This window comes from Kutzneria kofuensis (assembly GCF_014203355.1).
In the GTDB taxonomy this organism is placed as follows: Bacteria; Actinomycetota; Actinomycetes; order Mycobacteriales; family Pseudonocardiaceae; genus Kutzneria; species Kutzneria kofuensis.
Window position 1 is genome coordinate 114,103 of record NZ_JACHIR010000001.1, and the last position, 56,758, is coordinate 170,860.

55 protein-coding genes and 1 riboswitch (1 of these 56 cut by a window edge) are annotated in these 56,758 nt (G+C 70.9%); of the genes, 27 read left to right on the forward strand and 28 right to left on the reverse strand.

Annotated features, from left to right (window positions below; all coding sequences use genetic code 11):
- A protein-coding gene (locus BJ998_RS00545) for a DUF7878 domain-containing protein (RefSeq protein WP_486336084.1) crosses the window boundary here: on the reverse strand, window positions 1-205 show its 5' portion. 29 nt of this gene lie to the left of the window's left edge; 205 of the gene's 234 nt are visible here — the first part of the coding sequence; the start codon lies at window positions 203-205; its stop codon lies beyond the left edge, outside the window.
- 66 nt (window positions 206-271) lie between these two features.
- Between BJ998_RS00545 and BJ998_RS00550 the strand changes: the two genes are divergently transcribed.
- Both BJ998_RS00550 and BJ998_RS00555 read left to right on the forward strand, forming a co-directional pair.
- Complete coding sequence (locus BJ998_RS00550) at window positions 272-1,528, forward strand: IS701 family transposase (protein WP_184857452.1); 1,257 nt, start codon at window positions 272-274, stop codon at window positions 1,526-1,528.
- A gap of 177 nt (window positions 1,529-1,705) precedes the next feature.
- Window positions 1,706-2,035, forward strand: coding sequence for a YnfA family protein (locus tag BJ998_RS00555; RefSeq protein ID WP_184857454.1), 330 nt, complete (start codon window positions 1,706-1,708; stop codon window positions 2,033-2,035).
- Between the two features lie 164 nt (window positions 2,036-2,199).
- On the opposite strand, the gene BJ998_RS00560 is transcribed toward BJ998_RS00555, so the two are convergent.
- Together BJ998_RS00560 and BJ998_RS00565 are read right to left on the reverse strand one after the other, a co-directional pair.
- Window positions 2,200-4,971, reverse strand: coding sequence for a S8 family serine peptidase (locus BJ998_RS00560; RefSeq protein ID WP_184868326.1), 2,772 nt, complete (start codon window positions 4,969-4,971; stop codon window positions 2,200-2,202).
- Window positions 4,972-5,141: 170 nt separating this feature from the next.
- Entirely contained in the window at window positions 5,142-6,689 is a 1,548-nt protein-coding gene (locus BJ998_RS00565; RefSeq protein ID WP_184857455.1) for a deoxyguanosinetriphosphate triphosphohydrolase family protein, read from the reverse strand.
- 23 nt (window positions 6,690-6,712) lie between these two features.
- On the opposite strand from BJ998_RS00565, the gene BJ998_RS00570 reads away from it, so the two are divergent.
- The 3 genes from BJ998_RS00570 to BJ998_RS00580 all read left to right on the forward strand — a co-directional run bounded on the left by BJ998_RS00570 (window position 6,713) and on the right by BJ998_RS00580 (window position 10,918).
- Complete coding sequence (locus BJ998_RS00570) at window positions 6,713-7,786, forward strand: lycopene cyclase family protein (protein WP_184857457.1); 1,074 nt, start codon at window positions 6,713-6,715, stop codon at window positions 7,784-7,786.
- A gap of 53 nt (window positions 7,787-7,839) precedes the next feature.
- A complete protein-coding gene (locus tag BJ998_RS00575) occupies window positions 7,840-9,561 on the forward strand; it encodes a GGDEF domain-containing protein (RefSeq protein ID WP_184857459.1) in 1,722 nt (573 codons plus the stop codon).
- A gap of 133 nt (window positions 9,562-9,694) precedes the next feature.
- Complete coding sequence (locus BJ998_RS00580) at window positions 9,695-10,918, forward strand: carboxylate-amine ligase (RefSeq protein ID WP_312889855.1); 1,224 nt, start codon at window positions 9,695-9,697, stop codon at window positions 10,916-10,918.
- Between the two features lie 3 nt (window positions 10,919-10,921).
- On the opposite strand, the gene BJ998_RS00585 is transcribed toward BJ998_RS00580, so the two are convergent.
- The gene (locus BJ998_RS00585) at window positions 10,922-11,431 is read right to left on the reverse strand and encodes a DinB family protein (protein ID WP_184857461.1); all 510 of its coding nucleotides are present in this window, start codon (window positions 11,429-11,431) and stop codon (window positions 10,922-10,924) included.
- 18 nt (window positions 11,432-11,449) lie between these two features.
- A riboswitch (ZMP/ZTP riboswitch) is annotated at window positions 11,450-11,534 on the forward strand.
- A 26-nt stretch (window positions 11,535-11,560) separates the two neighbouring features.
- Between BJ998_RS00585 and BJ998_RS00590 the strand changes: the two genes are divergently transcribed.
- Window positions 11,561-12,628: a 5-aminoimidazole-4-carboxamide ribonucleotide transformylase gene (locus BJ998_RS00590; RefSeq protein WP_184857463.1), complete on the forward strand. Its 1,068-nt coding sequence runs from the start codon at window positions 11,561-11,563 to the stop codon at window positions 12,626-12,628.
- Window positions 12,629-12,658: 30 nt separating this feature from the next.
- On the forward strand, window positions 12,659-13,396 hold the full coding sequence (locus tag BJ998_RS00595; protein ID WP_184857465.1) for a class I SAM-dependent methyltransferase: 738 nt from the start codon (window positions 12,659-12,661) through the stop codon (window positions 13,394-13,396).
- On the opposite strand, the gene BJ998_RS00600 is transcribed toward BJ998_RS00595, so the two are convergent.
- From BJ998_RS00600 to BJ998_RS00645, 10 genes are read right to left on the reverse strand one after another with little or no spacing between them, the layout of a single operon-like run.
- Window positions 13,374-13,802 (reverse strand): SRPBCC family protein, encoded by a 429-nt coding sequence (locus BJ998_RS00600; protein WP_184857467.1) that lies wholly within the window; start codon window positions 13,800-13,802, stop codon window positions 13,374-13,376. The genes BJ998_RS00595 and BJ998_RS00600 overlap by 23 nt on opposite strands.
- Before the next feature lie 52 nt (window positions 13,803-13,854).
- The gene (locus BJ998_RS00605; RefSeq protein WP_184857469.1) at window positions 13,855-14,241 is read right to left on the reverse strand and encodes a metal-sulfur cluster assembly factor; all 387 of its coding nucleotides are present in this window, start codon (window positions 14,239-14,241) and stop codon (window positions 13,855-13,857) included.
- On the reverse strand, window positions 14,238-14,834 hold the full coding sequence (locus BJ998_RS00610) for a Uma2 family endonuclease (RefSeq protein WP_184857471.1): 597 nt from the start codon (window positions 14,832-14,834) through the stop codon (window positions 14,238-14,240). Before BJ998_RS00610 ends, BJ998_RS00605 begins: the two co-directional genes overlap by 4 nt.
- Entirely contained in the window at window positions 14,831-15,289 is a 459-nt protein-coding gene (gene sufU, locus BJ998_RS00615; protein WP_184857473.1) for a Fe-S cluster assembly sulfur transfer protein SufU, read from the reverse strand. The genes BJ998_RS00610 and sufU overlap by 4 nt, the downstream gene beginning before the upstream one ends.
- Window positions 15,289-16,572, reverse strand: a complete 1,284-nt coding sequence (locus BJ998_RS00620; protein ID WP_184857475.1) for a cysteine desulfurase — start codon at window positions 16,570-16,572, stop codon at window positions 15,289-15,291. Before BJ998_RS00620 ends, sufU begins: the two co-directional genes overlap by 1 nt.
- A 48-nt stretch (window positions 16,573-16,620) precedes the next feature.
- A complete protein-coding gene (sufC, locus tag BJ998_RS00625; protein WP_184857477.1) occupies window positions 16,621-17,394 on the reverse strand; it encodes a Fe-S cluster assembly ATPase SufC in 774 nt (257 codons plus the stop codon).
- Between the two features lie 36 nt (window positions 17,395-17,430).
- Window positions 17,431-17,745, reverse strand: a complete 315-nt coding sequence (locus BJ998_RS00630) for a non-heme iron oxygenase ferredoxin subunit (protein WP_184868328.1) — start codon at window positions 17,743-17,745, stop codon at window positions 17,431-17,433.
- A 2-nt stretch (window positions 17,746-17,747) separates the two neighbouring features.
- The gene (gene sufD / locus BJ998_RS00635) at window positions 17,748-18,926 is read right to left on the reverse strand and encodes a Fe-S cluster assembly protein SufD (RefSeq protein WP_184857479.1); all 1,179 of its coding nucleotides are present in this window, start codon (window positions 18,924-18,926) and stop codon (window positions 17,748-17,750) included.
- A gap of 1 nt (window position 18,927) precedes the next feature.
- Complete coding sequence (sufB, locus tag BJ998_RS00640) at window positions 18,928-20,385, reverse strand: Fe-S cluster assembly protein SufB (RefSeq protein WP_184857481.1); 1,458 nt, start codon at window positions 20,383-20,385, stop codon at window positions 18,928-18,930.
- The gene (locus tag BJ998_RS00645; protein WP_376775828.1) at window positions 20,382-21,125 is read right to left on the reverse strand and encodes a helix-turn-helix transcriptional regulator; all 744 of its coding nucleotides are present in this window, start codon (window positions 21,123-21,125) and stop codon (window positions 20,382-20,384) included. The genes sufB and BJ998_RS00645 overlap by 4 nt, the downstream gene beginning before the upstream one ends.
- Before the next feature lie 262 nt (window positions 21,126-21,387).
- Here BJ998_RS00645 and mptB point away from each other — a divergent pair, with 262 nt between their 5' ends.
- The 4 genes from mptB (at window position 21,388) to murJ (ending at window position 26,489) form a co-directional block, all read left to right on the forward strand.
- On the forward strand, window positions 21,388-23,055 hold the full coding sequence (mptB, locus tag BJ998_RS00650) for a polyprenol phosphomannose-dependent alpha 1,6 mannosyltransferase MptB (protein ID WP_184857485.1): 1,668 nt from the start codon (window positions 21,388-21,390) through the stop codon (window positions 23,053-23,055).
- A gap of 44 nt (window positions 23,056-23,099) precedes the next feature.
- Window positions 23,100-24,038 (forward strand): ABC transporter ATP-binding protein, encoded by a 939-nt coding sequence (locus tag BJ998_RS00655; RefSeq protein WP_312889856.1) that lies wholly within the window; start codon window positions 23,100-23,102, stop codon window positions 24,036-24,038.
- Between the two features lie 71 nt (window positions 24,039-24,109).
- Entirely contained in the window at window positions 24,110-24,826 is a 717-nt protein-coding gene (locus tag BJ998_RS00660; protein ID WP_184857489.1) for an ABC transporter permease, read from the forward strand.
- Between the two features lie 37 nt (window positions 24,827-24,863).
- Window positions 24,864-26,489: a murein biosynthesis integral membrane protein MurJ gene (murJ, locus tag BJ998_RS00665; RefSeq protein ID WP_312889857.1), complete on the forward strand. Its 1,626-nt coding sequence runs from the start codon at window positions 24,864-24,866 to the stop codon at window positions 26,487-26,489.
- Between the two features lie 40 nt (window positions 26,490-26,529).
- Here murJ and BJ998_RS00670 read toward each other — a convergent pair whose 3' ends face one another.
- Window positions 26,530-27,699 (reverse strand): S53 family peptidase, encoded by a 1,170-nt coding sequence (locus BJ998_RS00670; RefSeq protein ID WP_312889858.1) that lies wholly within the window; start codon window positions 27,697-27,699, stop codon window positions 26,530-26,532.
- A 137-nt stretch (window positions 27,700-27,836) separates the two neighbouring features.
- A complete protein-coding gene (locus tag BJ998_RS00675; protein ID WP_221337825.1) occupies window positions 27,837-28,994 on the reverse strand; it encodes a S53 family peptidase in 1,158 nt (385 codons plus the stop codon).
- Window positions 28,995-29,170: 176 nt separating this feature from the next.
- Between BJ998_RS00675 and BJ998_RS00680 the strand changes: the two genes are divergently transcribed.
- A complete protein-coding gene (locus BJ998_RS00680) occupies window positions 29,171-30,142 on the forward strand; it encodes a COX15/CtaA family protein (RefSeq protein ID WP_184857495.1) in 972 nt (323 codons plus the stop codon).
- 67 nt (window positions 30,143-30,209) lie between these two features.
- On the opposite strand, the gene BJ998_RS00685 is transcribed toward BJ998_RS00680, so the two are convergent.
- Entirely contained in the window at window positions 30,210-30,671 is a 462-nt protein-coding gene (locus tag BJ998_RS00685; protein ID WP_312889859.1) for a GbsR/MarR family transcriptional regulator, read from the reverse strand.
- Between the two features lie 60 nt (window positions 30,672-30,731).
- Entirely contained in the window at window positions 30,732-32,138 is a 1,407-nt protein-coding gene (locus BJ998_RS00690; RefSeq protein ID WP_221337827.1) for a DHA2 family efflux MFS transporter permease subunit, read from the reverse strand.
- Window positions 32,139-32,218: 80 nt separating this feature from the next.
- Between BJ998_RS00690 and BJ998_RS00695 the strand changes: the two genes are divergently transcribed.
- From BJ998_RS00695 to BJ998_RS00705, 3 genes are all read left to right on the forward strand, one after another.
- Complete coding sequence (locus tag BJ998_RS00695; RefSeq protein WP_221337828.1) at window positions 32,219-32,644, forward strand: PaaI family thioesterase; 426 nt, start codon at window positions 32,219-32,221, stop codon at window positions 32,642-32,644.
- Between the two features lie 86 nt (window positions 32,645-32,730).
- Window positions 32,731-33,225, forward strand: coding sequence for a hypothetical protein (locus BJ998_RS00700; protein ID WP_184857500.1), 495 nt, complete (start codon window positions 32,731-32,733; stop codon window positions 33,223-33,225).
- Between the two features lie 55 nt (window positions 33,226-33,280).
- The gene (locus tag BJ998_RS00705; protein WP_184857501.1) at window positions 33,281-33,796 is read left to right on the forward strand and encodes a pyridoxamine 5'-phosphate oxidase family protein; all 516 of its coding nucleotides are present in this window, start codon (window positions 33,281-33,283) and stop codon (window positions 33,794-33,796) included.
- Here the strand turns inward: BJ998_RS00705 and BJ998_RS00710 are convergent.
- The gene (locus tag BJ998_RS00710) at window positions 33,780-35,273 is read right to left on the reverse strand and encodes an FAD-dependent monooxygenase (RefSeq protein WP_312889860.1); all 1,494 of its coding nucleotides are present in this window, start codon (window positions 35,271-35,273) and stop codon (window positions 33,780-33,782) included. The two genes, BJ998_RS00705 and BJ998_RS00710, sit on opposite strands and share 17 nt — an antisense overlap.
- Window positions 35,274-35,341: 68 nt before the next feature.
- Here BJ998_RS00710 and BJ998_RS00715 point away from each other — a divergent pair, with 68 nt between their 5' ends.
- Window positions 35,342-36,061 (forward strand): TetR/AcrR family transcriptional regulator, encoded by a 720-nt coding sequence (locus BJ998_RS00715; protein ID WP_184857503.1) that lies wholly within the window; start codon window positions 35,342-35,344, stop codon window positions 36,059-36,061.
- Window positions 36,062-36,075: 14 nt separating this feature from the next.
- On the forward strand, window positions 36,076-36,519 hold the full coding sequence (locus BJ998_RS00720) for a GNAT family N-acetyltransferase (RefSeq protein WP_184857505.1): 444 nt from the start codon (window positions 36,076-36,078) through the stop codon (window positions 36,517-36,519).
- On the opposite strand, the gene BJ998_RS00725 is transcribed toward BJ998_RS00720, so the two are convergent.
- Both BJ998_RS00725 and BJ998_RS00730 read right to left on the reverse strand, forming a co-directional pair.
- A complete protein-coding gene (locus BJ998_RS00725; protein WP_184857507.1) occupies window positions 36,512-37,441 on the reverse strand; it encodes a hypothetical protein in 930 nt (309 codons plus the stop codon). The two genes, BJ998_RS00720 and BJ998_RS00725, sit on opposite strands and share 8 nt — an antisense overlap.
- 86 nt (window positions 37,442-37,527) lie before the next feature.
- A complete protein-coding gene (locus BJ998_RS00730; protein WP_184857509.1) occupies window positions 37,528-37,857 on the reverse strand; it encodes a hypothetical protein in 330 nt (109 codons plus the stop codon).
- A gap of 352 nt (window positions 37,858-38,209) precedes the next feature.
- On the opposite strand from BJ998_RS00730, the gene BJ998_RS00735 reads away from it, so the two are divergent.
- From BJ998_RS00735 to BJ998_RS00745, 3 genes are read left to right on the forward strand one after another with little or no spacing between them, the layout of a single operon-like run.
- Window positions 38,210-38,602, forward strand: a complete 393-nt coding sequence (locus BJ998_RS00735) for a GntR family transcriptional regulator (RefSeq protein WP_184857511.1) — start codon at window positions 38,210-38,212, stop codon at window positions 38,600-38,602.
- A complete protein-coding gene (locus tag BJ998_RS00740) occupies window positions 38,599-39,687 on the forward strand; it encodes a DUF1648 domain-containing protein (protein WP_184857513.1) in 1,089 nt (362 codons plus the stop codon). The genes BJ998_RS00735 and BJ998_RS00740 overlap by 4 nt, the downstream gene beginning before the upstream one ends.
- Before the next feature lie 12 nt (window positions 39,688-39,699).
- A complete protein-coding gene (locus BJ998_RS00745) occupies window positions 39,700-40,680 on the forward strand; it encodes an alpha/beta hydrolase (protein WP_184857514.1) in 981 nt (326 codons plus the stop codon).
- A 61-nt stretch (window positions 40,681-40,741) separates the two neighbouring features.
- Here BJ998_RS00745 and BJ998_RS00750 read toward each other — a convergent pair whose 3' ends face one another.
- Complete coding sequence (locus BJ998_RS00750; RefSeq protein WP_184857516.1) at window positions 40,742-41,035, reverse strand: hypothetical protein; 294 nt, start codon at window positions 41,033-41,035, stop codon at window positions 40,742-40,744.
- A 42-nt stretch (window positions 41,036-41,077) separates the two neighbouring features.
- On the opposite strand from BJ998_RS00750, the gene BJ998_RS00755 reads away from it, so the two are divergent.
- The gene (locus BJ998_RS00755) at window positions 41,078-42,688 is read left to right on the forward strand and encodes a DUF885 domain-containing protein (RefSeq protein WP_312889861.1); all 1,611 of its coding nucleotides are present in this window, start codon (window positions 41,078-41,080) and stop codon (window positions 42,686-42,688) included.
- A 34-nt stretch (window positions 42,689-42,722) separates the two neighbouring features.
- The gene (locus BJ998_RS00760) at window positions 42,723-43,691 is read left to right on the forward strand and encodes a quinone oxidoreductase family protein (RefSeq protein WP_184857518.1); all 969 of its coding nucleotides are present in this window, start codon (window positions 42,723-42,725) and stop codon (window positions 43,689-43,691) included.
- 59 nt (window positions 43,692-43,750) lie between these two features.
- Here BJ998_RS00760 and BJ998_RS00765 read toward each other — a convergent pair whose 3' ends face one another.
- Window positions 43,751-44,248 carry a hypothetical protein gene (locus BJ998_RS00765; RefSeq protein ID WP_184857520.1) on the reverse strand — a complete coding sequence of 166 codons (498 nt, stop codon included), beginning with the start codon at window positions 44,246-44,248 and terminating at the stop codon, window positions 43,751-43,753.
- Window positions 44,249-44,522: 274 nt separating this feature from the next.
- Here BJ998_RS00765 and BJ998_RS00770 point away from each other — a divergent pair, with 274 nt between their 5' ends.
- A complete protein-coding gene (locus tag BJ998_RS00770; RefSeq protein ID WP_184857522.1) occupies window positions 44,523-44,765 on the forward strand; it encodes a DUF397 domain-containing protein in 243 nt (80 codons plus the stop codon).
- An 89-nt stretch (window positions 44,766-44,854) separates the two neighbouring features.
- Here BJ998_RS00770 and BJ998_RS00775 read toward each other — a convergent pair whose 3' ends face one another.
- Window positions 44,855-48,142, reverse strand: coding sequence for a glycoside hydrolase family 92 protein (locus BJ998_RS00775; protein ID WP_184857524.1), 3,288 nt, complete (start codon window positions 48,140-48,142; stop codon window positions 44,855-44,857).
- A gap of 168 nt (window positions 48,143-48,310) precedes the next feature.
- Here BJ998_RS00775 and BJ998_RS00780 point away from each other — a divergent pair, with 168 nt between their 5' ends.
- Window positions 48,311-48,736 (forward strand): hypothetical protein, encoded by a 426-nt coding sequence (locus BJ998_RS00780; RefSeq protein WP_184857526.1) that lies wholly within the window; start codon window positions 48,311-48,313, stop codon window positions 48,734-48,736.
- A gap of 97 nt (window positions 48,737-48,833) precedes the next feature.
- On the opposite strand, the gene BJ998_RS00785 is transcribed toward BJ998_RS00780, so the two are convergent.
- Together BJ998_RS00785 and BJ998_RS00790 are read right to left on the reverse strand one after the other, a co-directional pair.
- Complete coding sequence (locus BJ998_RS00785) at window positions 48,834-49,355, reverse strand: PadR family transcriptional regulator (protein WP_184857528.1); 522 nt, start codon at window positions 49,353-49,355, stop codon at window positions 48,834-48,836.
- A complete protein-coding gene (locus BJ998_RS00790) occupies window positions 49,355-51,352 on the reverse strand; it encodes an ABC transporter ATP-binding protein (RefSeq protein ID WP_184857530.1) in 1,998 nt (665 codons plus the stop codon). The genes BJ998_RS00785 and BJ998_RS00790 overlap by 1 nt, the downstream gene beginning before the upstream one ends.
- A 115-nt stretch (window positions 51,353-51,467) precedes the next feature.
- On the opposite strand from BJ998_RS00790, the gene BJ998_RS00795 reads away from it, so the two are divergent.
- The 3 genes from BJ998_RS00795 (at window position 51,468) to BJ998_RS00805 (ending at window position 53,294) form a co-directional block, all read left to right on the forward strand.
- The gene (locus tag BJ998_RS00795; protein WP_184857532.1) at window positions 51,468-52,187 is read left to right on the forward strand and encodes a 4'-phosphopantetheinyl transferase family protein; all 720 of its coding nucleotides are present in this window, start codon (window positions 51,468-51,470) and stop codon (window positions 52,185-52,187) included.
- A gap of 69 nt (window positions 52,188-52,256) precedes the next feature.
- A complete protein-coding gene (locus tag BJ998_RS00800) occupies window positions 52,257-53,006 on the forward strand; it encodes a dienelactone hydrolase family protein (RefSeq protein ID WP_184857534.1) in 750 nt (249 codons plus the stop codon).
- Between the two features lie 12 nt (window positions 53,007-53,018).
- Window positions 53,019-53,294 (forward strand): DUF6295 family protein, encoded by a 276-nt coding sequence (locus tag BJ998_RS00805; protein WP_184857536.1) that lies wholly within the window; start codon window positions 53,019-53,021, stop codon window positions 53,292-53,294.
- A gap of 58 nt (window positions 53,295-53,352) precedes the next feature.
- Here BJ998_RS00805 and BJ998_RS00810 read toward each other — a convergent pair whose 3' ends face one another.
- Both BJ998_RS00810 and gcvP read right to left on the reverse strand, forming a co-directional pair.
- Window positions 53,353-53,832: a cupin domain-containing protein gene (locus tag BJ998_RS00810; protein ID WP_184857538.1), complete on the reverse strand. Its 480-nt coding sequence runs from the start codon at window positions 53,830-53,832 to the stop codon at window positions 53,353-53,355.
- A 14-nt stretch (window positions 53,833-53,846) separates the two neighbouring features.
- Complete coding sequence (gene gcvP / locus BJ998_RS00815) at window positions 53,847-56,738, reverse strand: aminomethyl-transferring glycine dehydrogenase (protein WP_184857540.1); 2,892 nt, start codon at window positions 56,736-56,738, stop codon at window positions 53,847-53,849.
- Between the last annotated feature and the right edge of the window lie 20 nt (window positions 56,739-56,758).

Below are 56,758 nucleotides of genomic sequence, written 5' to 3' on the forward strand. Positions count from 1 at the left end.
GCACGGCCCACCGGTCGGCCAGCGACATCGACTCGAACTCGAAAACTCCTCGCTTCCGTTGCCACTCCCGCAACGCCGCCACCAGCTCCACCACCGGGGACAGCACCTCCGCGTACAGCTGCCGCCCGTACTCGACGACCGCCAGGTCCGCCTCGACGTGGACGAGCACCTCGGCCTTGTCGCGGGACCGTGTCCCCCAGTTGATTCGATCCGCCCCGAACCTAGTAGGACTTTGTTACTTCGGGATGGAGTGTGAGATGATCTTGGAGTGATGCCCGCCGAGTTGGACGCTGTGCGTGACCGCCTGGAGGAGTTCGCCGGTGAGGTGTTCGCGCCGTTCTCGCGGCGGGAGCAGCGACTCAACGGCGGGCTGTACCTGCGAGGGCTGATGCTGGACGGGCGACGCAAGTCCATGCAGCCCATGGCCGAACGCCTCGGCGTGGACCATCAACGGCTGCAGCAGTTCATCACCTCCTCCACCTGGGACCACATCGCCGTGCGCCGTCGCCTGGCCGACCGGGCCATCACCACGGTGGCCCCGGACGCCTGGGTGCTGGATGACACCGGCCACGTCAAGGACGGCGACGCCTCACCGTGCGTGTCCCGCCAATACACCGGCACCGCCGGCAAGATCACCAACTGCCAGATCGCGGTCAGCGTGCACGCCGTCACCGACACCTGCTCGGCCCCGCTGGACTGGCGCCTGTTCCTGCCCGAGAGCTGGGACGACCAGAAGACCGACGATCCGGGCCAGGCCGCCCAGATCGCCGCCCGCCGCCGTCGGTGCGGCATCGGCGAGGACCAGCGGCACATCCCGAAGTGGCAACAGGCCTTGGAGATGCTCGACGAACTCGCCGAGTGGGGCCACACCCCGCCACTGCTGTGCGCTGACGCCGGCTACGGCGACAACACCACCTTCCGACTCGAACTGGACTACCGGGGCATCGGCTACGTGGTGGCGGTCAAGGGCAGCACCTCGGCCTACCCCGGCGACGCGATGCCGGTCACCGCGCCCTACTCCGGACGGGGACGCCCACCGCGGCCCGGTTACCCCGACCAGGCCAGCACCGTGGCGGAGCTGGTCCAGGCGGCCGGGCGCGGCCGGCTGCGCCAGGTCACCTGGCGCCACGGCAGCAAGAAGACGCCGGGCAACCCGACCGCGCGTATGCGGTCGAGGTTTATCGCGCTGCGGGTCCGGCCGGCCAACCGGGACATCCCTCGGGCCGAGGATGGCAGCCTGCCGCAGTGTTGGTTGCTGGCCGAATGGCCGGTCGGCGAGTCCGAGCCGACCGACTATTGGCTGTCCACCCTGCCCGAGCGCACGCCGGTCAAGACCTTGGCGCGGTTGGCCAAGATCCGGTGGCGCATCGAGCATGACTACCGCGAACTCAAAACCGGGCTCGGCCTGACCCACTTCGAGGGCCGGTCCTGGATCGGGTGGCACCGTCACGTCACCCTGGTCTCGACCGCACACCTGTTCCTGACCGAGTTGCGTCTGAGCGACCCAAAAGCTGTTGGGGCGGCTTGACTTTCTACAAGATCCTGCACGTCCTCCAGGTGTTGCTCGCGACCTGGACAGGTCGATGCCCCACATGTCATCAGCGGCCACCATGACGACCTAACAAAGTCCTACTAGGTGGCTGCTTCGCGCTGCCCGCCTGCGCGGGCTTGCTTTCGGGCGCCGAGGTGATGCGAGGATGACCGCATGGTGCTCCGGTCGATCGTGTTGTTCGTGCTGGCCGCGCTCGCCGAGATCGGCGGCTGCTGGCTGGTGTGGCAGGGCATCCGCGAGCACCGCGGCTGGCTGTTCATCGGCGCCGGCGTGATCGCCCTCGGCCTCTACGGCTTCGTCGCCACCCTCCAGCCCGACGCCCACTTCGGCCGCATCCTCGCCGCCTACGGCGGCGTGTTCGTCGCCGGCTCCCTCGCCTGGGCCATGGTCGCCGACGGCTACCGCCCCGACCGCTTCGACGTCATCGGGGCCCTGATCTGCCTGGCCGGCGTAGCCGTCATCATGTACGCCCCGCGCGGCTGAGAGAAGAAACAGAGCAGACAAGCAAGCCGCTACCTCCCCCGACCCCAGGGGATCGGAGCCCGACAAGGGCGATGGCGAGGCGCGGTGATGAAACCGTTTCACGCATTCGGTGTGACACTGAGCGGGACTCGCGGGGGTCCGAAGGCCCCCGCGAGTCGACTACGTCAGGATACGAAACCGTTGATGTGCAAGGACACCGCGCGGATGTTGCCGGTGTCGACGGGGCCGCCGTCGACGACCTTGAACGTCCAGGTGCCGTCGACCGGGTCGGCCAGCAGGGAACCGAGGGCGGTCTGGGGCTTCCAGGTGCCGGTGAAGGGAGCGTTGGCGGAGCTGACGGTGGAGAAGGCGGTCGCCGCCGAGTCGTCGAACACGACCTGGCAGAGGTTGTGCCCGGCGCCGCCGCGGCGCTGGAACAGGACGGCGGTGGCGCCGGACGGGGAGGTGAGCGTCCCGGTCAGGTCACCGGCGTAGGTGTGGTCCAGGCCGACAGTGGTGGAACCGGCGGTGGTGCTGCAAGCGGTGCCGTCGATGGAGAAGGTCAGCTTGGAAGCCCGACCGACACCGCTGACGGGGATGGAGACGCTGGCGCCGACGGTGCTGTTGTCGGGGATGGCGACGGCGTCACCGGCGAAGGCGAAGGTCTGCGCCACCGGAGAAGGCTGCCCGACGGGGATCTGGAAGGTCTGGGTGGTCGGCGAGTGGGCGCCGGCGAAGGTGACCTTGGCATTCAGAACCACGGGCACGCCGAGCTGCTGCGTGGCGGGCACGGTCAGGGTGAACGAGTTGATCACGGTCTGGCCGGCCTCGATGGTGCCGTACCGCTTGGACCGAGGCGCGATGGTGACGCCAGGGGTGGGCGAGTCGACGACCACGCTGGTGGACGCCGCGGTGCCGTCGCCGCCGTTGTAGACGGGCAGCGTGACGGTGGCGGTGTCACCGGGCTTCACGTAAGGGGAACCGTTGGGGCCCTTGACGGTGGGCGCCTGCGCGGCGGCGAGCGGCTGCGGGCTGGCGCCGGTGTAGGCGAGCACCTTGTCGGCCAGGATCACGCCGGCACCGGTGCGGTTGTCGACGCCGGGTGCGGCGATGTCGACGGCGGTGGCGGTCAGGGCCTGCCGAACGTCGGCGGGCGACATGCCGGGGTTGCCGGACAGGACGAGACCGGCGATGGCGGCGGCGTGCGGCGCCGCGGCGGAGGTGCCGAAGAACGGCGAGAAGCCGGCGACCGAAGTGGCGACGCCGTCGGCGGCGGTGATGTCGGGCTTCTGCCGGACCTCGGCGCCGGGGGTGCCGTCGGCCTTGAAGAAGATCTTGCGCGGACCGTCGGAGCTGAACCGCTCGATCTTCGAGGTGGGGCCGAACGTGCCGGGGAACGGACCGGCCGGGTTGGCCGGGTCGTTGGGCTCCAGGGGCCGGCCGAACGCGGCGGCGGCCGGCGCGGCGGCGACGCTGTAGGCGTCCTTGGCCGCGGAGTGGCCGCTGGTCTGGCCCGGCGTCACGTACGCCTTGAGGGAGCCGGAGTCGACGAACCGGCCACGCAGGGCGGACAGCGACAGGTACTTGTTGTCCCCCTTGAACTTCACGATCGCGAGGCGCTGGCCGCCGGCGGTGGTGTTCACCCGCTCGTACGGGTCCTGGGTGCCGGTCTGCAGGTTCTGGCTGAACGACACGACGTTGCCGGCCGAGTCGATCAGGTACAGGTCGTAGTCGTCGGTGGCCGCCTGCAGCGGGTCGTTCCACCACAGCGTGATGGGCACGCCGCTGGACGCGGCCGACAGCGGCTCGAGGATCTGGGTGCCGCCGGTCGAACCGGCGAAGTTGTGGGCGCCGCCGGCGAACTTGCCGATCACCTGGCCGGAGTCGACGTAGTCGCCCTCCCAGTGGCCCGAGGTGCCGTCGACGACGTTGCCCTCGTTGCCGGCGGAGGAGAAGTACAGCGCGCCGTCCGCGGTGACGGCGTTGACGGCCTGGGCGATCGGGCCGTCCTGGAAGGCGGCCTCGTTGAAGTAGAAGACGTCGTCGACGATGACGTCGCAGTGCGCCTGGCTGCGCAGCGCGCGGATGTTGTCCGCGAAGCTGGCGTCGCCGTTGAACGCGGTGGCGAAGCCCAGCGCCGCGCCGGGCGCGACGTCGTGCATGATCTCCAGCATCGCGGTGCCCTCGTCACCGCTGCCTTCCTGGCCGGGCAGCACGTCGACCGGCGGTAGCTCGCCGGAGGCCACCGAGGCCGCCAGCGACGACACGCCGTCCGACAGCGCACACAGCTTGGTGCCGACGCCGGAGATCCCGTTCTGCTGCCGGGCGGTGTCCGCGGCGTGCGCCCGGTCGCCCTGGCTGGTCACGGCGGCGGCCACGGTGGCCCGCATCGTCGCGGCCTTGGTGGCCTGCTCGACCCGCGCGTCCCGGGTCTGCTTCGAGACGGGGTCGGGCTGGCTGGAGATGCGCCCGGGCGCCCCGGATCCGAACGACTCGGCGGACGTCATCGCGTCGCTGCCGGGCTCGATCTGCTTGATGTCGTCGCGGGTGGCCAGCGTCGACAGCGCGGACAGCGGCACGTCGGCACGGACGGTGGCCTCGCGCTGCGAGACGTCGCGGACCTGGCCGCCGGCCTTGCGCACGGCGTCGACCAGGGCGTCGGTGGTCTTGGTGGCGCGGATGTCGACGAGGACGGTGTTGCCGTTGACCTTCACGCCGGACTGCGCCTGCGGCAGCACGGCGCGCGCGGAGCGGTCGGTGCGCAGCTTGTTCTCGACGAGCAGACGGCTGTCGACCTTGCGGTCGGACGTCGACTCGGACTGCTTGAGCTGTTGGAGTGCGGCGATCTGCGCCGCGGTGTTGGCGGCCATGAGGCCGGGATTGGGGTGCGGGGCGGCGGTCGCCGGCGAGGCGAGGCCGAGCACCGCGGTGAGGCACGCGGCCCCGGCGGCTAACAATGTTGTCCGGGGTCGAACGGATCTGCGCAACTGGCCCTCCCAGGGGTGCGGCGCGGGCGTCACGGCCGGTGATCACCAGCCGTGAGCCAAACGTAAAGTTTCCGCACGATCACCCACAGCAGCCTTGCGGGTGTCGCCCAAGTGGGCCAATCGTCACGTTTTGTCGATAATTACAAAACAAAGGCATCTGTCCACAGCTGTCCGGTTCGCCCGGACAGCGCATCCAGCATCGAGGCGGCCTGACCGTCCGTCAGCGACGCCACGAAGTCCACCACCGCCCGTCCCCGCGCCAGCGCACGCACGGCGTCCGGACCAGTACGAACGTCGCCGGCCGGCCCGGCCAGCAGCTCGGGGGCCGTCCGGGCGAGTGACCGGTACTCCGTGTCGGCCAGCTCGACGAGATCGTGCAGCCGCCGCGGCAACCGGTCCGCCTCGTGCCGATCGGACAGCCATTGGTCGAGCGCCTCCACGAGGTTCGTCAGCAGCCGGGCCTGGCCGCGCTGATGCAGCGCCAGGTCCGGGCGCAGCAACACGAACCGCCGGTGCACGAACTTCAGCACGGCCACCTCGTGCCACTGCGCGGGCGCCAACAGAACGTGACCGGACCTCGGCGTCGGGTCCAGCAGCACGTCGACGCCGTCCACCAGCCGGGTCGTCCACCGCCCGGAGAAGCCGGCGACCCGCTGCTCCGCCTCGGCGGAGCCGTCAAACGGCACCGCGAGCAGGCCGTCCACCAGCTCCGTCCGCACGCGACGGACCGCCGCCGCGAACGCGTCGTCGTCGACGGCCCAGGAGTCCTTCTCGTGCAGCCGCCGCCGCATCGCCTCCAGCGACCGGCCCGGCAGCCGTGACTGCCCGGCAAGCTCCGCTTTGGACAGTGCCGCCAGGTCCAGCGCGTCGGTGAGCCATGTCGTCAGTTCCGCCGCGACGGTCGCGTGCTGCAACACCCCGACCCGGTGGAAGTCCTCGACGTCGTGGATGGCGTACGCGATGTCGTCGGCAGTGTCCATGACGGACGCTTCCACCGTCTGCTGCCAGTCCTCGATACGCCCGTGGAACGGCGCCCGCGACTGCTCGAAGTCGTCGAGTTCCGTGACGTACGCGGAGAACTTCGCCGAACCGCTGCCGGCGGCCTCCGGTGGTTCGGACGCACCGCGCGGCGGGATCCGGAGCGTGCGGGGATGCGGGCTGGGGTGGGAAAGCCGGGTCCACGGGTACTTCAGCAGCGCGGCGCGCACCGCGACCGTCAGATCGAGGCCGACCGCCGCCGGCCCGCGCACGTCGGTCGTGGTCACGATGCGGAACGACTGCGCGTTGCCCTCGAAGCCGTCGGCCAGCCCGAACCGGTTGCGCGCGATGCGGTCCAGCACCTCCTCGCCGAGGTGCCCGAACGGCGGGTGGCCGAGGTCGTGCGCGAGGCTGGCCGCCTCCACCACGTCCGGGTCGCAGCCGCCGAGCTTGTCCAGCACACCCGCGGTGTCGCTGCTGGCGGTCAGCCGCTCCGCGATCGCCCGCGCCACCTGCGCCACCTTCAGGCTGTGCGTGAGCCGGTTGTGCAGCAGCAGGCCGGAGCCGGTCGGGCTGACCACCTGGGTCACGCCGCCCAGCCGGGCGAAGAACGGCGAGCTGGCCACCCGGTCCCGGTCGGCCCGGAACGGGCTGGCGGCGAGATCGGCGGTGTGGTCGGTGGATCGGCGATGCGCCCGCAGGTCGTGCATGCCGGTGACGTTAGCCTGGTCGCGTGGTCGACGTCCTGGTGGTCGGGGCCGGCCCGGCCGGGTCCGCCCTCGCGGCCGCCTGCACGGACCTCGGCCTGCGCACGATGCTCGTGGATCGGGCGCCGCACCGGCCTTGGCGCGCCACCTACGGTTCCTGGGCGCACGAACTGCCGCCGTTGCCCGCCGACGCGATCGCCGCCCGCGCGCCGACCGTCCGTGCCCACGCGCTCACCGAGCACCAGCTCGACGGCGAATACGTGGTGCTGCACAACGAGAATCTCCGCCGGCATCTGTCCCGTCCGGACATCGAGACGGTCACCGGCCGGGCCGAGTCGATCATGCCGACCGAGGTGCGGCTGGCCGACGGCCGCACGCTGCGCGCCGGGCTCGTGGTGGACGCCTCCGGCTCGCCGCGCGGACGGTACGCCGAGCAGACCGCCGTCGGCGTCGCACTGCCGGCGGACGTGCTCCCGCCCGGCGAGGCGATCTTCATGGACTGGCGGCTGGCCGGCGACCCGCCCACCTTCTGTTACGCGCTGCCGCTGGACGGCGAGCGGGTGCTGGTCGAGGAGACGTCGCTCGCGCATCTGCCCGGGCTTCCGTTCGCGCTGCTGCGCGAGCGACTGCACCAGCGGCTGGCCGTGCACGGTTGGCCCTTGGACCACCCGGAGCACGAGCTGGTGCGCTTCCCGTTGAACCCGCCGCTGCCGCGCGGACCGCTCGTGACGTTCGGGGCGCGGGGCGGCCTGGTGCACCCGGCTTCGGGCTACAGCGTGGCCACCGCGCTGACTCTCGCGCCGATCGTCGCTCGGGCCATCGCCGAGACACCGACCAGGACCCGTGGGACGATCTGGTCGTTGGAGGCCAGAATGACGCACGCATTGCGGCGGCGGGGCCTGGCCGCATTGCTCCGTATGCCGCCGGCACGCGTTCCCGAGTTTTTCGAGCATTTCTTCCGGTTGACCGCCGAAAATCAACGTGTCTACCTCACGGAACGTGAGAACTTCACCGGTACGGCGGCTGCGATGATGGCGTTGTTCCGGTCAGCGCCACCCCGGTTACGCAGCGCAATTGCATTTGCCGCAACGTCTCGATGAACACACAGTGAAGTCACTCGGCAATTTCACACCGGGCACGCCAGTATCGGACCGTGACCGGGTTGCTGGAGGATGTGCGCTTCGCGTTCCAGCCGTTGTTCAACCTGCACACCGGCGGTGTCGTCGCGATCGAAGCGCTAGCGAGGCCCGCCTCTAGGTCCGTCTACGAGCTGCTCCGCGACGCCGCGCGCGCCGGTGAGCTGCTCGAGACCGACGTGGCGCTGGCCGCGGCCGCCGTGCGGGCCGCAGCCGAGCACAACAACGTGGTGCCGCTGCACGTCAACGTGCTGGCCGCGACCGTGTCCAAGGCCGCCGAGTCGATCGGGCCGCTGCTGGACGCGATGCGCGACACCGGGCGGGCGCCGGACACGCTGTGGCTTGAGGTCGGCACGCCGTACTCGCGGCTGCGCCGGGAGAACCTGCGCAACGGCCTCGACCTGCTCCGCAGCAGCGGCTTCCACATCGCGCTGGACGGCATCGGCGACGGCGACGTGCCGCTGTCGCTGTACACCGAGCTCGCCCCTGAGATGATCAAGCTGGACCGGCGGATCGTCGCCGGCCTGCCCACCGACGCCGGCAAGGCGGCCCTGGTGCACGCGCTGACCGTGCTGGCCGAGCACAACGGGGCGCAGCTGGTCGCCGAGGGCGTGGAGAACGAGGAGCAGCTGGCCGCGGTGCGGCGGCTCGGCTTCGGCCTGGCCCAGGGCAACCTGCTGGCCATGGCCGGCCGCCGGCCCAACGTGGAGATCACCATCGCGGCGGCCCTGACCAAGCTGCCCGAGGGCGAGCTCACCGGCCCGGTGCGCCGGCGTGCGAGCGGTCCTCGGGTGACGGACTTCCTGCACCCCGCGACCATGCTGCCGGTGTCGGCGACCGCCGAGGAGGTGCGGTCCATCCTGGCCAACCAGGGCGCGGTCGGCGGCATCGTGCTCGTCGACGAGAACAACCGGCCGCGCTTCACCGTGGACCGCAACCGATTCCTGCTGGCCGTCACCGGTCCGTACGGGCACGCGCTGCACGCCCGGCGGGAGGCCGCCCGGCTGGCCGACCGGCCGTACGTGCTGCCCAGCGACGCCACCGCGCTCGACCTGCTGGACCTGCTCGCCCAGGCCGAGCGGCAGCGGATGAACGACGAGGTGGTCATCGTGGACTCGCACGACCGCTGCCTCGGCGTCGTGCACAGCGCGGACGTGGTGCGGGGCATCGCCGAGCTGAAGGTGGAGCAGGCCGCCTCGCTCAACCCGCTGACCCGGCTGCCCGGCAGCGACGCGCTGGCCCGCGAGGTGGACCGACGCATCGCCGCCCGGGAGATCTTCGCCGTCGGCTGGCTGGACGTGGACGGCTTCAAGCAGGTCAACGACTCCGCCGGGTTCGCGGCCGGCGACGACCTGATCCGCGAGATCGGCCGCGCCCTGGCCGACGCCGCCGCCGTGCTGCCTACCGTGCAGGTCGGGCACGTCGGCGGCGACGACTTCGTGTTCGTCTCCGGCCTGGACGACCTGGTGCCGCTGTCGTCCGGACAGCTCGACACCCAGCACACCGCCGGTGGGCTGGCGGTGTCGATGTCGCTGGCCACGCTGGTGTGCGCGGCCGGCAGCGTCACCGACTACCGCGAGGTGTCGCGGCTGCTCGCGCCGTTGAAGAAGCACGCCAAGGCGTTGCGCGGCGACAGCTGGGTGCTCGGCCGCCCCGGCTCGGACCGCATGGACGTGCTGCGTGGCGGCAACGCGGCGCCCCGGGTGCCGCCGGCACGCCGGGGCACGGTCAGCGCCTGACACCAGTGCGCGGTGCCACCGCCAGTCGAGTTAGTACTCCCCACAGCCCGTCGAAGTGCTGCCACCATCGTGAAGCTCGGACCACACCAACGCCGGACGCGCGTCGGGGTTGGTCACTCATAGCATTGCCTCGGTGACGGAACGCGACTTTGCCCAGTCGGCGGCGGGAGTTTCGGTGCACACCATTGACGGAATCGAGCGGCACCACCATGGGAAAACGGGCCGGCTGGCCGTGCCCGCCCCCAGATCGGGAGGTGGCCGGACGCCGCTGACGGTCGGCGTCGAGGAGGAGTTCCTGCTGGTCGACTACCGCACCCGGCGGGTGTCGCCGCGAGCACCACTCGTGCTGGCCGCCGCGGCCGGCGACCTGCCGGGACTGCAACCGGAGATCACTCAGTTTCAGGTCGAGACGGCCACGCCCATCTGCCACACGATGGCCGAGGTTCGCGAGAATCTTGTTGACAGCAGGGAGAAACTGGCCGTCGCCGCCCGCCGGCACGGGCTGCGGCTGGCCGCCACCGGCACTCCGGTGCTGGGCCGGGCCGCGCCGCCGCCGCTCACCGACAGCGCCCGCTACCACCAGATGGCCGCCGAGTTCGGCGCCGTCACCGACGGGCTGTCCATCTGCGGATGTCACGTGCACGTCGGCATTCCCGGGCCGGAGGAAGGCATCCGGGCCAGCAACTACCTGCGGCCGTGGCTGCCGGTTCTGCTCGCGCTGAGCGCCAATTCCCCGTTCTGGGAGGGACGCGACACCGGCTACGCCAGCTGGCGCTACCTGGTGTGGGCGCGCTGGCCCACCTCCGGGCCGCCGCCGGTGTTCGAGTCGCCCGAGCAGTACGAGCACGCCGTGCGATCGCTGATGCAGGTCGGAGCGGCCATGGACCGGGCCATGGCGTACTGGGACATCCGCTTGTCGCAACAACATCCGACCATCGAGATGCGGGTGTGCGACGTCGCCGCGACCGCCGACGAAGCCGTGCTGATCGCCGCGCTGACCCGCGCGATGGTCGCCACGGCGCTGGAGGACACCCGGCCGCCGTTGACCATGCCGCAGCACCTGCTGCGGGCGGCCGGGTGGCGCGCCGCCCGTGACGGGCTCGGCGGCAGCTGCGTCAATCCCGTCACCGGGCACACACTGCCCACTCCCGTGCTGGCGCGGCAGCTCATCGGCCGGATACGGCCGGCGCTGGAGGACTTCGGCGACCTCGACCTCGTGCTCGACCTGCTGGAGTCGTTGGTGGCCAAGGGATGCGGGTCGACCCGCCAGCGCCGGGCGTTCGCACGCAACGGCAAGCTCACCGACGTGGTGGACCTGCTGACCGCGCAGACCGCCGGGGCCGACGAGCTGGTGTGAGCCTTACTCGCCGGTCGTCCCGTCGGCGAACTCCCTGAGCACGTCGAGGTGCCCGACGTGGCGCGCGGTCTCCTGCACCACGTGCGTCAGCAGCCAGCGAACCGTCTTGTCGGCGTCCCCGGCCGACGGGTCGCCGGCGTTCCTGCCCTGCAGCGCCCGTCGGGAGAGTTCCCACTGCTCCTGGTACGCCGCGACAACGGAGTCCGGCGTGTCCTGTTCGGACAGTCGGAAGTCGATGTCCGGGTCGGGGCTGTCCCAGCGGTTCGGCACGTCCTGGCCGCCGCCGACGATGGACAGCCAGTAGCGCTCGACCGAGGTGAGGTGGCGGATCACGCCCAAAGCGCTGAACAGCGGCGACGCCGGGAACGGCGTCGCCGCCGCGGCCGCGCGGTCCAGGCCGGCCAGCTTGTTCACGGCCGTGATCCGCAGGAAGGTCAGGAACTCGGTGAGCAGCCTCAGCTCGTCGGTGGCGTTCGTCTCCGGCCACCGACGCGACAGTTCTCTCGAACTCATGTTCGATAAGGTATCATTGCGGGAGGTCGTGACTGGCGAGGGTGGGCTACCACCGGGGAGCGGCCGGCACGTGATGCGAGCGTCGACCGCCTGGGCGTCTCCGTCAGCAGAGAAGCTGAGGAGGCAGCGATGGAGTTCCGCTACGGCATCAACCCCCAGCAGGCCGCCGAGTTCGACGGGTCATCGGTCCGCGTCCTGAACGGGCAGCCCTCGTACATCAACATGCTGGACGCTCTCAACGCGTGGCAGCTGGTGCGGGAGGCGTCCCGGGCGCTCGGGCGGACCGTCGCCGCCTCGTTCAAGCACGTCTCCCCCGCCGGCGCCGCGCTGTCCGGGCCGATCGACCAGGTCACCGCCGACCTGTACGGGATGGACGACGTCGGCCCCGTCGCGAGCGCCTACCTGCGGGCCCGCGACGCCGACCCCAAGTCCTCGTACGGCGACTTCGCCGCCGTGTCCGCGCCCGTCGACGCCGAACTGGCCGAGCTGCTCAGCGCCGTCGTGTGCGACGGCATCGTCGCCCCCGGCTTCGAGCCCGGCACCGTCGGCACGCTCGGCGGCAAGAAGGGCGGCCGCTTCCTCGTCATCGAGGCCGACCCCGATTTCGTTCCCCCGCAACGGGAAACCCGCGAGGTCTTCGGCATGCGCCTGGTGCAGGACCGCGATCCCGTGCCGCTGACCCGCTCCCTGCTCGGCGACGACCTGCCGTCGTCGGCCGTCGACGACCTGCTGCTGGGCATGGCCGTGCTGCGCTACACCCAGTCCAACTCCGTCTGCTACGTCAGGGACGGCGCCACGCTGGGCATCGGCGCCGGGCAGCAGTCCCGTGTGGACTGCACCCGGCTGGCCGGCAGCAAGGTCGACATCTGGTGGCTGCGCCGGCATCCCGCCGTGCGGGTGCTGCTCGACGTCGCCCCCGGCACGCGGCGGCAGGACCTGATCAACGAGCAGATCCGGTACATCGAGGAGGACCTCACCGCCATCGAGCGCGCCGAGTGGATGGAACGCCTGTCCGGCGTCTCCTTCGCCTCCGACGGCTACCTCCCGTTCCGCGACAACGTCGACCACGCCGCGCGGCACGGCGTCCGGTACATCGCGGAGCCCGGCGGCTCGATTCGTTCCGACGACGTCGCCGAGGCCTGCCGCAAGCACGGCATCACCCTCGTGCGGACGGGGCTGCGGCTGTTCCACCACTGACTCCGTCGATTCCCCCGCTACGGTGTAGCCATGGGGGACTACGACTCACTTGTGGCCGCCGCCGAGGCGGTTCCGCTGCACGGCTGGGATTTCGGCTGGCTGGACGGGCGTGCCGTCACCGCGGAGCCGTCGTGGCGCTACCCGGACCTCGCCCGGGAACTGCTCCGCGACGCCGGTGCGGTGCTGGACATCGACACCGGCGGCGGCGAGCTCCTGGCCACGCTCGGCCCGCCGGCCGGCCAGACGTGGGCGGCCGAGGGCTGGCCGCCGAACGTGTCCGTCGCCTCGGAGCGGTTGGCGTCGCTCGGCGTGACGGTGGTCGCGACCGAGGGACTTCCCTTTGCCGACGGGGAGTTCTCGCTCGTGCTCAACCGGCACGGCCGCTTCGACGCCGCCGGCACCGCCCGGGTGTTGGCGCCCGGCGGCGTTCTGCTCACGCAGCAGGTCGGCGGCGACGACTGCGCCGACCTGAACCGGGCCCTCGGTGCGCCGGTCGCCGACCGTCGCTGGAACCTCGACATGGCAACCGAAGCGCTGACCTCCGTCGGGTTGGACATCGTCGACGCCGCCGAGGAGTGGCCGCTGCTGACGTTCCACGACGTCGGCGCGGTCGTGTACCAGCTGCGCATGGTTCCGTGGCAGGTGCCGGACTTCACCGTCGCCCGCTACGACGACGCCCTGCGCCGGCTGCACGCCCGCATCGAGTCCGAGGGGTCCTTCGCGGTCCGCACGCACCGGTTCCTGGTCAGGGCCGCGAAGCGCGTTTGATCGATGCCAGGAGGCGGCGGACCACAACCCGGTGGCCGCCGCTGCCGATCACCAGGCTGCGGTAGACAAACCCGTGTAGTCCGGGGAATTCGGCGTTGCTGCGGGCCGCGAGCACCGTCCCGCCGGGCTGCGCGGCGAGGGTGAAGGTCAGCTCGTAGCGGGAGAAGCGGTGGCGGCCGGTGAGGCGGAGCAGCCGCCCCGGCTCGGCCTCGGCCACGGCGAAGCCGGCGACCGTGCTGCCGGGTTCGAACGGCGTGCCGGAGGCGCGTCGCGGCTCCGTGCCGAGCACCAGGGCCAGCGGTTGCGGCGAGTCGAGGCTGCCGGCGTGGTCGACCAGCGCCCGCCAGACCTGTGCCGGCGGCGCCGCAACCAGCACCTCGTGCTCGTCGATGAACGGCAGATCCATGGTTCCCCCGAAACGGCGGAAGGCCCCTCGCGTGAGGGGCCTTCCTGGTGCGTCAGACCGTGAAGCCGAGGGCTCGCAGCTGGTCCCGGCCGTCGTCGGTGATCTTCTCCGGGCCCCACGGCGGCATCCACACCCAGTTGATGCGGAAGTCGCTCACCACGCCGCCGCCGGGACCACCGGTCAGCGCCGCGCGGGTCTGGTCCTCGATCACGTCGGTCAGCGGGCACGCCGCCGAGGTCAGCGTCATGTCCAGGGTGGCGACGTTGTCGTCGTCCAGGTGGATGTCGTAGACCAGGCCGAGGTCCACCACGTTGATGCCGAGCTCGGGGTCGACCACGTCGCGCATGGCCTCCTCGATGTCCTCCAGCGACGGCACATCGGCCTTGGCCGGCGCCTCGGGCAGGGCCTCGGCGGTCCGGGTCACGTCTTCCGCGCTCACTGTTCCACTGTCCTCTCAGTGCGACCGCGCCGGGTGAGCAACGCGGGTAGGTCGATCGTCAGCGGGAACGGCTCCGATGTGGTGAAAGTGCCGGTCACCGCAGGCGCCTCCTGATAGCCGAACTCGCCGGCGAGGTGGTATGCGGTCAGTGAGATCGGCGACTCCAGGTCGATCACCCAGTAGTGCTGGATGCCGACGGTCGCGTACTCCGCGGGCTTGGTCACGGTGTCGGTGAGGTGCGATCCAGGCGAGACGATTTCTACCGCGAGCAACACGTCGGCGCCCTCGACCCGGGCCAGATTGTCGTCGACCGCCTCGGTCGGCACGACCACGATGTCCGGCACGCGGACACTGCTGGGCGAACGGTGCCGAGTGATCACCTCGAACTCGCCCACCGGTTCCCAATCAACCGGCAGCTGCGCGTCGAGCTGGGTGAGCAACTGGAACAGGACCCGCTGGTGCAGCGCGACGGGGCGGGGGGTCACGATGAGAATGCCCTCTTGAAGCTCGTAACGACGGGTGTTGTCCTCCGGCAGAGCGGCGAACTCGTCCAGAGTCAACAGGTGATCAGGCCAGGAGGGCAGCGCGGTCATGCTCCGTCTCCGTCCACGACGCGGGCGACCGCGTCCTTGAAAGCCATCCACCCGAGCAAAGCACACTTCACCCGCGCCGGGTACTTCGCCACTCCGGCGAAGGCGACGGCGTCCTCCAGCACGTCCTCGTCGGGCTCGATCTTGCCGCGGCCCTGCATGAGCTCCACGAACACGTCGAGGGTGCCGAAGGCGTCGCCGACGGTGCGGCCGATCACCAGGTCGGTCAGGACCGACGTGGAGGCCTGGCTGATGGAGCAGCCCTGCCCGTCGTAGGACACGTCGACGACCTTGGCGTCGGCGCCCTCGCCCTCCAGGTGCACCCGCACGGTCACCTCGTCACCGCAGGTCGGGTTGACGTGGTGCACCTCGGCCTCGAAGGGATCGCGCAGGCCGCGGTGGTGCGGGTTCTTGTAGTGATCCAGGATGATCTCCTGGTACATCTGCTGCAGCTGCATCAGGCTCCCACCCCGAAGAACTTCTGCGTCTCGCGCACGCCGTCGACGAGGGCCCGCACGTCGGCGAGGTCGTTGTAGACGTAGAAGGTGGCGCGCACGGTGGCGGCGGCGTCGAGCTTGCGGTGCAGCGGCCACGCGCAGTGGTGCCCGACCCGCACCTCGATGCCGAGGCTGTCGAGGACCTGCCCGGCGTCGTGGGCGTGCACGCCGTCGACGACGAACGACACGGCGCTGCCGCGGTCCACGTTCTCGGTGGGACCGACGATGCGCACGCCGGGGATCTCCTGCAGGCCGGCCAGGGCGGCGCCGGTGAGCTCGTGCTCGTGGGCGGCGACCCGGTCCATGCCCAGCGCGGACAGGTAGTCCACGGCCGCGCCGAGGCCGATGGCCTGCGACGTGTTGGGCACGCCGGCCTCGAACCGCTGCGGCGGCGGCGCGAAGGTCGAGCGCTCCATGAACACCTGCTCGATCATCGAGCCGCCGGTGATGAACGGCGGCATCGCGTTGAGCAGCTCGAACCGCCCGTACAGCACGCCGATGCCCGACGGCCCGAGCATCTTGTGCCCGGAGAAGGCGGCGAAGTCCACGCCCAGCGCCCGGAAGTCCACCGGCCCGTGCGGCACCGACTGGCAGGCGTCCAGCACGGTCAGCGCGCCGACCGACTGGGCCTTGGCCACCAGCACCGACACCGGGTTGACGGTGCCGAGCACGTTGGACTGGTGGGTGAAGGCGACGACCTTGGTCCGCGGCGTGATCAGTTCGTCCATGTCGGACAGATCAAGCCGGCCTTCCTCGGTGACGGAGAACCACTTCAAGGTGGCCCCGGTGCGCAGCGCCAGCTGCTGCCACGGCAGCAGGTTGGCGTGGTGCTCCATCTCCGTCACGACGATCTCGTCGCCCGGGCCGAGCACGAAGCGCTTGGCCGCCGGGTCGTCGGAGAACGACGCGTTGCCGAAGGCGTAGGCGACCAGGTTGATGGACTCGGTGGCGTTCTTGGTGAACACCACCTCGTCCACGCCGACGCCGACGAAGTTCGCGATCTTCTCGCGGGCGTCCTCGTAGAGGTCGGTGGCCTCCTCGGCCAGTTGGTGCGCGCCGCGGTGCACGGCCGCATTGGCCGTCTCGACGTACTGGCGCTCGAAGTCGAGCACCTGCCGGGGACGTTGCGACGTGGCGCCGGAGTCCAGGTAGACCAGCCGTTTGCCCTCACGCACCGTGCGAGCCAGGATCGGGAAGTCGGCTCGCAGTGCGGCGACATCCAGCGGAGCAGCGGTGGTGGTCACTGCCGGCGCCTCCTCGCGTTCAACTGATACGGATCAACTAGTGCAACGTCAGCCGACCTGCGCAGCTTCCTGCTTGCCGGTGTACTTCACGTAACCCTCGTCCTCCAGGCGCGCGGCCAGCTCGGCGCCGCCCGACTCGACGATGCGGCCACCGGCGAAGACGTGCACGAAGTCGGGGGTGATGTGCTTGAGGATCCGGGTGTAGTGCGTGATCAGCATGACGCCGGACTCGCCGTTGGCGCGGAACCGGTTCACGCCCTCGGACACCACGCGCAGCGCGTCCACGTCCAGGCCGGAGTCGGTCTCGTCCAGGATGGCGATCTTCGGGTTGAGCAGGGCCAGCTGCAGGATCTCGTGCCGCTTCTTCTCACCGCCGGAGAAGCCCTCGTTCACGCTGCGCTCGGCGAACGACGGGTCGATCTCCAGCTCGGACATGGCGGTCTTGACTTCCTTGACCCAGTGCCGGACCTGCGGCGCCTCGCCGCGGACCGCGGTCGCGGCGGTGCGCAGGAAGTTCGACATGGACACGCCGGGAACCTCGACCGGGTACTGCATGGCCAGGAAGATGCCGGCGCGGGCGCGCTCGTCGACGGCCATGCCCAGGACGTCCTCACCGTCGAGCAACACCGAGCCCGAGGTGACCTCGTACTTGGGGTGGCCGGCGATCGCGTAGGACAGCGTGGACTTGCCGGAGCCGTTGGGGCCCATGATGGCGTGCGTCTCGCCGGCCTTGATCGTCAGGTCCACGCCCTTGAGGATCTCCTTGGGGGCGTCGTCGGTGACGACCGAGACGTGCAGGTCCTTGATCTCCAGGGTGGCCATCGGTTCTTCGTTCTCCTGTGTGGCGGTTAGTTCAAGTCAGTTTGTTCGGTTGTCCGGGTCGACGAGCACGTCGTCGCCGGCCACGGTCACCGCGTACACGGCCACCGGCTCGGTGGCGGGCGGCGAGGACGGGGCGCCGGTGCGCAGGTCGAAGCACGACCCGTGCAGCCAGCACTCCAGTCCCTTGCGGGTCAGCTCGCCCTCGGCCAGGGCGATCTCGGCGTGCGTGCACTCGTCGCGCAGCGCGTGCACCTCGTCGCCCTTGCGCACGAGCACGATCGGCGTGTCCGCGAGCTCGACCGGGAACGGCTTGCCGTCCTCCAGGTCGGCCAGCGAACACGCCCGCAGCATCGTCACGCCCCCACGGCCTGGAGCTCGGCCTCGATGGCGGCCTCCAGCCGGTCCCGCACCTCGGGCACGCCGATCTTCTGCAGCACCTCGTGGAAGAAGCCGCGCACGACCAGCCGCCGCGCCTGCTCCACCGGGATGCCCCGGGCCTGCAGGTAGAACAGCTGCTCGTCGTCGAACCGGCCGGTGGCGCTGGCGTGGCCGGCGCCCTCGATCTCGCCGGTCTCGATCTCCAGGTTGGGCACGGAGTCAGCCCGGGCGCCGTCGGTGAGCACCAGGTTCCGGTTCAGCTCGTAGGTGTTCGTGCCCTCGGCCGCGGCGCGGATCAGCACGTCGCCGATCCACACCGTGTGCGCGCCATCGCCCTGCAGCGCGCCCTTGTAGACGACGTTGCTACGGCAGTTGGGCACCGCGTGGTCGACGAAGGTGCGGTGCTCCAGGTGCTGGTCGGCGTCGGCGAAGTACAGGCCGGCCAGGTCGGCGTCGCCGCCCTTGTCGCCGTAGGTGACGGTCGGGCTGACCCGGACCAGGCTGCCGCCGATGGTGACCACGGTGTGCTTGAGCACCGCGTCCCGGCCCAGCTTGGCCAGGTGCGCGCCGACGTGCACGGCGTCGTCGCTCCAGTCGTGCACGACGACGACGGTGAGCCGGGAGCCGTCGAGGGCGACGATCTCCAGGTTGTCCGCGTACGTGCCGGAGCCGCGGTAGTCGACGACCACCACGGCCTCGGCGAACGCCTCGGCCCGCAGCTGCACGTGCCCGAAGGCCACACCGCCCTCGCCGGGGCCGGTCACCGTGACGATGGTCGGCCGGGCGGTCTTCGTCTCCTTGGGGAAGGTGACGACCGTGGCCTGGGTGAAGGACGACCACGCCTGGGCGGACACGCGGTCCGCCGGCACGCCGCCCGCACCGATGCGCTCGTCGTCACGGGCGACGCGCTCGACCCGCACCTCCGGCGACTCGCTCACGTCCACAGTGGCCGAACCGCTGGCCACCGCCGTGCCGTTGTGCAGGCCGTTCAGCCGCTTGAGCGGGGTGAACCGCCAGTCCTCCTCGCGCCCGCCCGGAACCTCGAAGGCGTCCACGTCGTAGGAGGTGAACCGGTCGCCGCGCGAGCTCTGCGGAACAACCGCTCCGCCGTGCGAGTGCTCGGTCAACCCGTGCTGCGTCGTTGGGGTGGCCATGTCAGCCGACGGCCCCTTCCATCTGGAGTTCGATCAGGCGGTTCAGTTCGAGCGCGTACTCCATGGGCAGCTCGCGGGCGATCGGCTCGACGAAGCCGCGCACCACCATGGCCATCGCCTCGTCCTCGGTCAGGCCCCGGGACATCAGGTAGAACAGCTGGTCCGCGCTCACCTTGGAGACGGTCGCCTCGTGGCCCATGGACACGTCGTCCTCGCGGACGTCCACGTACGGGTAGGTGTCCGACCGGCTGATCTGGTCCACCAGCAGCGCGTCGCACTTCACCGTGGAGGCGGAGTGGTGCGCGCCCTTGTTCACCCGGACCAGGCCGCGGTAGGAGGTGCGGCCGCCGCCGCGGGCCACCGACTTCGACACGATGGTCGAGGAGGTGTGCGGCGCCAGGTGCACCATCTTCGCGCCGGCGTCCTGGTGCTGGCCCTCGCCGGCGAACGCGATGGACAGCACCTCGCCCTTGGCGTGCTCGCCCATCAGGAACACCGAGGGGTACTTCATGGTGACCTTGGAGCCGATGTTGCCGTCGATCCACTCCATGGTCGCGCCCTCTTCGGCCTTGGCGCGCTTGGTGACCAGGTTGTAGACGTTGTTCGACCAGTTCTGGATGGTCGTGTAGCGGCAGCGGCCGCCCTTCTTGACGATGATCTCCACGACCGCCGAGTGCAGCGAGTCTGAGGAGTAGATCGGCGCGGTGCAGCCCTCGACGTAGTGCACGTACGCGCCCTCGTCGACGATGATCAGCGTCCGCTCGAACTGGCCCATGTTCTCGGTGTTGATCCGGAAGTAGGCCTGCAGCGGGATCTCGACGTGCACGCCCTTGGGGACGTAGATGAACGAGCCGCCGGACCACACCGCGGAGTTCAGCGCGGAGAACTTGTTGTCGCCGGACGGGATCACCGAGCCGAAGTACTCCTGGAACAGCTCCGGGTGCTCCTTGAGGCCGGTGTCGGTGTCCAGGAAGATGACGCCCTGGCGCTCCAGCTCCTCGTTGATCTTGTGATAGACCACCTCGGACTCGTACTGGGCGGCCACACCGGCGACCAGGCGCTGCTTCTCCGCCTCCGGGATGCCCAGCTTGTCGTAGGTGTTCTTGATGTCCTCGGGCAGGTCGTCCCAGGTGGCGGCCTGCTTCTCGGTCGAGCGCACGAAGTACTTGATCGAGTCGAAGTCGATGCCGGACAGGTCGGAACCCCAGTTCGGCATGGGCTTGCGCTCGAAGAGCTTGAGGCCCTTCAGGCGGTGCTCGAGCATCCACTCGGGCTCGCCCTTCTTGGCCGAGATGTCCCGGACGACATCCTCGTTCAGGCCTCGGCGAGCGCTCGCGCCCGCAGCGTCGGGGTCGGCCCAGCCGTACTCGTAGTTCCCGAGCGTCGCCAGGGTCTGTTCCTGGGTCAACGGCTCGGCCTGCGGCGTGGTGGGCGTGCGCTGCTCGGCAGCGGCAGTCATGCGAGCTCCCCTCCGTCCGGGGTGGGTGGTGTCGTGTTCGGGGTCTTCTTGCCTTGGCTCGGGAGCACCGGCACGTGGGTCGTGCACGCCGCGTCACCGCGGGCGATCGTCGCCAGCCGCTGCACGTGGACGCCGAGCATGTCGGCGAACGCCGCCGTCTCGGCCTCGCACAGCTGCGGGAACTCGGCCGCGACGTGTGCCACCGGGCAGTGGTGCTGACACAGCTGCTCCCCGGCGCCGACGTGCCGTGACGACGAAGCGTAACCCTCGCGGGTCAGCGCGGCGGCGAGGGCCTTGGCCCGCTCCGCCGGCTGCGCCGGCTCCGTCACGGCGTCCCGGTGCCGTTCGATCATGGCTTCGACCCTGCGCTCGGCGAACGCCCGGACCGCCTGCTCCCCGCCGCTCTCGGCCAGGAAGCGCAGCGCCGCGACCGCCAGGTCGTCGTAGGCGTGGCCGAAACGGGACCGGCCCGTCTCGGTGAGCAGGAAGAGCTTGGCCGGGCGGCCGCGCCCCCTGCGCCCACGCGTCGGAGCGTCCCTGGTGGTTGCCTCGCCGTCGGCGAGCAGGGCGTCCAGGTGCCTGCGCACGGCTACGTGGCTCAGCCCCAGCTCGTCGGCGACGTCGGCCGCGGTGACCGGTCCCCGTTCGAGCAGCAGCCTCGCCACCGCCTGCCGGGTGCGGCCGTCAGCCGGCTGCGGCGGCGCCGCACCCAGCTGCTGATCGCTCCCGACGTTTTTCACAACACAAGTGTTGCCTATTTCCATCGGTACAGCAAAGCCAGGGGCCACGTCCCGGCACTCTTAGTGACTCGCTTCACACCCATCCGAGTGTCCGTTGGCCACGTGAGTGGCTCATTTGCCCCCGACAGCCACCTGAGCCACTCACGTGCATCCGAGGAGCGGAGGAGCGGCACGTGAGTGGCTTAGGTGGGGTTGGAAGGCACATGAGCCACTCACGTGGCCGGAGACCGGGAGCTCACCCGGGCCTCGCTACTCTGCTCGGGTGTTGGCCGCCAAACTGCGAGAGCTGGTGACCGGAACGGTCGGTGAGACCGCGCCGCCGGGGCTGGTTCCGGTCGAGGACGCGCCGCTGCGGCTGGACCGGACCGAGCGCCGCCAGCTGCAGGTGATCCGGCGGTTCGGCACGATCGGCTCGCTGCTGCTGGCCTGCGGCGGCCTGGGCGCGGGGGCGTCGCCGACGATCAACCCGCTGCTCGACACGCCCATCCTCGGGGTGTTCGCCCGGATCCCGACGGTGGCGATGGCCAGCGCGTTCTCCGGGATGCTGATGATGGTGCTGGCCTGGCTGTGGCTGGGCCGGCTGGTGTGGCCGGGCCGCCCGCGCATGCTGTCCCGCGCGCAGATGGACCGCACGCTGGTGATGTGGACGATCCCGCTGATCCTGGTGCCGCCCATGTTCAGCCAGGACGTCTACAGCTACCTGGCGCAGAGCGCGGTCGTGCAGCGCGGCATGGACCCGTACACGATCGGCGCGGCGCAGGCGCTGGGCCCCGACAACATCCTGGCCCGCAGCGTGCCGACGCTGTGGCGGGAGACGCCCTCCCCGTACGGACCGCTGTTCCTCACGGTCGGCCGCGCGATCACCGGCATCGCCGGCGACAACGTGGTGGTCGGCATCCTGCTCGAGCGGGTGCTGGCGCTGATCGGGCTGGGCCTGATCGTGTGGGCGCTGCCCCGCCTGGCCCGCCGCTTCCACGTCCCGCCGGTGGCGGCGATCTGGATCGGCGCCGCCAACCCGCTGGTGATCTTCCACCTGGTCGTCGGCGTGCACAACGAGGCCCTGGCCATCGGCCTGATGCTGGCCGGCTTCCAGGTCGCCATCAGCCGCCTGCCCAGGATCGGCCCCGGCGACCCGATACCGCCCTGGTCGCGCGAGGAGTTCTGGCGCATCCTCGCCGGCGCGACCCTGATCACGATGGGCGGCGGCGTCAAGGTGCTGGCCCTGGTGGCGCTGGGCTTCGTCGGCGTGATGATCGCCCGGCGCTGGGGCGGCGGCCTGCCCCAGCTGCTCAAGGCGGCCGGCGCGATGCTGGTGGTCGGCGTCGTCGTGATGACGTTGATCACGGTCGCGAGCGGGCTGGGCTGGGGCTGGCTCAAGACGCTCAACGGCGGCACGATCATCTACACCTGGCTGTCCCCGGTCACGTTGGTCGCGCTCGGCGGCGTCGGCCTGGGCATCCTGTTCCAGCTGGGCAACCACATCGACGCCACGGTCGGCACCGCCCGCGCGATCGGCTGGATCGGCTTCGCCTGCTCCGGCGTGATCCTGCTGTGGCGGTCCTACCGCGGCCACTTCTCGGCCATGGCCGGGCTGGGCCTGTTCCTGGTCTGGTTCGTCGTGCTCGGCCCCGTTGTGCAGCCCTGGTACCCGCTGTGGGCGATCATTCCGCTGGCCACGGCCAAGGCCAGCAAGCGGTTCCGGACCTGGGTCACGGTGTTCAGCGCGCTGATCGCGCTGGTCACCCCGCCGACCGGGTCCACGTTCGACGGCCGGGCGTTCCTCATCCCGACCGCCGCGGTCGCCGCGCTCATCCTGGTCGGCCTGCTGCTGTTGGTCGTCCGGGGCAAACTCCCCGAACGCGAACCCCGAGGTGAACTGACCGTGACCCCCGCCACGTCCGAACCGCTCAGTTCGGGGCCGCTCGGATGAGCCCCACGAGCCTGCGTTCCGGCCACCCCCTAGGCTCGGCGGACGTGACCGCACACCCGACCACCCCGGCTGTCGAGGTGTCGGGCCTGGTGAAGCGCTACGGGTCCACCGTCGCGGTGAACGGCCTGGACCTGCGGATGGACCGCGGCACCGTGCTCGCCCTGCTCGGCCCGAACGGCGCCGGCAAGACCACCACCGTCGAGCTCTGCGAGGGCTTCCTGCGCGCCGACGACGGCACGGTCCGGGTGCTCGGCCTCGACCCCGCCCGCGACGGCGCCGCGCTACGGGCCCGGATCGGCGTGATGCCGCAGGGCGGCGGCGCCTACCCGGGCGTGCGCACCGAGGAGATGCTGCGGCTGGTGGCGGCGTGCGCGGCGAATCCGTTGGATCCCGAGTGGCTGCTGGATGTGCTGGGCCTGGCGACCGCGCGCCGCACGCCGTACAAGCGGCTGTCCGGCGGGCAGCAGCAGCGGCTGTCGCTGGCGTGCGCGCTGGTGGGCCGGCCGGAGCTGGTGTTCCTGGACGAGCCGACGGCCGGGCTGGACCCGCAGGCCCGTCGCCTGGTCTGGGACCTGGTGCAGGCCCTGCGTTCCGACGGCGTCGGCGTGCTGCTGACCACGCACCTGATGGACGAGGCGGAGACGCTGGCCGACCAGGTCGTGATCGTCGACCACGGGCGGGTGGTCGCCAGCGGCACCCCGCACGAGCTGACCAGCAGCGGCTCCGCCGAGCAGCAGCTGCGCTTCCGCGCCCGGCCCGGCCTGGACACGAAGCTGCTGGTGGACGCGCTGCCGGAGAACCTCAAGGTGGACGAGGTCGGTCCCGGCTCGTACCTGGTGGCCGGCTGCATCGACCCGCAGGTCGTCTCCACGGTCACGGCCTGGTGCGCGCAGCAGGGCGTGCTGGCCGAGGAGCTCCGCGTCGCCCGGCGCAGCCTGGAGGACGTCTTCCTGGAACTGACCGGACGGGAGCTCCGCTCGTGACAGCGTCGATTCCCCGGACTTTCCCACCCGGCACGTTCACCCCGGCCCCGGGCCGAGGCCGCCTCGGCCGCATGCTGCTGGCGCAGGCCCGTACCGAGACGGCGCTGGCGCTGCGCCACGGCGAGCAGGTGCTGCTGACCCTGCTGATCCCGCTGGCGCTGCTGATCGGCCTGACGCTGCTGAAGATCGTGCCGCTGCCGGAGCCGCGGGTGAACGAGGTGACGCCGCGCATCCTCGCGCTGGCGGTGATGTCCTCGGCGTTCACCGGGCAGGCCATCGCGCTCGGCTTCGACCGCCGCTACGGCGTGCTCAAACGCCTTGCGGCGACGGCGATCCCGCGCTGGGTGCTCGGCGCCGGCCGGGTGCTGGCGGCGTTGACGGTCGTCGCGATCCAGGTGGTGATCCTGGGCGTCGTCGCCGCGCTGCTGGGCTGGCAGCCCGACGCCGGCGGCATCGCGTGGGCGATCGTGCTGGTGCTGCTGGGCACGACTTCCTTCGGCGCGCTGGGTGTGCTGCTGGGCGGCGCGCTGCGGGCGGAGATCGTGTTGGCGGTGGCCAACATCGTGTGGTTCGTGCTCCTGCTGGCCGGCGGCATCGCGCTGCCGCCGGGCTCGCTGCCGGGCGGGCTGGGCGCGATCGTGGAACTGCTGCCGTCCGGCGCGCTCGCGGAAGCGCTGCACACCGTGCTCACCCAGGGTGGCGCGCCGGGCTGGCAGCCGGTGCTGGTATTGATCATCTGGGCTGCCGCCGCCGGCGGCGTCGCCACCAGGACCACCCGGCTGACCTGACCCCGAGAGGGCCCTCCCCGACTTGAGCACGACTACTGTGGACCAACAACAAGACGAAGAACCGTCACTGGCCCGAGCCAGCGGCTCGATGGCCGTGGCCACCCTGGTCAGCCGCATCACCGGCTTCGTGTCGAAGCTGCTGCTCGCCGCCGTCATCGGCTTCAGCGCCAAGGCGATCAACGATTCGTACACGGTGGCCAACACCGTGCCGAACATCATCTACGAGCTGCTGCTCGGCGGCGTGCTCACCAGCGTGGTGGTGCCGCTGCTGGTGCGGGCACGGCACGAGGACGCCGACGGCGGCGAGGAGTACACGCACCGGCTGCTCACCGTCAGCCTCACCATGCTGCTCGGCATGACCGCGCTCGCGGTCGCCGCCGCGCCGCTGCTGACCAAGCTGTTCGTGGACAGCAGCAGCGGCAACGCCAATCCGGCGCTGGTGACCGCGTTCGCGTACCTGCTGCTGCCGGAGATCCTGTTCTACGGCATGTTCGCGATGCTGGGCGCGATCCTCAACACCCGCAACGTGTTCGCGGCGCCGGCGTGGGCGCCGGTGCTGAACAACGTGGTGCTGCTGGCCACCATCGCGGCGTACTTCGTGCTGCCGGGCGACATCTCCACCGACCCGGTCCGCATCACCGACTTCAAGCTGCTGCTGCTCGGCCTCGGCACCACGCTCGGCATCGTGATCCAGGCGCTGGTGCTCATCCCGCCGCTGCTGCGCAGCGGCTACCGGCCGCGCTGGCACTGGGGCTGGGACCGGCGGCTGGGCGAGTTCGGCGGGCTGGCGCTGTGGGTCGTCGGCTACGTGGTGGTCAGCCAGATCGGCTACATCACGATCACCCGGGTCGCCACCAACGGCGCCGCCGGCGGCATCTCCATCTACACGTACTCGTGGCTGCTGGTGCAGATGCCGTACGGGGTGCTGGGCGTGTCGCTGCTGACGGCGATCATGCCGAGGATGAGCAAGGCCGCCGCCACCAAGAACATCCCGGCACTGCTGGACGACCTGTCGCTGGGCAGCCGGATGTCGGCGGTGATGCTGGCCCCGATCAGCGCCCTCATGACCGTGCTGGGGCCGGCCCTCGCGGTGGCCATCACCGTGTTCGGCAAGGGCGGCGCGGACGCCCCCCGGCTCGGGCTGGCGATCACCGCCTCGTCGTTCGGGCTGCTGCCGTACGCGCTGACCATGCTGCAGATGCGCGTGTTCTACGCGATGAAGGACGCCCGCACGCCGACCCTGATCAACGCGGTGATGATCGCGTTGAAGGTGCCGGTGTGCCTGCTGGCGGCGGCGGTGCTGCCGGCCAACCAGGTCGTGTTCGGCCTCACCTTCTCCGACGCGATCAGCTTCACGCTCGGCACGATCGTCGGGGAACTGTTGCTGCGCAAGCGGTTCGGGCGGCTGGGTAGCAGGCGCGTGGTCCGCACGTACGTGAAGGTCGCGGTTGCCGCCGTGTGGGGCGCGGCGGTGGCGCTGGTGGTCGAGCTCGGCGTCCGCTCGTACGTGCCGGGCGGCGTGCACGGGGCCCTCGGCGCGTGGCTTTCCCTTGTGGTGGGCGGGATCCTGGGCCTGCTGGCGGCGTTCGGCATGATGGCGCTGCTGCGGGTGCACGAGCTGCGGCCGGCCCTGGACAAGATCGGTTCCTTCGTCCGGCGCTGAGAACACGTGCGCTCCCCGACCGGGGAGCGCACGCGTCGGGTCAGAACGCGCCGAGGCCGTTCGGCGTGCCCAGGCCGGTCGGGCCGTCGTAGCTGGCCTTCGCGGTGCACAGGTAGCTGCCGCTGCAGCTGCCGTTGGAGCCGCTGGTCACGTCGAACAGCGATCCGGTGTGCGAGTACGCCAGCGACGCCGGGACGCTGCCCGCCGCCGGGCGGCCGGCGAGCGCGTACACGCCGGCGACGATCGGCGACGAGACGCTGGTGCCGCCGAACACCAGCCAGCCGCCGACGCCGTAGGTGTCGTAGACGGCGACGCCGGTCGCCGGGTCGGCCACCGCGGAGACGTCGGCGACTGTGCGCCGGGTGCAGCCGGTGTCGTGCTGCCAGCTCGGCTTGGTCTCGTACCGCGAACAGCCGGAACCCGCGCCGCTCCACACGGTTTCGCTCCAACCACGCGCCGTGGACGCGGTGCGCAGGCTGGTGCCGCCGACGGCCGTGACGTAGCGGGACGCGGCCGGATACTCCACGCCGTAACCGGAGTCACCGGAGCTCACGGTGATCGCCACGCCTGGGTGGTTGTAGTACGTGTCGGCCGACGCCTCGGTGGAGAACTCCGCGCCGCCGTAGCTGTTCGAGACGGCGACCGCGCCGAGCCGCACGGCCGTGTTCACCGCGGTCCCGAGGTTGGCGATGGACGCGGAAGTGGCCTCCACCAACAGGATGTGGCAGCTGGGGCAGACCGCCGACACCATGTCGATGTCCAGCGAGATCTCCTCCGCCCAGCCGGTGTTGCCCGCCGGCAGCGGGCTCGCGGCGCCGCTCTGGTTCACCTTCTTGAAGCAGCCGTTGGCCGTGGTGCAGGCCGGCAGGCCGAAGGTGGACCGGTAGGTCGCCAGGTCCTTCTCGGCGTTCGGATCGTCATAGGCGTCGACGATCGCCACCGTCAGGCCGGCGCCGCCGGTCGTGGGCAGCTTGTAGGCGGCGCGCAGGTTCGCCGGGCTCAGGCCGGACGGAGCCGCCGGGGAGAACGTGCGGGCGCCGGAATCGGTGCGTACCAAGGCTTTGCACGCCGCGAAGCCGGGTGCGGGCTGCTCGGCGCAGGACCGAGCGGTGGTGATGGTCTGGGCCTGTGCCGTTGTCGTGCCGCCGAGCGCCGTCACGCCGGCCCACAGCGCGACGACGGCAAGGATTCTCAGGGGGATCTTGGTCACCGATACCTCCACAGGGAGCGGGACGAAGCTCCCCGACGGTAGGCAACCGGTCACTGTGCGCCAATAGGCAGAATGCGGGACCCTACCCTTGGAACGGACAAAACGCCGGGCGGGATGACCCCGCCCGGCGTCGTCCGTCAGAAGGCCCCTGTTCCGTTCGGGCTACCGAGACCCGTGGGCCCGTCGTAGCCCGTCTTCGCGGTGCACAGGTAGGTGCCGCCGCAGCTACCGTTGGAGCCGCTCGTCACGTCGAACAGCGACGAGGTGTGCGAGTACGCCAGCGACGCCGGCACGCTCGTGCCGCTGAAGTTGCCGGCCAGGGCGTACACCGCGGCGACGATCGGCGACGCGACGCTGGTGCCGCCGAAGACCAGCCAGCCCGACTCGCCGTAGGTGTCGTAGACGGCGACACCCGTGGCCGGGTCGGCGACCGCGGACACGTCCGCGACCGTGCGGCGGGTGCAGCTGGTGTCGTGCTGCCAGCTGGGCTTCGCCTCGTACGCCGAGCAGCCGGAACCCGCGCCGTTCCAAGCGGTTTCCGTCCAGCCCCGGGTGGTGGAGCTGGTCCTCAGGCTGGTGCCGCCGACCGCCGTGACGTAGCGGGAGGCCGCCGGGTACTCCACGCCGTAACCGGAGTCACCGGAGCTGACCGTGATCGCCACGCCGGGGTGGTTGTAGTAGCTGTCGTAGCTGGTCTCGGCGGAGGACTCGCCGCCGCCGTAGCTGTTGGAGACCGCGGTCGCGCCGAGGCGGACCGCCGTGTTCACCGCCGTGCCGAGGTTGGCGTACGACGGGGAAGTGGCCTCCACCAACAGGATGTGGCAGCTGGGGCAGACCGCCGACACCATGTCGATGTCCAGCGAGATCTCCTCGCTCCAGCCGGTGTCGCCGGTCGGGTAACTGGTGCCGCCGGTCTGGTTCACCTTCTTGAAGCAGCCGTTGGCCGTGGTGCAGGCCGGCAGGCCGTAGGTGGACCGGTAGGTCGCCAGGTCCTTCTCGGCGTTCGGGTCGTCATAGGCGTCGACGATCGCGACCGTCTGGCCGGAACCGCCCGCGGTCGGCAGCTTGTACGCCGACTGCAGGTTGGCCGGGGACAGGCCGGACGGGGCCGCCGGCGAGAACGACCTCGCCGCCGAGTCGGTGCGGCGCAGCGCCGTACAGGCCGCGTAGCCGGGCGCCGGTTTCGTCGCACAGGAGTGGACCGTCGTGACGCCGGTCTGCGCCATCGCCGTGCCGGACATCGCCAAGGCCGTCGCCGCCATCGCGGCGGCAGCGAGCAGGGACGTGATTTTCACAGGGACCTCCACGCAGGGAGTGGGGGTGTCAGCGCCCCTTCGGGGCGCCTCCCGAACGTAACCACGCGATTCCGGACAGCCAACGCGGGAAAACCCTCGGTCCGATGACCCGACCCCTGCATCCGGACAAACGGGCCGGTGCCGGGCAGCCCGGCCGCCGGTCCTACCATCGAGTCGTGTCAACCCCCTCGCTGCTGTCCCGCGTCCCGTCCCCCAGCCGCGCCGTGCAGCGCCTCATCGCCGGGGCCGCGGTCGTCGGACAGGCCGGCATCGCCGTCACCGGGGCGGTCGTGCGGGTCACCGAGTCCGGGCTGGGCTGCACCACGTGGCCGCAGTGCCAGCCGGGCAGTCTCGTGCCCGTGGCCGACCCCGTCGGCGGGCAGGTGCACCAGTGGATCGAGTTCGGCAACCGCCTGCTCGGCGGCGGCCTCGGCGTGGTGTCCGCGCTGTGCGTGCTGATGGCGCTGTTCGCCCGGCCCCGTCGCCGCCGGGTCATCGTGCTCGCACTCATGATGCCGCTGGGTGTCGTGGCACAGGCCGTGATCGGCGGCATCACCGTCCTCACCGGACTGCAGTGGTGGAGCGTCGCCCCGCACTTCCTGGCGTCCATGCCGTTGATCTGGTTGGCCGTGCTGCTGTTCCGCGCCGTCGGCGAGGGCGACGAGCCCGCCCGGCCGCTGCTCCCCCGCCCGCTGCTGGCGCTCCAGCTCGCCCAGGCCATTTCCGTCGGCGTGATCCTCATCGCCGGCACCCTCGTCACCGCCGCCGGCCCGCACGCCGGCGACATCCGCACTCCTCGGCTCGACGTTCCCGTGTCGACGCTGGCCCAGCTGCACGCCGACCTCGTGTTCCTGCTGATCGGCTCGCTGTTCGCCTTGGGCTTCGGCATGCGGATCAAGGACGCGACGGCCGTGCAGTGGCGCCGCTACTGGACGCTGGTCGGCGTGGTCCTGGCGCAGGCGCTGATCGGGTTGGTGCAGTACTGGACCGGCGTTCCCGACGTGTTGGTGCTGGTCCACGTGCTCGGCGCCACCCTGGTGCTCATCGCCGGCGCCTCCCTGTGGACCGCCAGCCGCGACCGCGGCCCGGAGCCTCGGCAGCCCGAACAGCTCACGACCCCCACCCGAGAACTCGCGAGTCACGCCTAGCGTCACACCGAATGCGTGAATCCGTTTCAGGCATTCGGTGTGACGCTGAGCGGGACTCGCCGGGGTGCTAGTTCTTCGGCGGGGCGGGGCGGCGTTGCCAGACGGCCGGCAGCTCGTCGGCCAGCCAGCCGTACATCTCGTCGATGTTGCGCAGGCGCTGGGCCCGCTGCGGGTCGCCGCTGAGCAGGCGCAGGCCGGCGGCGGTGAGCTCGCGGGTGCCGGCCAGGGCCCGCAGCCGGCGGTCGATCATGTCGTTCCAGCCCTGCTCGTTGAGCTTGTACTCGGCGGCCTGCCGCCCCCGCCGGGTGGTCTTGGTGACGACGCCGAGGTTCATCAGCAGGCGGACGTTGGTGCTGATGGAGCCGCTGCTGGCCTCCAGCTCCTCGGACAGCTCGGCGGCGGTGCGCTCGACCGGGTCGCACACCAGCAGGTAGGCCAGGATCCGGCCGCCGATGAGCGGAATGCCCTCCGGCACGAAGTGCGCCGCCATCCGTTCGATCCACGCCGACAGCTGGCTCTGCGTCGCCACGACACCCACCTCACCGATCAACTTCAATCGACACTGAAGTCCCAGTGTAGGAGGTGAAAGCTAACCGCGGTCGGCGACACGCTCACGCGGCTTCATGGTGGGGGCGGCGTCGGCGTCCCGCGTGGTCAAGGCGACGGCCGCCGCGAGCAGGGCGACGGTGGCAGCGGTGAAGAAGCCGGCACGGTAGGCGACCAGGCCGGGACCGTCGCCGTCGGAGCCGAGTGCGGCGACGACGGTGCTCAGCCCCGCCACCCCGGCGGCGGATCCGAGCTGCCGGCCGACGTTGTACAACGCGGACGCCTGCCCCAGCTCCTCGGCCGGCATGCTGGCGAACGCGGCGGTCTGCGTCGGCATGAAGACAAACCCCATGCTCACGCCGGACAGGAACATCAGCACCACGATCTGCCAGCGCGGCGTGTCGAGGCCGATCAGCGCCATGCAGCCGACGATCACGGCCAAGGCGACGAGGCCGGTCAGCTGCAGCCGGCGCGGGCCGATCCGCGGATAGACCCGGGCGATGATCTGCAGGGTGATCACGACGCCGACCGCCTCGGGAAACGTCGTCAGGCCCGACTCCAGCGGGTCGAAACCTCGGACCGTCTGCAGGAACTGCGGCATCAGATAGAGAATGCCGAGAAACGACGCCGAGGTCAGGACCGTCAGCGAGGAATTGGTGCGGAACGGCCGGTTGCCCAGCAGCCGCAGGTTCAGCAGCGGCCCGGCGGCACGCAGCTCCACTCGTACGAGCGCGATCAGCAACCCGAAGCCCAGCACGCCGGTGGCGATCACGTCCGGCTGCGTCCATCCGCGGTCCGGGCCCTCGCTCAGCGCGTACACGGCCGCGCCGAAACCGCAGCCCGACAACAGGAATCCCGTCACGTCGAAGCGCCGCACCACGGCGTCCGACTTCTGTGTCAGGAACAGCAGCCCGAACAGGAACGCCAGCACCCCGATCGGGACGTTGACCAGGAACACGTACCGCCAGGACAGCTGGACGGTGAGCAGACCGCCGAGCACCGGGCCGGACGCCGGGGCGATGATCGTGGCGAGGTTCATCAGCCGGGTGGCCCTCGGCCGCTCGATCGGCGGGAACGCGCGCAGCACCATCGCCATGCCCACCGGCACCACCAGTCCGCCGCCCGCGCCCTGCACGATCCGGAAGCCCACCAGCTCCGGCAGGCTCCGCGCCAGCCCGCACAGCCCGGACGCCACCACGAACAGAGCCAACGCCGTGAGGAACACGCGCTTCACGCCGAACCGGTCGGCCAGCCAGCCCGACGCCGGCATGAAGACGGCCAGGCTGAGCAGATAGCCGATGACCACGGCGTGGCCCTGCTCCGGCTGCACGTCGAACCGCCGGGCGATCACCGGCAGCGTCACGTTGACGACCGTGCTGTCCAGGATCGACATGAACACCGCGGCGACGTAGACCACGGGCACGACGATCTTCTGACTCAGCTGCGGCACCGCTCCCCCTCCGACCATCCCTCGTCTGGCACCTTACGCACCGGGACAGCGTCCGCGGACCAGCCGAAGGAGTGGGCACAGTGAGTGAGCAGGAACGCGTCCGGGCCAGCTTCGACCGCCAGGGGCTGATGGCCCATCTCGGCGCGCGCCTGGGTCATGTCGGCCCTGGTGTGGTGCACATCCTGCTGCCGGCCCGCCCCGAGGTGACCCAACAGCACGGCTACTTCCACGCCGGCGCCACCAGTGCCATCGCCGACAGCGCCGGCGGTTACGCGGCGTACACCCTGTTTCCCGAGGGCACCTCGGTGCTCACCGTGGAGTTCAAGATCAACCTGCTCGCGCCGGCCGTCGGAGAACACCTGGAGGCCGTCGGCACGGTGCTCAAACCCGGCCGCACGCTCACCGTGTGTCGCCTGGACGTCTTCGCCGTCCAGGGCGAGCAGCGGACGCTGGTCGCCGCCGGCCAGCAGACCCTCATCCAGGTCGCCGCCAGGCCCGAACGCTGACCTGCGCATTGCGGAAACTCGCAAGGAATCCACAAGGCCGATCCAGCACCGTAGCCCCCGACCGCCGCCGACGACGAGGGGAACCGATGATCAAGAAGACGATCGGCGCGAGCGTGCTGGCCGGTCTGCTGGTGCTGGCCCAGGCTCCGTCGGCCTCGGCCGCCGTGCACGCCTGGACGTCGCCCCCGGACACCTCGACCCTGCCCTGCCACTACAACATCGTCGAGGACCTCCAGGTGGAGTCCTGCCTGATCGCACGCACCCAGGCCGGCGTCCCCGGCTTCCAGGCCGTCATGGTCCTGGAGAACATGGGCACCACCGGCATACAGCTGCACTCCGCAGTGATCAACATGTGGGCGCTGCCCAGCCCGTCGAAGCAGATCCGCGGCGACAGCTGCCCCGACACCGGACTGTCCTCCGGCTACGGCGCCGCCTGCTACGGCACGTTCGCGTCCCGGGCCCAGGTGTGCGCGGCCAAGCCCGACGCGAGGAGCGTCACCGCGAACGCCGCGATCAACGCGCCGAGCGAGAGCACCAACCGCATCGCGGTCACCAGCACGGCCCTCGCGATCAGCTGCTGATCTTCGCGCCGGAACCATGACACGAGATGTCAGGGTTCGGGGCGAGCGTGGTCCCATGCGCGAAACACCGGAAGAGCTGGCCGAGCTTCAAGCCCTCCTCGACGCCTCGCTCGCCCGCTCCACCTCTCACCTCCGCTCCATCATCACCACCGAGCGCACCCTCACCGCAGAACAGCTCACGCAGGCCCTCACCGGCATGTGCACCCTCGCGTTGTCCACCGTGACGGCAAAGGGCGAGCCACGGGTCAGCGGCGTGGACGGGCACTTCCTCCATGGCCGGTGGCACTTCGGCACGGCACGCACCGCCGCCAAGGCCCGTCACCTCGCCGCCCGGCCCGCCGCCAGCGTCGCGCACATGCGCGGCGAGGATCTCGGCGTGTTCACGCACGGCACCGTGGAGGTCCTCAACCCTCACGGCGGCACGCCGGCCGCGGGCTGGCCGGAGCTGCTCGCGTACGTCAAGGACTGCTACGGCGCAGACGCCTTCGACTGGGACAACGACGTCTTCTACTACCGGCTGCAGCCACGCTGGATGACGGTGTACGCCTCCGGCATCACCTCCCGATCCTGACGGCGACGACGCCGGCCCAGTGCTGCAGGGCGGCTTCGAGGCCGTCGGCGTCGCTGCTGTCGGACGCCCAGGCGACCACGCCGTCCGGGCGTACCAACACGCCGGCCGGCGTCGCGAAGTCGTCGGGCACGCTGGTGACCCGCCCGGTCCAGGGCGCGGCGAGGCGGGTGAAGGCGCGGTCCGGGGTGCGGTCGAGCAGGAGGAATCCGCCGGCGTGACCGTGGTCGGCCAGCCGGGAGCCGTCGGCCAGCCACAGGTCGGGGACGTGCCGGCCGACCAGGGGATGGCCGCCGGGCAGGTCGATGCGCTGGGTGACGCCGGAGAGCTGCTTGACGGCGTAGGTGGTGCCGTCCCGGGTGCTCAGCAGGTCGGCGACGACCTGCCGGAGCGCGGCGGACTTGGCGTCGCCGCGCAGCACCCCGACCTGGGCCCGCGTCCAGTCCAGAACCCAGGCGCCGAGGGGACGACGCTCGGCGTCGTAGGTGTCGAGCAGCCCCTCGGGCGCCCAGCCGGCGACCACGGCGCCGAGCTTCCACCCCAGGTTCATCGCGTCGCCGACGCCGAGGTTGAGCCCCTGGCCGCCGAACGGCGAGTGCACGTGCGCGGCGTCGCCGGCCAGTAGCACCCGCCCCGACCGGTAGGTGGCGGCCTGGCGGGCGTTGTCGGACCACCGGGTCGCGGTGCCGCGCAGCGCGGTCAGGGTGACGTCGATGCCGGAGATCCGGCGCAGGCTGGCCTGCAACTCCGCCAGGGTGACCGGCGCGGAGCGGTCGGCGGGACCGCCGTCGAACTCCACGGTGACCACCCGCCCGGGCTGCGGCCCGTAGCGGTACGCCCCCTGGGGCGTCCACGTCCATCCGTCCGCGAGCTTCTCCGGGTCGGCGATGTCGGCGACCGCCAGGTATCCGGTGAATTCGGGGTCGGTGCCGGGAAACTCGATGCCGGCGAGCCGGCGCACGGCGCTGTGCCCGCCGTCGCAGCCGACCAGCCACCCGGTGCGCACCGCGCCGGCAGTGGTGCCGACGAGCACGCCGTCGCCGGTGTCGTCGAGCGCGGTGACCTCGACCCCACGGTGCACCGGCACGCCGAGCCGCGCGACGTGGTCGGCCAGCAGCGCCTCCAGCTCACGCTGCGGCACCATCCGCGCCCCGGCGACCGCGTCATGCGCGGCGAGGTCGGGATCGGCCCAGTCCACGAGGTCGGCGTCGAGGACCATCCCCGCGAAATGCCCGGTGAACCGCGAATCCCCCGGGCGACCGAACGACCCCATCCGTTCCAGCGTCTCCCGCTGCACCTGTTCGGCGGCGGGCAGCAGGCCGCGGCGGTCGAGCGCCTCGGCCGTCGGCACGTTGATACCCATCGCCTTCATCGCCGCCGCCGGCTCGGTCAGCCGCTCCAGCACCTGCACCGTCGCGCCGGCGAGCGCCAGCTCCGCGGCGAGCACGAGCCCCACCGGCCCGGCTCCGACCACGGTCACGTCCGTTTCGATTAACACGAACACCGTTCTAGTTACGAACGTCGTTCGTGTCAAGCTAGAGTGGTCGCGTGGACCCGAGAGAGCGACGCGCGACCCGCCACCAGCTGCCGAATCCCGACGTCACGATCGTTCCCAGGCGCCGGCGCAAGACCGTGTTCACGGTCGAGCAGGTCGTCGACACCGCGCTGGGCGTCGTCGCCACCGAGGGCTACGAGGCGCTGACCATGCGCCGGCTGGCCGGCGAGCTCGACACCGGACCCGCCTCGCTCTACGCCCACGTCGTCAACAAGGCGGACCTCGACGAGCTGCTGATCGGGCGGCTGTGCGCCGAGCTCGTGCTGCCCGAGCCCGATCCCGCGGCCTGGCGGGAGCAGATCCGTGGCGTGTGCGTCCAGATGCGCGACCAGTACCTCAAGTACCCGGGGATCTCCCGCGCCGCGCTCGCCATGGTCCCCACCGACCTGGAGATCGTGCGGGTCAACGAGGGAATGCTGGCGATCCTGCTCGCCGGCGGCGTCGCGCCGCAGGCCGCCGCGTGGGCCATCGACGCGCTCCTGCTGTACGTGGCCGCCTACTGCCTGGAGGCGTCGATCGCACGCCAGCGAGCGGCCGACGACGACGTCGCCTGGGTGCTCGACCGCGACGAACTGCTGCGCCGATTCGCCGCCCTGCCAACGGAAACCTTCCCCCACACCACCCGGCACGCCGCCGAGCTCACCGCCGGCGAGGGCCACGACCGGTTCGACTTCACCCTCGGCTTGATGATCGACGGCCTGGGCCGCCGCTAGGGCAGGATGGTGTGGTGCTGAAGATCGACCTCGTCACCGAATCCGACCGCGTCGACTGGGAAACGCTGTCCCGCGGCCATCACGCGCACTTCGATGCCGACCATCCCGACGACAGCTACGACCGAGCCTGGCGCCGCGTGCTCGACGCCGACCCGGTGCGCGCCGTCCTCGCCCGGCTCGACGGCAAGGCCGTCGGCGTCGCGAACTACCTGTTCCACGCCAGCATCTGGTACGTCGGAAAGTGTTATCTGGCCGACCTGTTCGTGCTGCCGGAGCTCCGGCGGCAGGGCATCGCGACGGCGGTGATCGAGTGGATTGCCCGGGACGCCAAGGACCACGGGTTCCCCGGCCTGTACTGGAACACCCTGGAGGACGCCCCGGCTCGCGCGCTGTACGACAAGGTGGCCGTGCACCGGGAGGGACTCGTCACGTACGGCTACCGACGCTCGGTCAGGTGACCGCTCCGCCGGCCGCGATGATCCGGTCCGCCCGGGCCACCTGGGCGTCGATCTGGTTCCGGTACTGCGTCAACTGTGCCGTGTGCGAGGCGATGTACTGCCGGTCGTAGGCGGTCTCGACCGCGAGGACGACACCCATGAGGTTCGTGGCCTGCTTGCAGTCCATGTCGGCGACTGCGGTCGCGATCTCGTCCGGGCTGTGCGTCGGCTGGGCCGATGGCGAGCGGGGCCGCCATTTCGGATCGATGTAGGCGTCCGCCGGAGTCGCGTAGACGAACCCCTTCGTCTTCATGCAGCTGCTCCACCGGCTGTTGACGTCGACGAGCCTGGGGTCGGTCAACGGGATCCGCGGGCCGGAGTCGGGAAGGTCCGACGCGCTGCCCGGGAACGGAGGGCGTCCTCCGACGGCGTCCTGGGCCAGCTTCCGGCACCCGCCGGGTGGGACCGCCTTGCCGTTGTGGGCGAGCACGGGCTGTCCGGACTTGTCACGGCCGTTCAGCACACTTTGGGCGATCTCCGGGAGGCCGGCGTCGCCGGATCCGGGATCGACGCCGACCACCGCGTCGTAGCCCTTCGCGCTCACATCGGCGGGATCGTAGAACCCGTATATCTCGGATCGCATCCTCAACTGTCGCACCGAATCCGAGAGGGCGTCGGGATCCGATGGGGGAGCGGCCAAGCCGAAGCCCTTCATGCACCAGGCGGTCGCGGCATCAGTGGCCGCGAGCAGCTTCGCCACTTGCGGATAGGTGACCTCGAAGCGGTCGATCGGGCGGTCGAGCTGGTCGACGCGCGTGACCGTGGAAATCGGGCCCAGCAGCGGCACTGGTTGCTGGGCGGCGGGCTCGCCGCTGCCGCATCCCGCGCCGGCAATCAAGACGCCGAACAGCGTCAGAGCTTTCGCGGTGTTCTTCAACGTCATCTCATGGACCTTCGGCACAAGGGCGGCTCGGGACGGCGCCGGGGTGGCGGAGGCCAGGTGCTTGCCGTCCGCCACCCCCGCGTTGATCAGCCGTTGTAGATTTCGACGGCCCACGTGTAGCCCTTGTTGAGGGTCAGCCAGTCGCCGGGATAGATTTCACGGTTCGGCCCGTCGATGTAGCCGTGGTTCCAGCCGGAATGGGCCTGGTAGGAGCCGGGAATCGCGGCTCCGGCGCTGCCGGGGGTGCCGGCGAAGCAGAACTTGCCGTTGGTGCCCCAGACCTCGATGCCGTTGCTCACTCCGGACGACGGGCACTGGACCTGGTCGACGGCGTTCGCCGGCGCGGCCAGCGCGATACCGCCGGTGAGAATGGCCCCCGTGACGACGGCCGCTGCGATCTTCTTGCGAATGTTCAAGGCCTTACCTTTCGATGGTCCACATATCCGCCTGCCTCTGGTGGCGGCGAATACCCCGTGTGAAATCCGGTGAAGACGACGGCTCGATGTCGGCCGACAACGGTCAGCTTGTCCGTGCCCGGTACCCGACCGGTACCCGACGGGTTCCCTCGCCCGGCCCGATTCGCCGACCCGTGGGACCGGGCAGTCCCCGTCGACGAAACCGACCGGACGCCTGTCCGGCCCCACCGGCTTGCCCCGCCGGTGTCCGGCCCCACCGGCTTGCCTCGCCGGTGTCCGGCCGCACCGGCTTGCCCCGCCGGGTTGCTTTGTTCTATAACTACTACAACAGCTCACCAAGGAGGGGGGTCACGTGATCATCAGCCTCGACCTGTCCAGCGACGTGCCGATCTACCAGCAGCTGCGGGACCGCATCGTGGAGGGCATCGCGGCCGGCACGCTGCCGGACGGGGAGTCGCTGCCATCCACCCGACAGCTCGCGGCGGACTTCGGCATCAACTTCCACACGGTGAACAAGGCGTACGACCTGTTGAGGCAGCAGGGATTCGTGCGACTGAACCGGAAGACCGGCGCGGTGGTCGGCGCCACGGCGTCGGACGAGGCGTTCGTGGCCGACTGGACCGCGCGGGCACGCACGCTGCTCGCGGAGGCGGTGGCCAAGGGGGTGCACGCGGACGAGGTGCTGGCGACGTGCCGGGCCGTGCTCGCGGGCTTCGACAACCAACAAGGGGATGAGTCATCGTGACCACGACCGGTGTTGTGGTGCATCTGGTGTTGACGGCGCTGCTGCTCTACCTGGCCTGGCTCACGCCGTCGCTGTCGGCCCGGACGGTGCGCTTCGGCGTCCGCGTGCCCGACGACCGCGTCGACGACCCTGTGGTGCAGCGGGAAACCACCCGGTTCCGCACGGCCCTGCTGATCTCGGGAGTGATCATCGCGGCGGCGGGCCTCGGGCTGATCTTCACGGCCGGCGTGGCACTGGTGCCGGCGCCGGTGCTGGCCCAGGTCATCGTCTGGTACCTGCTGTACTTCCGGGCCAACCGCGCGATCACCGCGGCCAAACAGGACCAGAACTGGTACGCGGGCAAGCGGCAGGGCGTCACCGCGGACACCTCCCTGCGCAGCGACCCGCCGCGGTTCCCGTGGGCCTGGCTGCTGCTGCCGATCCTCGTCGTCGCGGTGAGCGCGGTGCTCGGCATCATCCGCTACCCCGACCTGCCGGACCCGATGCCGGTGCACTTCGACGCCGCCGGCAACGCCAACCGGTACGCGCCGAAGTCGGTCGGCAGCGTGTTCACGGTCGTGTTCCTGCAGGCCGGGCTGACGCTGGTGCTGGGCGCGATCGGCGTGCTGGTCTTCCGCGGCCCCGCCGACGTCGATCCCTCGCGGCCGGCCGCCTCGGTGCGGGCCCACCGGGAGTTCGTCGCCCGCCTGGGCCGGGGATTCATCGTCTTCGCCACGCTGCTCGACCTCGGGCTGCTCGCCACCGACTGGGCGATGTGGAGCGGCGCCCCGCAGGTTGGCGTGCTGCTGCCGCTGACCCTCGGGCCCGTCCTCGTCGGCATCGCGATGCTGGTGATCATCGTGGTGCAACGCAACCGGGATCCCGAACCCGACGAGCACACCGGACTGTCCCATCGGGACGACGACAGCAACTGGATCGGCGGCGTCCTCTACCGCAATCCGAACGATCCGTCCTGGTTCGTGCAGCGCCGCTTCGGGTTCGGGTGGACGGTCAACATCGGCAACCGTGTCGCACTGGTCACCTGCGCCGGCCTGACCGTCGTGGTCCTCGCACTCGGCCTGCTCATGCCGCTGATTCTTCGCTGAGGGGGAATTCCCATGCACAGCCTCGTCGTCGCGGCCCTGGTCGCCGCGACCGTCACGCCCGCCAACGCCGTTCCGGCCGTGGACCGGGAGATCACGTTCCAGTCCGACGGCGTCACCGCGTACGGCACGCTGCACGTGCCCGCGCACCGGCGCGGCGACCGCCTCGCGGCCGCCCTGCTGTTACCCGGCAGCGGCCCGACCGATCGGAACGGTAACCAGGCCAGCATCCACCCCGACACCCTGGCGCTGCTCGCCGACGCCCTGGGGCAGGACGGCATCATCACGTTCCGGTTCGACAAGTACGGCAGCGGTCCCAGCCACACGCTGCCGCCGGCCGGCACCGACTACAGCGTTTTCATCCGCCAGGCCGACGCCGCGTACGCGACCCTGCGCGAGCAGCCCGAGACGAACCCGTTCGCGATGCTCGTGGTCGGCCACAGCGAGGGCGGCATGAACGCCATGCTCGTCGACACGTCCGTGTGGCCGCGGCCGGCCGGGCTGGCGCTGCTGGCCCCGCAGGACGGCCGGATCCTCGACATGATCGCCATGCAGGTCGGCGCGCAGCTCGACGCCGCGCTGCCGCCGGATCAGGCCGCCGCCCAGAAGGACCTGATCGCCGCCTGGATCTCCGACTACCGGGCCGGCCGGCCCGTCAGCACGGCCGGCATGCTGCCGTCGATCGCGTCGCTGTTCCAGGTTCTGCAGGCCCAGGGCGACTTTCTGCGTACCGACGACGCCATCTACCCGCCGGACGTCGCCCGCGAGGTGCCGGCCGGCACGAGGATCCTGGTGACGTGCGGGACCGCCGACGCCAACGTGCCGTGCGACACCACTCCCCCGCTGCTGCGGGCATTGCGTGGGGAGCACCTGGCCACCCTCGACGGGATCGACCACTTCCTGCACCCGGCCGGCAGCCCCGTCGACGACCAGCCGCTGGCCCCGGCCGCGCTCGCCGCGCTGCGCCAGTGGACCCGCCCCTGGACCTCACACTGAGGTTCGGAACGGACCATTCCTCTACTCGGAGTTGAGGAATGGTCCGTTCCGAACCGATTCGTCAGACCTTCGGGGCGGCCATGCGGCGGCGGTGGCGGGGACCGATCTTGGCGGCGGCGACGGTGTCGCGGTCCCACTCCGCCGCGTGCGCGCCGGCCGCCTCGACCACGGCCTCGCCGGTCGCCACGTCCGGCACCACGATGTCGCCCATGGCGCCGTCGTTGCCGACCAGCACGACACGCGCGCCGGCCCGGCCGATGCGCTCCACCACGGCCCGGGTGGGCCGGCCGTGCGCGGCGACGAAGGCCTTGGCCGAGGACACCGCCCGGCCCGGAATCCTGGTCTGCTCCGACATTCCCCCACCTTAACGAGCGTTCCCACGACTACATTGGGCGCAGTGACGCTCGTTACCCCCTTCCTCGACTGGTACCTGTCCGCGCACCCGATGCTCGCGACGCTCCTCGGCCAGACGGAGCACGAGGGCACGCTGGACGACTTCTCCGAGGCCGGCTTCCTGGCCAAGGAGCGGACGCACGCCGAGTGGCTGGCCAAGTTCACCGAGGCGACGCCGCCGACCGGGTTCAGCGACCGCATCGACCACGAGTTGGTGCTGTCCCACCTGCGCCGCGAGCGGGCGATGGCGGACTGGCCGGTGTGGCGCCGCGATCCCGCGCCGTACGTGGGCTTCCCGCTGCAGGGCCTGTTCCAGACGTTCCTGCTGCGGTTGCGCCCCGAGCCGGAGCTGGTCGGGTCGGCGCTGAGCCGGCTGGCCGACCTGCCCGGCGTGTACGCGGCGTGCCGCGCGAACCTGGATCCGGAGCTGGCTTCGCCGCTGCTGGTCCGCCGCGGCCTCAACCAGCTGCGCACGACCCGCGGCTTCCTCACGCAGGTGCTGCCGGCGGCCGTCGAGAACGAGGCCGACCGGGCTCGCGTCGTCGAAGCCGGCGAGCGGGCCGCGGACGCCGCCGACGAGCTCGCCGCGTACCTGGAGGACTTCGCGAACCGGGCGACCGGCGACTGGCGGATGGGCGAGAAGCTGTACTCGACGCTGCTGACGGAGGCCGAGATGCTCGGCTACGGGGCATCCGAGCTGCACACCCGCGGCCAGGCCGCCTACGCCGAGCTGGACGCCGAGGCCACCGCGCTGGCCGGCGGCGACTGGCGGGCGGCGGTGCGGGCGTTGCAGGACGACCACGCGGAGTCGATGGAGGAGCTGCTCGCCACCGTCGCCGACGAGACGGAGCGGGCCCGGCAGTTCCTCAAGGACCACGACCTGGTCACCTTCGCCGAGGGCGAGGAGTGCCGGGTCGTGCCGTCGCCGTCGTTCCTGCGACCGCTGTACGTGGTGCCGTTCTACATGGGCCCGCCCGCGATGACCGCGTCCCGGGTCGGCCACCACTTCGTGCCGTACACGCCGGACGACGCCACCCCCGAACAGGTGGAGCAGCGGCTGCGCACCAACGGGCGGTCCGTGCTGCCGAGCATCGCCGTGCACGAGGCGTACCCCGGCCACCACTGGCATCTCTCCTGGCTCGCCGGCAATCCGCGGCCGGTGCGCAAGGTGGTCCGCACCTCGTACTTCATCGAGGGCTGGGCCCTGTACACCGAGCGCATGATGCGGCAGCAGGGCTACTTCACCACCGTCGGCCAGGAGCTGGCGCACCTGGACTTCCGGCTGTTCCGGGCCGCGCGGATCATCGTGGACACCGAGCTGCACTGCGGCGACATGACCGTCGAGCAGGCCGAGGAGTTCATGACCACGAAGTACACGCTGACCGCCGGCACCGCCAAGGGCGAGGTCGACCGGTACTGCGCCTGGCCGACGCAGGCGCCGTCCTACCTGACCGGGGCGATGGAGATCGAGGCCATCCGGGACGAGTTCGTGGCCCGCGGGCTGGGCAGCCTCAAGTCGTTCCACGACCGGATCGCCGGCTCCGGCATGCTGCCGCTGGGGCTGGCCCGCCGAGTGGTGCTGGAACAACCCGGGGAGCAGGCTGGTTGGCGCTGACGGAGAGTCTTTCCGGCGAACAGGAGACAGTCACATGCGGGCGGTAGTGGTCGAGAGCTTCGGCGGTCCCGAGGTCCTCAAGGCGGCCGAGGCGGCCGATCCGACGCCGGGCGCGGGCGAGCTGCTCGTCCGGGTCGCGGCCGCCGGCGTGAACTACATCGACACCTATCACCGGACCGGCGCCTACTCGATGCCGACGCCGTTCGTGCCGGGTCTGGAGGGCGCCGGCGAGGTCGTGGCCGTCGGCGACGGCGTCAGCCGGTTCAAGGTCGGCGACCGGGTGGCCTGGGCCGCGGCGATCGGCAGCTACGCCGAGCTGACCCGGGTGCCCGAGGCCGGCGCGGTCGCCGTGCCCGACGGCGTCGGGTTGGACGTCGCCGCCGGCGCGATGCTGCAGGGCATGACCGCGCACTACCTGACCCGGTCGACCTATCCCGTGCAGGCCGGCGACACCGTTCTCGTGCACGCCGCCGCCGGCGGCATGGGGCTGCTGCTCACCCAGCAGGTCAAGGCGCTGGGCGGGCGGGTCATCGGCACCGTGTCCACCGCCGAGAAGGAGAAGTTGGCCCGCGAGGCCGGCGCCGACGAGATCATCCGGTACACCGAGACCGAGATCGCGCCGGAGGTCCGCCGGCTCACCGACGGGCAGGGCGTGGCCGTGGTCTACGACGGCGTCGGCAAGGACACCTTCGACGCCAGCCTGGAGAGCCTGCGCATCCGCGGCACCCTCGCCCTGTACGGCGCCGCCAGCGGTCCCGTGCCGCCGTTCGACCTGCAGCGCCTCAACGCCGCCGGCTCGCTGTTCGTCACCCGGCCCACCCTCGGCCACCACGTCCTCACCCGTGAGGAGCTGGACTGGCGTTCCGGCGAGGTCTTCGCCGGCATCAAGTCCGGCAAGCTCACCATCCGCATCAGCGGCCGCTACCCGCTCGCCGACGCGGCCAAGTCCCACGAGGATCTCCAGGCCCGCCGCACCACCGGCAAGCTCCTGCTGATCCCCTGAGTCGTTCGGAAGGGGGCATTCCTGGCGTTGAACGCCAGGAATGCCCCCTTCCGAATGTTTCAGCGCCGGAAGTGGATCTCACCGTGGCCGGTGCCGGTGGAGCCGGGGCAGCGCTGGTCGAAGCTGCCGTCGAAGGCGGCCAGCAGGCCGGTCGACGGATCCACCTCGATGCGGTCGACGGTGATGCCGCCCTGCTCGGCGTAGCAGCCGAGGCCGTCCGAGATCACCAGGACGCTGGCCAGCTCGGGGTGCGACCGCGGGTCGCCGACGGTGTCGTACGTGCCGGCCTGCAGCGGCGCGGCGTTCGGGCCGCGCAGTTCCACGGCGACGTTGGCGAAGCCCGCATCCGCCACCACCCTGATCGTGTTCTGGCGGTCGCTGATCAGCACCTCCTGGTCCGGCTCGGCCCAGTGCACGCTGGTCTTCGCCGGGAACGAGCCGGGCTCGGCGGTGAAGTCGAGGCTGCTCACGGGCGTGGTGTCGGCGAAGGCCGTCGGCACGGCCAGCACGGCGACGGCGGCGGCCACGGGCAGAGCGGCGATAACTCGTCCGATCATCGATTTCCCTCCCTGGAATCGTGGTCGATCGTGTCGCACTCCGTGACCGATCGGCTACAAGGCGAACCTCACAGCAACGCCGCCCGCCGCCGTGCGTCGCCCCGTCGGCAGTCATCACCCGATGGGATGAAGTGCCCTGCTCACTGCCCCTGGTCACAGGGTTGAACCGACTGCACAACCATATGCACGTGCACGATTAGCTGGTACGGTTCGCCGTATGCACGCGCCCCTGCACGTGCATGTGCACTGGAACCGCTACTGACCGGGAGGGGTCATGGCACACCAGATCGACATCCACAACGGCATGTCCGCAACAGACCTGACGGGCGTCGCCTGGCGCAAGAGCCGCCGCAGCGGCGCGGTCGGGAACTGCGTCGAGGTCGCGCGGCTGGCCAACGGCGACATCGCGGTCCGGAACTCCCGGTTCCCGGACGGTCCGGCGCTGGTCTACACGCAGGCCGAGATCACGGCCTTCGTCGGCGGCGTCAAGGACGGCGAGTTCGACGACCTGGCCTGAGCGCCCATATACGGCGGGGTGGCCTCCTGCGTCAACAGGAGGCCACCGATGGCCCGCCCAGGAACCCGGGACTCGAGCCGTAAACGAGCCTAGCTCACGGAAACCGCGAACACGTGCGCCACGCCGCCGGAGGTACCCGCCGGCAGCGTGACGCCGCGGACCTGCTTGCCCGCCGCCAGCGTGATCGGCGCGGTGGCGAACAGGTAGGACGTGTACGGCCGGTGCACTCGGAACCCGTAGCGCGGGAACGCCGAGTTGATGTACGGCGTGCTCGTCACCACGGTGTTGCCGAACCGGGGCTGCTCCTTGCCCCCTTGCAGCAGCCATTCGGACAGCCCGAGATCGGACGTCTGTGTGCTGCCGTCGGTGTAGGTGATCGTGACCTGGCCGGAGGCATCGCCGCCCGTCGCCGCGCCCAAGAACGCCAGCTTGGTCGCGGTGGCGGGCGCGCTCAGTTGCAGCGTCTGTCCATTCGCGACTATGTTGTCCGGTGCGCCGGTGCCGGCCGACACCGGCCAGGTGAAGCCGCCGACCTGGCCGCCGGGCGTGATTCCCTTGGCCGCCAACTGCTGCGCGGAGTAGGAGAAGCCGCCCGGGTACAGGCTGGTCCCGCCGAACTTGCCCAGCCACACCGTGTTGTCGTCGCTCACGCCGACGTTGTCGGCCGCGGCGGCGAAGGTTCCCGGCTTCGCCGCGTCGACGGCCAGCTGTGCCGGTAGCTGCTGCGCGCCGGATCCGGTGAAGGTGAACGGAACCGTCGCGTAGGTCTCCTTGGCGGCGGTGACCTTGACGTCCTGTGTGGACTTTCCGTTCGGGCCGACCGTGAGTGTGCCGCTGGACGGCGTGACGGTGATGCCGGCGGGCGGATTCGCCTGCCACTTCACGGTTCCCGCCCCGGTGATGCCCTCGGCCCGCACGGTTGCCGTCGCCGCTGTGCCGATTCCCTCCGGGCCGGGCGCCACCCGCACCGGGCCGGAAACCGCGCCCCGCACCGGGACCTCGCCGTCACGGAACGAAGGCGGCGCGTCCTTCGGGTCGGTGCCCCAGGTCGGGCTGGGCGTGCCGGCGAGGGTGTAGTCCAGCCGGCCGCCGTTGACCGCGAACGACTCCGGCACCCACGGCTTGGTGCTGGCCTTCCCGTTGAGCCGCAACGACTGCACGTACTTGGTGGACGAGGAAGCGCCGGGCGCGGTGATCTCGATGCGCTGCCCGCCCTCCCGGGTGACGGTGATCCTCGGGAACAGCGGGCTGGCCAGCACGAGCTCGGCCCGTCCCGGAGCCTCCGGGTACATGCCCAGCGCCGCCCACACGTACCAGGAGGAGGTGGCGCCGAGATCGTCGTTGCCGGGCAGGCCGTCCTCGGTCGGCTTGAACAGCTGCTCGGCGCTGCGCCGCACCACGTCGGCGGTCTTGGCCGGTGCGCCGGCGTAGGAGTACTCCCACGGCACCTCGAACGACGGCTCGTTGGCCATCCACGCGTACGGCTGGTCGGCGGAGCTGTTCAGCTCGGTGAAGAAGTAGTCCAGCCGCTTGATCGTCGCCGCCGGGCCGCCCATCGCCGCGACCAGACCGGACACGTTGTACGGCACCATCCAGGTGTACTGCGCGGCGTTGCCTTCCTGGTACTGGAACTCCTGGTAGGCGGCGGGGTCGAACGGCGTGGCGAACTGGCCGGTACGGTCCCGCGTCTGCAGGTAACCGGTGTCGGGGTTGTAGACGTTCTCCCAGTACTGGGCGCGGGTCATGAACTGCCGCTGCACGTCGCGCTGCCCGAGCCGGCCGGCCAGCTGCGCGATGCCGAAGTCGGCGGTGGTCTCCTCCAGCATGTCCGACACGTTGTCGGCGTGGTAGCCGAGCGTCTCATAGTCCCACAGGCCGGGCCGCTCCAGCGCCCGCTCCCCCGGCTGCTGGATCCGGGTCGCCCCCCGCACCATGGACGCCAGCGCGCCGCGGACGTCGAAGTCCCTGGCGCCGAAGGCATAGGCGCTGGCGATCATCGAGTGGTACGGGTCGCCGCCCATGACACCCATGAAGTCGTTGTTCTGCGACCAGCGGTCCCAGATGCCGCCGGCCTGGGTGGCCTGGTTGTACATCGACTGCGCGATGTCCGAGGTCTCGTGCGGGGCCAGCAGCGCGAGCAGCTGGATCTCGTCGCGGTAGACGTCCCAGCCGGAGAAGTTGGCGTACTGGGCGTGGCCCCGGGGCTGCTGGTGGATCTTGTTGTCGAAGCCGGTGTAGCGGCCGTCGACATCGGAGAACACGTTGGGCTGCAACAGGGTGTGGTACAGGGCGGTGTAGAACGTGGTCAGCTGGTCCTTGCTGCCGCCGCCGATCCGGACCTGGTTCAGCCGGTCGTTCCAGGCCCGCCGCGCCTGCCTGACGAGCTGGTCGAAGCCCTTGCCGCCTTGCTCGGTGCGCACGTTGTTCGCGGCACCATCCGCGTCCACATAGGACAGGCCGACCCGAGCCCGCACGGTGCTGCCCGGCGCGAACGTCACGAAGGCGCCGGAACCGCCGTCGGGCGTGACAACCTGCTTGTCCCAGGTGGTGTTGCTGAGGTTGCCGCCGCGCGCCTGGGTGCCGCCGGGCGTGACGGTACCGTTCTGCCAGGTGCCGACACTGGCGAAGGGCTGGTCGAAGGTGGCGGTGAAGTAGACCTTGTACTTGTTCGGCCCGGCGCAGAAGTGGCCGCTGGCGACCCAGCCGGAGATGGTGTGCCCGGCCGCGTCCACGGTGACGGACGCGTCGTCGCTACCCATCGCGGAGTCGGCGGTGTCCACGAGCAGTGTGGCGGGACCGGTGGCGGGGAAGGTGAATCGGCCCAGGCCGGAGTGCTGGGTGGTGGTCAGCTCGGTGGTGATGCCGGCGTCGGTGGTGACCTTGTAGTAGCCCGGGGACGCGGACTCGTTGGTGTGCTTGAAGGTCGAGTAGTAGTGCGCCTGGTCGGCGGCCGGCGACACAGTGACCTGGCCCGCGTACGGGATGAACGGCAGGTCGCCGGCCGCGCCGCCGCAGCCCGCGCCGTTGAAGTGGGTCAGGCTGAAGCCTCTGAGCCGGTTCTCCTCCCACGCGTAGCCGCTGTCCCGGTCACGGACGTAGTACCGGCCGACGCCGTCCGGCGCCTTGGGTTCGAGCGGGTTGTCCGGACTCCACTGGACCATGCCGAACGGGACGTCGGCGCCCGGAAACGTGTCGCCGGCATAGCTGTTGCTCTCCGGGAACTGGCCGGCGGCCGCGCCGACGAACGGGTTCACGTAGGCGGCGAGGTCCTGGCCCGGACTGTGGTCGATGTTGCCGGCGTCGGCGTTGGCGGGCCCGGCGGCGAGCGCCCCGGCCGCTAACGCGAGAGGAAGGACCAGCCCCAGGGTTCGACGCATCAAACCGCGCTCCCTTCGGTTGACAACGTTGTCACCGCCGCAGCCGGTGGGTGACCGCATGGAGACAATCAGTAGCGACAGGTGCCGTCAAGGGCCGTTCCGCGCACGCCCGCCGGGAACGGTCCGAACGGTCGCAGGCTACGCTGGCTGGCCGCCCATGCCCGGGCCGTGCTGGTTGTCGCGCTCGGCGCCGCCCTGGTGATGTACGCGCTGTGGTCCGGCGGCGGGCTGATCGACATGCAGGTCTACCGGGCCGGAGCCCAGGCGTGGCTCGGCCTGGTCGGCCTGACCGCCGCCGCGGTGTCGCCGTTCTCCTGGGAGCACCACTGGGTGTGGTTCGTGCCGGTGGTCGTCGCGCTGGCCGCCCGGCTGCCCTGGTACGTGTCGGCGCTCGTTTTCGTTGCCACGGCGGCGGTTCCCACCGCTCTGCCGCCCGTTGACCTCGGCCGCCACGGCATGCCGACCGGGATCATCTCGATCGACTTCGAGGGCCCGCCGGCCTTCGTGATCCGCAACAGCTACCCGTTGACGATCACCGTGCTGTTGGCCGGGCTGGGCGTGCACCTGTTGCGGCGTCGGCGGATTCCGGCGTGACCGGCTCGGGCGCTGGCGGCTCCGTCCGATCGACCGGGACCGAGAAGATGTCGATGAGCCAGCTCATGCCCTTCTTGTCGGGTTGGGCCGAAAAGCGTTACGGCCGCTCGGCAATGCGCCGAGTGGCCTCCTCCGACCAGCCCAGCATCGCCTCGGTCAGCCGCAGGTTCAGGTCCAGCGACAGGTTGTGCGGGCCGTGCGGCGGGGAGATCGCGGCACTGCGGGCCATCACCGCCAGCACGCCGTCGCGTTGTTCCCGCAGCACCTGGATGTCCCGCTCCAGCACGCCCAGCGCGTCCTCCCGGCTCAGCACCGCCGACAGCAGCCAGGCGCGCAGGTACGTCTCGCTGCGCATGGTGCGGTCCGGCTCCACCTCGACCAGCCAGCGCCGCAGCTCGGCACGGCCCTCGTCGGTGATCGCGTACGTGCGCTTGCCGCGGGCGCCCTCCTCGACGCACTCGACGTGCCCGTCGGCGGACAGCCGCGCCAGCTCGGGATAGAGCTGGTGGTTGCGGGCGTTCCAGATCTGCCGCAGCGTGTTCTGGAAGATCTGGGCCAGCTGGTAGCCGCTGTTGGGGCTGAGCGTGAGCAGCCCCAACAGCGCGTGCCGCAAGGACATCAGACCCTCCGCTCCGGAGCGTCGAGGTACGCCGACGCCTGCAGCGTGAACAGGTGCGCGTAGCCCTCGTCGGCGGCCATCAGCTCGTCGTGGGTGCCGTACTCGGCCAGCTTTCCGTTGTCCAGCAGCAGAATGCGGTCGGCCTGGCGCACGGTGGAGAACCGGTGCGAGATGTAGAGCGTGGTCCGGCCGTGCGAGAGGTTGCGGAGCCGGGCGAACAGGTCGTGCTCGGCCTGCGCGTCCAGCGCGGACGTCGGCTCGTCCAGTATCAGCAGCGGCGCGTCCCGCATGAACGCCCGGCTCAGCGCGATCTTCTGCCACTCGCCGCCGGACAGGTTCGCGCCCTCGTTGAACCAGCGGCCCAGCGGCGTGTCCAGGCCCATCGACATGCCGGCGATCAGCTCGTCGGCGCCGCCGGCCGCCGCGGACTTCTCGATCAGCGGCCGGTCGGTGATGTGCTCGATGTCGCCGACGCCGATGTTCTCCGAGGCGCTCGCCTGGTACGTCACGTAGTCCTGGAACATGGCGCTGATCCGCCGGCGCAGCGCGTCCGGGTCGAACTCGCGGATGTCGATGCCGTCCAACAGGATCCGGCCGGCCGTCGGGTCGTACAGCCGGCACAGCAGCTTGAACAGCGTGGACTTGCCGGCGCCGTTGCGGCCGACGACCGCCGTGGTCTGGCCGGGCAGGATCTCGAAGCTGACCCCGTCCAGCGCCACCGAATCCGTGCCCGGGTAGGCGAACGTGACGTCCTCGAAGACGACGTGGCCACGTACGGGATTCGGCAGCGGACGCGGACGCGCCGGCGCCACCACCGCCGGTTCGGTGGCCAGCAGCTTGTACAGGTTGTCCAGGTAGAGGTTGTTCTCGTACATGCCGGTGAAGCCGGAGAACAGCTGGGACACCGACTGCTGCACCGCGGTCGAGGCCTGGGTGAACAGCAGCAGGTCGCCGACGGTGAGCCGGCCGTTGACCGCCTCCAGCGCGATGTACAGGTAGGTCAGCGAGGCGGTGATCGTGGTGATCAGACCCCAGCCGGTGCCGCGCAGGTTCCGCTCGGTCACCAGCTTGCGCTGCCGTCCGAAGTAGACGGCGCTGATCCGGCGGAACCGGTCGACGAGGTAGTCGCCGAGACCGAAGAGCTTGATCTCCTTGGCATACGTGTCCGTGGTGACCAAGGACGACAGGTAGTCCATCCGGCGGCGGATCGGCGAGGTCCACACCGCGTAGACGTAGCTGCGGGCGCCGTAGCGGGAGTCCGCGATGAACGCCGGGATCGGCGAGAGCACCGCGACCAGCGCCAGCCATGGGTTGATCGACAGCAGCAGCGCGATCATCGAGGTGAACGTGATGCCGGTGCGGATCAGGCCGAACACCGAGGTCAGCATCGCGACCGGCCGGGACGGCGCCTCGTCCTGCGCCTGCCGGATCAGGTCGTAGGACGACGAGCCCTCGAAGAAGGCGAGGTCGAGCCGGCTGGCGTGGGCCATCACCCGCAGCCTGATCGTCTGCGACACCCGGTCGTTCAGCAGCTGCTGGCTGATCGTGGAGACCGCCGTCATCAGCGCGTTCAGCGCGTACACCACGAGCTGCAGGCCGGCGACCGCGATGATCACCTGCACCGTGGTGAGCTCGACCGGGCCGATCCGCACCGCGTCGGGCAGGTGCCCGGCGTGCACCCGGATCGCGTTGGTCACGGAGTCGATCAGCAGCTTGGAGATGTACGCCGTCGCCGTCGGCGTGAGACCGGCGATCACCGTGGCGAACACCAGCCACAGCGTCGGCCAGCGGCCGGCGTCCCAGGCCAGCTTGATCACCCTCGGCAGCCCCTTGACCAGGCCGCCCATCGACCGGCGCAGCCGCCGCAGCCGGGACCTGAGGTCCTTCGGCTCGTCCGCGGGCTCCGGATCGGGAATGTCCACCGAACCGGTCAGTCCGCTGTCCGGCACCGTCGTCGCCCTGGCGCGGGCCCCGCGCCGGCCACCACCCGGTAACATCCGTCCCCCCACAAGTCGTACTCGATATGTCGAACTCGATAGGTGAGTACGGTACACCGGATCGGACGCCGAAGTCACCGGAATAGCCCGCCGCCGCGGCCCTACCGTGGCTGACGTGGCTGCTGATCAGTTGCTCGACGACGAGTGCCAGATCTGGTGGGCCCGTCCTGACCAGGTCCCCGACGACCAGCTCGCGGCCGTCGTGCCGGAGGCGGAGCAGCGCCGCGCCGGCCGGTACCGCCAACGGGTGGACCGGCAGCGGTCACTCACGGGCGCGTGGTTGCTGCGGACCGCCGTCGCCGCGCAGACCGGCGAACACCCCGACGAGGTGTTGCTGGATCGCACCTGCGCCGACTGCGGCCAGCAGCACGGGCGGCCGCGGCTGCCCGCCGGCGTCGGCATCGAGGTGTCCGTGTCGCACGCCGGCGACCGCGTCGCTGTCGCGCTGACCCGCCTCGGCGAGGTCGGCGTGGACGTCGGATTCGCGCCCCTGATCGGGCAGTTCGACCGCGACCTGGCGGAGAACACGTTGAGCGCCAAGGAACTCGCCGCGCTGGAGACGTCCGACAACCCCGGCGCGGCCTTCCTTCAGCTGTGGGTGCGCAAGGAGGCGCTGCTCAAGGCCACCGGCCACGGGCTGCGGATGCCGATGAGCCGGATCGAGGTGTCGCCCGCCGGCGAGCCGCCGGCGCTGGTGGCCTGGCCGCTGGACATCCCCGTCGACGGCGTGCGGCTGGCGATGCTGAACCCCGGGCCGCGACATCACGCCGCCGTCGCCGTGCTCACCGGCCAGCCGCTGCGGATCCGGGAACTCGACGCCGACCTGCTGCTGTGACCAGTCGCGTTAACCGGAGCGGGCACTCCGAGTAGGGTGGTGGCGTCACGAACGACGGAGGGACTGGACGTGTCCGACGCGATGCTGGCCGAGACCATCACCATCACCGGCGACGGCGGTGACGAGATCGAGGCGTATCTGGCAAGGCCGCTCGACACCGCGCCGCGCGGCGGCGTGCTGGTGATCCACCACATGCCCGGTTACGACGAGGGCACCAAGGAGATCGTGCGCAGGTTCGCGGTCAACGGCTACAACGCCATCGCGCCCAACCTGTTCCACCGGGTCGCCCCCGGCGCCAGCCCGGACGACGCCGCCGCGGCGGCCCGCGCGCAGGGCGGCGTGCCGGACTCGCAGGTGGTGGGCGACGCGGACGGGGCGATCAGGCACCTGAAGTCGCTGGAGTCCAGCAATGGCAAGGTCGGCGTGATCGGCTACTGCTCCGGCGGCCGGCACACCTTCCTGGTGGCCTGCTCGCTGCCGGTCGACGCCGCCGTCGACTGCTACGGCGCGTTCGTCGTCCGCAGCCCCGACCCGGCGCTGGGCATGCCCGCCACCATGAAGCCGCTGATGGACATCGCGCCCAACCTGTCCTCCCCGCTGCTGGGCCTGTTCGGCGCGGACGACAGGTTCCCCACCCCGGAGGAGACCGCCGAGCTGGAGGCGGAGCTCAAGCGGCTGGGCAAGACCACCGAGTTCCACACCTACGAGGGCGCGGGCCACGCCTTCTTCTCCGTGGAGCGGCCCAGCTACCGGTCCGAGGCCGCCGCCGACGGCTGGCAGAAGGTGTTCGACTTCTACGGCCGCCACCTCGCATCCTGAAAGGACTGTCCCATGTGCACGTACCTGACCGAGAAGATCGTCCTGGACGGCGCGGGCAAGGGCGCGAACGGCTGGTTCAAGCTGACCGACGGGTCGGTCTACGTGGACCACCCCACGCACGCCCGCTACACGCACACGTTGAACATCGACTTCCTCAACCCGGCCGACGGCCCGGGCGCGCGGGTGGCGGTGGAGCTGACCGAGGAGGCCGCTCGCGCGCTCGCGGCGGCCATCACCGCGGCGCTGGACCACGCCCCGGCCGGCATCGCCTCGGAGAACCAGCCGTGAACGTTCGGAAGGGGGCATTCCTGGCGTTGAACGCCAGGAATGCCCCCTTCCGAACACCTCACTGGAAGTGGTTGTCGTGCCGGAGAAAGAACTCCAACCGCTCCTGGTCGGACAGCTCGGACACGGTCTTCAGCCCCTCGAAGTAGTCCTCACGCGGGGCGCCGGGCGTGAACAGGAGCAGCATCGACACCGGGTCGTCGGACTCGTTGTGGAAACCGTGCCGGCCGCCCGGCGGGACGTGCAGGAAGTCGCCCTCCCGCCCGTCCACCCACTCGGTGCCGTTGAACAGCTTGACGGTCCCCGACAGCACGAAGAAGGACTCGGTGATGGTGCGGTGGAAATGGTCCGCCGCGCCCCGCGTCCGAGGGGGCATGTCCGTCCGGTACAGCCCGAAGTCGCCGCCGGTCTGCGGCCCCTTCGCCAGGTAGCTGAACTGCGTGCCGGCGTTGCTGGTCAGGTCCGGCGGTGTGGCGGCGGGGCGCAGCCAGGCGCTGACCTCGCCGCCCTCGCGGTCGTACCTGACCTCCGGGTAGGACATGCCGATCCCCCTTCTCAGTTCTGGTACGCCTCCAGCGGCGGGCAGGAGCAGACCAGGTTGCGGTCGCCCTTGGCGCCGTCGATGCGCCGCACCGGCGGCCAGATCTTCGGCGCGCCGACGCCGGCCGGGAACACGGCCTCGTGCCGCGTGTACGGGTGCTTCCACTCCTGCTCGGTCAGGCAGGCGGCGGTGTGCGGGGCGTTGCGCAGCGGGTTGTCGTCCACCGGCCACTCGCCTGAGCCGACCCGGTCGATCTCCCGCCGGATGGCGATCATGGCGTCGCAGAAGCGGTCCAGCTCGGCCAGGTCCTCGCTCTCGGTGGGCTCGACCATCAGCGTGCCGGCCACCGGGAACGACATGGTCGGCGCGTGCAGGCCGTAGTCGGCCAGCCGCTTGGCCACGTCGTCGACGGTCACGCCGGTCGCCTTGGTGATGCCGCGCAGGTCGAGGATGCACTCGTGGGCGACGAAACCGCCCTCGCCGACGTAGAGCACAGGGAAGTACTCGTCGAGCCGGCGCGCCACGTAGTTGGCCGCCGCGACGGCGGTCAGGGTGGCCCGGCGCAGGCCGTCCCCGCCCATCATCCGCACGTACGCCCAGGAGATCGGCAGGATCGAGGCGCTGCCCCACGGGGCGGCGCTGATCGGGCCGACGCCGGTCTCCGGGCCGGCAGCCGGCTGCAGGGGGTGGTTCGGCAGGAACGGCGCGAGGTGCGCGCGCACGCCGATCGGGCCGACGCCCGGGCCGCCGCCACCGTGCGGGATGCAGAACGTCTTGTGCAGGTTCAGGTGCGAGACGTCGGAGCCGAACTTCCCGTACTGGGCCAGGCCGATCAGCGCGTTCAGGTTGGCGCCGTCCACGTACACCTGGCCGCCGGCGTCGTGCACCAGGCCGCAGACCTCGCGCACGGTGTCCTCGTACACGCCGTGCGTGGACGGGTAGGTGATCATGATCGCGGCCAGGTCGGCGCTGTGCTCCGCGACCGTGGTCCGCAGGTGGTCCATGTCAATGTTGCCCTGCTCGTCGCACTTCACGACGACAACGCGCATGCCGGCCATCACCGCGCTGGCGGCGTTGGTGCCGTGCGCGCTGGCCGGGATCAGGCAGACGTCCCGCTCACCGTGGCCCTGCGACCGGTGGTAGGCGCGGATCGCCAGCAGGCCGGCGAACTCGCCCTGGCTGCCGGCGTTGGGCTGCAGGCTCACCGCGTCGTAGCCGGTGATCTCGGCCAGCCACTGCTCCAGGTCGGTCACCACGGACAGCAGCCCGGCGGCGTCCTCGGCGGGCGCGAACGGGTGCAGCTGCGAGAACTCGGGCCAGGTGACGGCCTCCATCTCGGTGGTGGCGTTGAGCTTCATGGTGCACGAGCCCAGCGGGATCATGCTGCGGTCCAGCGCGACGTCCTTGTCCGACAGGGAACGCAGGTAGCGCAGCAGCGCCGTCTCGGAGCGGTGCTGGTGGAACACCGGGTGGGTGAGGAACTCGCTGGTGCGGCGCAGGGCCGGCGGGATGCCGTCGGCGGTGTCGGCGTCCAGACCGTCCACATCGGACACAGTGACGCCGAACGCCTGCCACACCAGGGAAAGGTGCTGGCGGGTGGTGGTCTCGTCGCACGCGATGCCGACGTGGTCTTCGTCGACAAGGCGGAGGTTCACGCCCAACTCGCGGGCCTTGGCCACGACCTCGGCCGCCTTGCCGGGCACCTCGGCCAGCACGGTGTCGAACAGCTCGCCGTGCACCACGGCCACGCCGCCCTCGCACAGGCCGGCGGCCAGCACGGTGGCCATGCGGTGCGCGCGGGTGGCGATGGCCCGCAGGCCCTCCGGACCGTGGTAGACGGCGTACATCGAGGCGATCACGGCCAGCAGCACCTGCGCGGTGCAGATGTTGCTGGTGGCCTTCTCGCGGCGGATGTGCTGCTCACGGGTCTGCAGCGCGAGCCGGTAGGCGCGGTTGCCGTCGGCGTCCTCGCTCACGCCGACCAGCCGGCCCGGCAGCTGCCGCTCGAAGCCCTTGCGGACGGCCATGTAGCCGGCGTGCGGGCCGCCGAAGCCCATCGGCACGCCGAACCGCTGGGTGGTGCCGACGACGACGTCCGCGCCGATCTCGCCGGGCGCGCGCAGCAGCGTCAGCGCGAGCAGGTCGGCCGCGACGACCGCGGCGGCGCCGGCCGCGTGGATCTCCCCGATCACGGACTCGTGGTCGCGGATCACGCCGGAGGCGCCCGGGAAGGACAGCAGCGCGCCGAAGAAGTCGCCGCCCAGGCCGAGGCCCTCGATGCCCTGCGAGAGGTCGGCCACGACGACCTCGATGCCCAGCGGCTCGGCCCGGGTCTCGATCACCGCGATGGTCTGCGGCAGCGTGTCCGCGTCCACCACGAACTTGTTCGACCTGGACTTGCCGGCCCGGCGGACCAGGGTCATCGCCTCCGCGGCGGCGGTCGCCTCGTCCAGCATCGACGCGTTGGCCACCGGCAGCCCGGTCAGGTCGGCGACCATCGTCTGGAAGTTGAGCAGCGCCTCGAGGCGGCCCTGCGAGATCTCCGGCTGGTACGGCGTGTAGGCGGTGTACCAGGCCGGGCTCTCCAGCACGTTGCGCAGGATGACGCCGGGGGTGACCGTGCCGTAGTAGCCGAGGCCGATCATCTGCACCATCGGGCGGTTCCGGTCGGCCAGCGCCCGCAGCTCGGCCAGCGCCTCGACCTCGGTGGCCGGGGCGGGCAGGCCGAGGCTCAGCTCGTCGCTGCGGATGGCCGACGGCACGGCGCGCTGGGCCAGCTCCTCCAGCGAGCCGACGCCGATCACGTCCAGGATCTTGCCGAGCTCCGCGGCACGGGGACCGACGTGGCGGTCCGCGAAGGGCGTGCCGTGCTCGAGCGCGGCCAGGGGAATGCGGTCAGTCGTCATGCGTCGGGCCTCCGGGGCGT

Coding starts and splice junctions, on each gene's coding strand:
- BJ998_RS00770 (WP_184857522.1), top strand. CDS start 44,523: ATGGCACACCAGATCGACATCCACAACGGCATGTCCGCAACAGACCTG.
- BJ998_RS00595 (WP_184857465.1), top strand. CDS start 12,659: ATGGGGGACTACGACTCACTTGTGGCCGCCGCCGAGGCGGTTCCGCTG.
- BJ998_RS00725 (WP_184857507.1), bottom strand. CDS start 37,441: ATGACGTTGAAGAACACCGCGAAAGCTCTGACGCTGTTCGGCGTCTTG.
- BJ998_RS00790 (WP_184857530.1), bottom strand. CDS start 51,352: ATGTTACCGGGTGGTGGCCGGCGCGGGGCCCGCGCCAGGGCGACGACG.
- BJ998_RS00590 (WP_184857463.1), top strand. CDS start 11,561: ATGGAGTTCCGCTACGGCATCAACCCCCAGCAGGCCGCCGAGTTCGAC.
- BJ998_RS00565 (WP_184857455.1), bottom strand. CDS start 6,689: ATGCACGACCTGCGGGCGCATCGCCGATCCACCGACCACACCGCCGAT.
- BJ998_RS00705 (WP_184857501.1), top strand. CDS start 33,281: ATGCGCGAAACACCGGAAGAGCTGGCCGAGCTTCAAGCCCTCCTCGAC.
- BJ998_RS00585 (WP_184857461.1), bottom strand. CDS start 11,431: ATGAGTTCGAGAGAACTGTCGCGTCGGTGGCCGGAGACGAACGCCACC.
- BJ998_RS00805 (WP_184857536.1), top strand. CDS start 53,019: ATGTGCACGTACCTGACCGAGAAGATCGTCCTGGACGGCGCGGGCAAG.
- BJ998_RS00600 (WP_184857467.1), bottom strand. CDS start 13,802: ATGGATCTGCCGTTCATCGACGAGCACGAGGTGCTGGTTGCGGCGCCG.
- BJ998_RS00765 (WP_184857520.1), bottom strand. CDS start 44,248: ATGATCGGACGAGTTATCGCCGCTCTGCCCGTGGCCGCCGCCGTCGCC.
- BJ998_RS00760 (WP_184857518.1), top strand. CDS start 42,723: ATGCGGGCGGTAGTGGTCGAGAGCTTCGGCGGTCCCGAGGTCCTCAAG.
- BJ998_RS00555 (WP_184857454.1), top strand. CDS start 1,706: ATGGTGCTCCGGTCGATCGTGTTGTTCGTGCTGGCCGCGCTCGCCGAG.
- sufB (WP_184857481.1), bottom strand. CDS start 20,385: ATGACTGCCGCTGCCGAGCAGCGCACGCCCACCACGCCGCAGGCCGAG.
- sufD (WP_184857479.1), bottom strand. CDS start 18,926: ATGGCCACCCCAACGACGCAGCACGGGTTGACCGAGCACTCGCACGGC.
- BJ998_RS00660 (WP_184857489.1), top strand. CDS start 24,110: ATGCTGCTGGCGCAGGCCCGTACCGAGACGGCGCTGGCGCTGCGCCAC.
- BJ998_RS00630 (WP_184868328.1), bottom strand. CDS start 17,745: ATGCTGCGGGCGTGTTCGCTGGCCGACCTGGAGGACGGCAAGCCGTTC.
- BJ998_RS00745 (WP_184857514.1), top strand. CDS start 39,700: ATGCACAGCCTCGTCGTCGCGGCCCTGGTCGCCGCGACCGTCACGCCC.
- BJ998_RS00610 (WP_184857471.1), bottom strand. CDS start 14,834: ATGACCGCGCTGCCCTCCTGGCCTGATCACCTGTTGACTCTGGACGAG.
- BJ998_RS00785 (WP_184857528.1), bottom strand. CDS start 49,355: ATGTCCTTGCGGCACGCGCTGTTGGGGCTGCTCACGCTCAGCCCCAAC.
- BJ998_RS00775 (WP_184857524.1), bottom strand. CDS start 48,142: ATGCGTCGAACCCTGGGGCTGGTCCTTCCTCTCGCGTTAGCGGCCGGG.
- sufU (WP_184857473.1), bottom strand. CDS start 15,289: ATGCAGCTGCAGCAGATGTACCAGGAGATCATCCTGGATCACTACAAG.
- gcvP (WP_184857540.1), bottom strand. CDS start 56,738: ATGACGACTGACCGCATTCCCCTGGCCGCGCTCGAGCACGGCACGCCC.
- BJ998_RS00750 (WP_184857516.1), bottom strand. CDS start 41,035: ATGTCGGAGCAGACCAGGATTCCGGGCCGGGCGGTGTCCTCGGCCAAG.
- BJ998_RS00810 (WP_184857538.1), bottom strand. CDS start 53,832: ATGTCCTACCCGGAGGTCAGGTACGACCGCGAGGGCGGCGAGGTCAGC.
- BJ998_RS00550 (WP_184857452.1), top strand. CDS start 272: ATGCCCGCCGAGTTGGACGCTGTGCGTGACCGCCTGGAGGAGTTCGCC.
- BJ998_RS00700 (WP_184857500.1), top strand. CDS start 32,731: ATGATCAAGAAGACGATCGGCGCGAGCGTGCTGGCCGGTCTGCTGGTG.
- sufC (WP_184857477.1), bottom strand. CDS start 17,394: ATGGCCACCCTGGAGATCAAGGACCTGCACGTCTCGGTCGTCACCGAC.